General features: G+C 57.9%; 58 protein-coding genes and 1 other RNA gene (2 of these 59 only partly in view). 22 read left to right on the top strand and 37 right to left on the bottom strand.

The annotated features are described in order from the left end of the window. The 3 genes in view from AC2FI8_RS06515 to AC2FI8_RS06505 are tightly spaced (at most 49 nt apart) and all read left to right on the top strand, a layout consistent with a single transcriptional unit that may run on beyond the window. Positions 1-228 carry the final stretch of an AI-2E family transporter gene (locus AC2FI8_RS06515; protein ID WP_496767885.1) on the top strand. It extends 846 nt beyond the left edge of the window, so 228 of the gene's 1074 nt are visible here — the last part of the coding sequence; its start codon lies off the left edge, out of view; the stop codon is at positions 226-228. A gap of 1 nt (position 229) precedes the next feature. Further along, positions 230-919, top strand: a complete 690-nt coding sequence (locus AC2FI8_RS06510) for an HdaA/DnaA family protein (RefSeq protein ID WP_496767883.1) — start codon at positions 230-232, stop codon at positions 917-919. Positions 920-968: 49 nt separating this feature from the next. Then, positions 969-2513, top strand: a complete 1545-nt coding sequence (locus AC2FI8_RS06505) for a Ppx/GppA family phosphatase (RefSeq protein ID WP_496777972.1) — start codon at positions 969-971, stop codon at positions 2511-2513. A 3-nt stretch (positions 2514-2516) separates the two neighbouring features. Here AC2FI8_RS06505 and AC2FI8_RS06500 read toward each other — a convergent pair whose 3' ends face one another. From AC2FI8_RS06500 to scpA, 6 genes are all read right to left on the bottom strand, one after another. Next, entirely contained in the window at positions 2517-2891 is a 375-nt protein-coding gene (locus AC2FI8_RS06500) for a hypothetical protein (protein ID WP_496724303.1), read from the bottom strand. 37 nt (positions 2892-2928) lie between these two features. Beyond that, on the bottom strand, positions 2929-3924 hold the full coding sequence (locus AC2FI8_RS06495) for an endonuclease/exonuclease/phosphatase family protein (protein ID WP_496777970.1): 996 nt from the start codon (positions 3922-3924) through the stop codon (positions 2929-2931). A 3-nt stretch (positions 3925-3927) separates the two neighbouring features. Further along, positions 3928-4608, bottom strand: coding sequence for a molecular chaperone DjiA (locus AC2FI8_RS06490; protein ID WP_058275662.1), 681 nt, complete (start codon positions 4606-4608; stop codon positions 3928-3930). A 9-nt stretch (positions 4609-4617) separates the two neighbouring features. Then, positions 4618-5142 carry a GNAT family N-acetyltransferase gene (locus AC2FI8_RS06485; protein ID WP_496777968.1) on the bottom strand — a complete coding sequence of 175 codons (525 nt, stop codon included), beginning with the start codon at positions 5140-5142 and terminating at the stop codon, positions 4618-4620. Beyond that, positions 5139-5741, bottom strand: coding sequence for a VOC family protein (locus AC2FI8_RS06480; RefSeq protein WP_496724295.1), 603 nt, complete (start codon positions 5739-5741; stop codon positions 5139-5141). Before AC2FI8_RS06480 ends, AC2FI8_RS06485 begins: the two co-directional genes overlap by 4 nt. Positions 5742-5845: 104 nt before the next feature. Continuing rightward, on the bottom strand, positions 5846-7972 hold the full coding sequence (scpA, locus tag AC2FI8_RS06475) for a methylmalonyl-CoA mutase (RefSeq protein ID WP_496777966.1): 2127 nt from the start codon (positions 7970-7972) through the stop codon (positions 5846-5848). Positions 7973-8140: 168 nt separating this feature from the next. Here scpA and AC2FI8_RS06470 point away from each other — a divergent pair, with 168 nt between their 5' ends. Continuing rightward, entirely contained in the window at positions 8141-8587 is a 447-nt protein-coding gene (locus AC2FI8_RS06470) for a DUF4174 domain-containing protein (protein WP_058275658.1), read from the top strand. Positions 8588-8663: 76 nt separating this feature from the next. Here the strand turns inward: AC2FI8_RS06470 and AC2FI8_RS06465 are convergent, their stop codons facing one another. Beyond that, positions 8664-10709: an ATP-binding protein gene (locus AC2FI8_RS06465; RefSeq protein WP_496767862.1), complete on the bottom strand. Its 2046-nt coding sequence runs from the start codon at positions 10707-10709 to the stop codon at positions 8664-8666. Positions 10710-10826: 117 nt separating this feature from the next. After that, positions 10827-11030 (bottom strand): hypothetical protein, encoded by a 204-nt coding sequence (locus tag AC2FI8_RS06460; RefSeq protein ID WP_058275656.1) that lies wholly within the window; start codon positions 11028-11030, stop codon positions 10827-10829. Positions 11031-11680: 650 nt separating this feature from the next. Here AC2FI8_RS06460 and AC2FI8_RS06455 point away from each other — a divergent pair. Next, a complete protein-coding gene (locus AC2FI8_RS06455) occupies positions 11681-12838 on the top strand; it encodes a DcaP family trimeric outer membrane transporter (RefSeq protein WP_496777964.1) in 1158 nt (385 codons plus the stop codon). Positions 12839-12924: 86 nt separating this feature from the next. Here AC2FI8_RS06455 and AC2FI8_RS06450 read toward each other — a convergent pair whose 3' ends face one another. The 3 genes from AC2FI8_RS06450 to AC2FI8_RS06440 all read right to left on the bottom strand — a co-directional run bounded on the left by AC2FI8_RS06450 (position 12925) and on the right by AC2FI8_RS06440 (position 15543). After that, positions 12925-13278: a hypothetical protein gene (locus AC2FI8_RS06450; protein ID WP_058276835.1), complete on the bottom strand. Its 354-nt coding sequence runs from the start codon at positions 13276-13278 to the stop codon at positions 12925-12927. Between the two features lie 136 nt (positions 13279-13414). Then, the gene (locus AC2FI8_RS06445; RefSeq protein WP_496777962.1) at positions 13415-13795 is read right to left on the bottom strand and encodes a DUF6497 family protein; all 381 of its coding nucleotides are present in this window, start codon (positions 13793-13795) and stop codon (positions 13415-13417) included. A gap of 215 nt (positions 13796-14010) precedes the next feature. Further along, a complete protein-coding gene (locus tag AC2FI8_RS06440) occupies positions 14011-15543 on the bottom strand; it encodes an acyl-CoA carboxylase subunit beta (RefSeq protein ID WP_109313344.1) in 1533 nt (510 codons plus the stop codon). A gap of 183 nt (positions 15544-15726) precedes the next feature. Here AC2FI8_RS06440 and AC2FI8_RS06435 point away from each other — a divergent pair, with 183 nt between their 5' ends. Together AC2FI8_RS06435 and AC2FI8_RS06430 are read left to right on the top strand one after the other, a co-directional pair. Beyond that, positions 15727-16932 (top strand): multidrug effflux MFS transporter, encoded by a 1206-nt coding sequence (locus AC2FI8_RS06435; protein WP_496777960.1) that lies wholly within the window; start codon positions 15727-15729, stop codon positions 16930-16932. A gap of 64 nt (positions 16933-16996) precedes the next feature. After that, positions 16997-18397 (top strand): helix-turn-helix domain-containing protein, encoded by a 1401-nt coding sequence (locus AC2FI8_RS06430; protein ID WP_496777957.1) that lies wholly within the window; start codon positions 16997-16999, stop codon positions 18395-18397. Positions 18398-18463: 66 nt separating this feature from the next. Here AC2FI8_RS06430 and AC2FI8_RS06425 read toward each other — a convergent pair whose 3' ends face one another. The 6 genes from AC2FI8_RS06425 to AC2FI8_RS06400 all read right to left on the bottom strand — a co-directional run bounded on the left by AC2FI8_RS06425 (position 18464) and on the right by AC2FI8_RS06400 (position 24240). Further along, on the bottom strand, positions 18464-18703 hold the full coding sequence (locus tag AC2FI8_RS06425; RefSeq protein ID WP_496724279.1) for an HP1242/YdcH family protein: 240 nt from the start codon (positions 18701-18703) through the stop codon (positions 18464-18466). 91 nt (positions 18704-18794) lie between these two features. Next, positions 18795-20453 (bottom strand): choline dehydrogenase, encoded by a 1659-nt coding sequence (gene betA / locus AC2FI8_RS06420; protein WP_496777953.1) that lies wholly within the window; start codon positions 20451-20453, stop codon positions 18795-18797. A gap of 73 nt (positions 20454-20526) precedes the next feature. Beyond that, positions 20527-22035 (bottom strand): choline-sulfatase, encoded by a 1509-nt coding sequence (gene betC, locus AC2FI8_RS06415; protein WP_496777949.1) that lies wholly within the window; start codon positions 22033-22035, stop codon positions 20527-20529. After that, entirely contained in the window at positions 22032-22604 is a 573-nt protein-coding gene (betI, locus tag AC2FI8_RS06410) for a choline-binding transcriptional repressor BetI (RefSeq protein ID WP_496777947.1), read from the bottom strand. Before betI ends, betC begins: the two co-directional genes overlap by 4 nt. A gap of 87 nt (positions 22605-22691) precedes the next feature. Further along, the gene (locus AC2FI8_RS06405; RefSeq protein ID WP_496777945.1) at positions 22692-23600 is read right to left on the bottom strand and encodes a DMT family transporter; all 909 of its coding nucleotides are present in this window, start codon (positions 23598-23600) and stop codon (positions 22692-22694) included. Between the two features lie 40 nt (positions 23601-23640). Then, the gene (locus AC2FI8_RS06400) at positions 23641-24240 is read right to left on the bottom strand and encodes a LysE/ArgO family amino acid transporter (protein WP_496777943.1); all 600 of its coding nucleotides are present in this window, start codon (positions 24238-24240) and stop codon (positions 23641-23643) included. Between the two features lie 86 nt (positions 24241-24326). Between AC2FI8_RS06400 and AC2FI8_RS06395 the strand changes: the two genes are divergently transcribed. Then, positions 24327-25223, top strand: a complete 897-nt coding sequence (locus AC2FI8_RS06395) for a LysR family transcriptional regulator ArgP (protein ID WP_496777941.1) — start codon at positions 24327-24329, stop codon at positions 25221-25223. Here the strand turns inward: AC2FI8_RS06395 and AC2FI8_RS06390 are convergent. Then, positions 25220-26491, bottom strand: a complete 1272-nt coding sequence (locus AC2FI8_RS06390) for an MFS transporter (protein ID WP_496777939.1) — start codon at positions 26489-26491, stop codon at positions 25220-25222. The two genes, AC2FI8_RS06395 and AC2FI8_RS06390, sit on opposite strands and share 4 nt — an antisense overlap. A gap of 156 nt (positions 26492-26647) precedes the next feature. Beyond that, positions 26648-27388, bottom strand: coding sequence for a YebC/PmpR family DNA-binding transcriptional regulator (locus AC2FI8_RS06385; protein ID WP_496777937.1), 741 nt, complete (start codon positions 27386-27388; stop codon positions 26648-26650). Positions 27389-27498: 110 nt separating this feature from the next. Here AC2FI8_RS06385 and AC2FI8_RS06380 point away from each other — a divergent pair, with 110 nt between their 5' ends. From AC2FI8_RS06380 to AC2FI8_RS06365, 4 genes are all read left to right on the top strand, one after another. Beyond that, on the top strand, positions 27499-29271 hold the full coding sequence (locus AC2FI8_RS06380; protein ID WP_496777935.1) for an SLC13 family permease: 1773 nt from the start codon (positions 27499-27501) through the stop codon (positions 29269-29271). A gap of 16 nt (positions 29272-29287) precedes the next feature. Next, positions 29288-30022, top strand: coding sequence for a glutamine amidotransferase (locus tag AC2FI8_RS06375; RefSeq protein ID WP_496777933.1), 735 nt, complete (start codon positions 29288-29290; stop codon positions 30020-30022). Positions 30023-30094: 72 nt separating this feature from the next. Beyond that, positions 30095-30952 (top strand): bile acid:sodium symporter family protein, encoded by an 858-nt coding sequence (locus AC2FI8_RS06370; protein WP_496777931.1) that lies wholly within the window; start codon positions 30095-30097, stop codon positions 30950-30952. 11 nt (positions 30953-30963) lie between these two features. After that, entirely contained in the window at positions 30964-32625 is a 1662-nt protein-coding gene (locus AC2FI8_RS06365) for an FAD-binding dehydrogenase (RefSeq protein ID WP_496777929.1), read from the top strand. Between the two features lie 14 nt (positions 32626-32639). Here the strand turns inward: AC2FI8_RS06365 and AC2FI8_RS06360 are convergent, their stop codons facing one another. The 3 genes from AC2FI8_RS06360 to AC2FI8_RS06350 form a co-directional block, all read right to left on the bottom strand. Beyond that, the gene (locus AC2FI8_RS06360) at positions 32640-33380 is read right to left on the bottom strand and encodes a YbaY family lipoprotein (RefSeq protein WP_496696020.1); all 741 of its coding nucleotides are present in this window, start codon (positions 33378-33380) and stop codon (positions 32640-32642) included. A 98-nt stretch (positions 33381-33478) separates the two neighbouring features. Further along, entirely contained in the window at positions 33479-35257 is a 1779-nt protein-coding gene (locus tag AC2FI8_RS06355; RefSeq protein WP_496777925.1) for an SLC13 family permease, read from the bottom strand. Positions 35258-35347: 90 nt separating this feature from the next. Beyond that, positions 35348-36163, bottom strand: a complete 816-nt coding sequence (locus AC2FI8_RS06350; RefSeq protein WP_496777923.1) for a TIGR00282 family metallophosphoesterase — start codon at positions 36161-36163, stop codon at positions 35348-35350. 89 nt (positions 36164-36252) lie between these two features. Between AC2FI8_RS06350 and AC2FI8_RS06345 the strand changes: the two genes are divergently transcribed. After that, positions 36253-36486, top strand: coding sequence for a putative hemolysin (locus AC2FI8_RS06345; protein WP_496777921.1), 234 nt, complete (start codon positions 36253-36255; stop codon positions 36484-36486). Positions 36487-36491: 5 nt separating this feature from the next. Here AC2FI8_RS06345 and AC2FI8_RS06340 read toward each other — a convergent pair whose 3' ends face one another. Next, on the bottom strand, positions 36492-37055 hold the full coding sequence (locus AC2FI8_RS06340) for a 5-formyltetrahydrofolate cyclo-ligase (RefSeq protein WP_496777919.1): 564 nt from the start codon (positions 37053-37055) through the stop codon (positions 36492-36494). Next, positions 37052-38446 carry a magnesium transporter gene (gene mgtE, locus AC2FI8_RS06335; RefSeq protein ID WP_496778166.1) on the bottom strand — a complete coding sequence of 465 codons (1395 nt, stop codon included), beginning with the start codon at positions 38444-38446 and terminating at the stop codon, positions 37052-37054. The genes AC2FI8_RS06340 and mgtE overlap by 4 nt, the downstream gene beginning before the upstream one ends. A 139-nt stretch (positions 38447-38585) precedes the next feature. Between mgtE and guaD the strand changes: the two genes are divergently transcribed. After that, on the top strand, positions 38586-39875 hold the full coding sequence (guaD, locus tag AC2FI8_RS06330; RefSeq protein WP_496777916.1) for a guanine deaminase: 1290 nt from the start codon (positions 38586-38588) through the stop codon (positions 39873-39875). Here guaD and AC2FI8_RS06325 read toward each other — a convergent pair. From AC2FI8_RS06325 to AC2FI8_RS06315, 3 genes are all read right to left on the bottom strand, one after another. After that, positions 39872-41206 (bottom strand): 8-oxoguanine deaminase, encoded by a 1335-nt coding sequence (locus AC2FI8_RS06325; RefSeq protein ID WP_496777914.1) that lies wholly within the window; start codon positions 41204-41206, stop codon positions 39872-39874. The genes guaD and AC2FI8_RS06325 overlap by 4 nt on opposite strands. A gap of 114 nt (positions 41207-41320) precedes the next feature. After that, positions 41321-42112 carry a histidinol-phosphatase gene (gene hisN / locus AC2FI8_RS06320; RefSeq protein WP_496777912.1) on the bottom strand — a complete coding sequence of 264 codons (792 nt, stop codon included), beginning with the start codon at positions 42110-42112 and terminating at the stop codon, positions 41321-41323. A gap of 44 nt (positions 42113-42156) precedes the next feature. Further along, a complete protein-coding gene (locus tag AC2FI8_RS06315) occupies positions 42157-42528 on the bottom strand; it encodes a helix-turn-helix domain-containing protein (protein WP_109313179.1) in 372 nt (123 codons plus the stop codon). Positions 42529-42847: 319 nt separating this feature from the next. Here AC2FI8_RS06315 and AC2FI8_RS06310 point away from each other — a divergent pair, with 319 nt between their 5' ends. Next, on the top strand, positions 42848-43804 hold the full coding sequence (locus tag AC2FI8_RS06310; protein ID WP_496777910.1) for an NADPH:quinone oxidoreductase family protein: 957 nt from the start codon (positions 42848-42850) through the stop codon (positions 43802-43804). Between the two features lie 7 nt (positions 43805-43811). Here the strand turns inward: AC2FI8_RS06310 and AC2FI8_RS06305 are convergent, their stop codons facing one another. Beyond that, positions 43812-44693, bottom strand: a complete 882-nt coding sequence (locus AC2FI8_RS06305) for a LysR family transcriptional regulator (RefSeq protein WP_496738107.1) — start codon at positions 44691-44693, stop codon at positions 43812-43814. A 127-nt stretch (positions 44694-44820) separates the two neighbouring features. On the opposite strand from AC2FI8_RS06305, the gene AC2FI8_RS06300 reads away from it, so the two are divergent. Continuing rightward, positions 44821-45030 (top strand): DUF1127 domain-containing protein, encoded by a 210-nt coding sequence (locus tag AC2FI8_RS06300; RefSeq protein WP_496767816.1) that lies wholly within the window; start codon positions 44821-44823, stop codon positions 45028-45030. 181 nt (positions 45031-45211) lie between these two features. Continuing rightward, complete coding sequence (locus tag AC2FI8_RS06295; RefSeq protein ID WP_058275627.1) at positions 45212-45988, top strand: Bax inhibitor-1/YccA family protein; 777 nt, start codon at positions 45212-45214, stop codon at positions 45986-45988. 173 nt (positions 45989-46161) lie between these two features. Here AC2FI8_RS06295 and AC2FI8_RS06290 read toward each other — a convergent pair whose 3' ends face one another. The 3 genes from AC2FI8_RS06290 to AC2FI8_RS06280 form a co-directional block, all read right to left on the bottom strand. Next, positions 46162-46668 (bottom strand): hypothetical protein, encoded by a 507-nt coding sequence (locus tag AC2FI8_RS06290; protein ID WP_496767814.1) that lies wholly within the window; start codon positions 46666-46668, stop codon positions 46162-46164. Between the two features lie 209 nt (positions 46669-46877). Then, positions 46878-47045: a 50S ribosomal protein L33 gene (gene rpmG / locus AC2FI8_RS06285; RefSeq protein ID WP_007799108.1), complete on the bottom strand. Its 168-nt coding sequence runs from the start codon at positions 47043-47045 to the stop codon at positions 46878-46880. 126 nt (positions 47046-47171) lie between these two features. Then, positions 47172-47876 carry a DUF533 domain-containing protein gene (locus AC2FI8_RS06280; protein ID WP_496767812.1) on the bottom strand — a complete coding sequence of 235 codons (705 nt, stop codon included), beginning with the start codon at positions 47874-47876 and terminating at the stop codon, positions 47172-47174. A 316-nt stretch (positions 47877-48192) separates the two neighbouring features. Between AC2FI8_RS06280 and AC2FI8_RS06275 the strand changes: the two genes are divergently transcribed. The 3 genes from AC2FI8_RS06275 to AC2FI8_RS06265 all read left to right on the top strand — a co-directional run bounded on the left by AC2FI8_RS06275 (position 48193) and on the right by AC2FI8_RS06265 (position 50085). Continuing rightward, positions 48193-48828: a DUF1326 domain-containing protein gene (locus tag AC2FI8_RS06275; RefSeq protein WP_108859367.1), complete on the top strand. Its 636-nt coding sequence runs from the start codon at positions 48193-48195 to the stop codon at positions 48826-48828. A 13-nt stretch (positions 48829-48841) separates the two neighbouring features. Further along, entirely contained in the window at positions 48842-49684 is an 843-nt protein-coding gene (locus AC2FI8_RS06270; protein ID WP_496777907.1) for a DUF2182 domain-containing protein, read from the top strand. Positions 49685-49752: 68 nt separating this feature from the next. Then, complete coding sequence (locus AC2FI8_RS06265) at positions 49753-50085, top strand: GYD domain-containing protein (RefSeq protein WP_496777905.1); 333 nt, start codon at positions 49753-49755, stop codon at positions 50083-50085. An 8-nt stretch (positions 50086-50093) separates the two neighbouring features. Here AC2FI8_RS06265 and rnpB read toward each other — a convergent pair. The 5 genes from rnpB to gatC form a co-directional block, all read right to left on the bottom strand. Further along, positions 50094-50493: RNase P RNA component class A (gene rnpB / locus AC2FI8_RS06260), an RNA gene on the bottom strand. 122 nt (positions 50494-50615) lie between these two features. Continuing rightward, positions 50616-51320 carry an N-acetylmuramoyl-L-alanine amidase gene (locus AC2FI8_RS06255; RefSeq protein WP_496767808.1) on the bottom strand — a complete coding sequence of 235 codons (705 nt, stop codon included), beginning with the start codon at positions 51318-51320 and terminating at the stop codon, positions 50616-50618. Next, positions 51277-51975, bottom strand: a complete 699-nt coding sequence (locus AC2FI8_RS06250) for a hypothetical protein (RefSeq protein WP_496777902.1) — start codon at positions 51973-51975, stop codon at positions 51277-51279. Before AC2FI8_RS06250 ends, AC2FI8_RS06255 begins: the two co-directional genes overlap by 44 nt. Before the next feature lie 40 nt (positions 51976-52015). Beyond that, positions 52016-53503 (bottom strand): Asp-tRNA(Asn)/Glu-tRNA(Gln) amidotransferase subunit GatA, encoded by a 1488-nt coding sequence (gene gatA / locus AC2FI8_RS06245; protein WP_496777898.1) that lies wholly within the window; start codon positions 53501-53503, stop codon positions 52016-52018. 3 nt (positions 53504-53506) lie between these two features. Continuing rightward, the gene (gene gatC, locus AC2FI8_RS06240) at positions 53507-53794 is read right to left on the bottom strand and encodes an Asp-tRNA(Asn)/Glu-tRNA(Gln) amidotransferase subunit GatC (protein ID WP_058275619.1); all 288 of its coding nucleotides are present in this window, start codon (positions 53792-53794) and stop codon (positions 53507-53509) included. 237 nt (positions 53795-54031) lie between these two features. Between gatC and AC2FI8_RS06235 the strand changes: the two genes are divergently transcribed. Together AC2FI8_RS06235 and AC2FI8_RS06230 are read left to right on the top strand one after the other, a co-directional pair. After that, the gene (locus tag AC2FI8_RS06235; protein WP_186437502.1) at positions 54032-54196 is read left to right on the top strand and encodes a hypothetical protein; all 165 of its coding nucleotides are present in this window, start codon (positions 54032-54034) and stop codon (positions 54194-54196) included. A 139-nt stretch (positions 54197-54335) separates the two neighbouring features. Beyond that, positions 54336-54899: a DUF4202 domain-containing protein gene (locus AC2FI8_RS06230; RefSeq protein WP_496724228.1), complete on the top strand. Its 564-nt coding sequence runs from the start codon at positions 54336-54338 to the stop codon at positions 54897-54899. Here the strand turns inward: AC2FI8_RS06230 and AC2FI8_RS06225 are convergent. Further along, positions 54890-55417 carry the 3' portion of a ceramidase domain-containing protein gene (locus AC2FI8_RS06225; RefSeq protein ID WP_496777895.1) on the bottom strand. The gene runs 129 nt beyond the window's last position, so the window shows 528 of its 657 coding nt (coding positions 130-657); the start codon falls outside the window, past its right edge; it ends in the stop codon at positions 54890-54892. The two genes, AC2FI8_RS06230 and AC2FI8_RS06225, sit on opposite strands and share 10 nt — an antisense overlap.

The following is a 55417-nucleotide window of genomic DNA, read 5'->3' as shown; positions in this document are numbered from 1 at the left end:
GAAGGCAATTTCCTGACGCCAAAGCTGGTAGGTAGCTCAGTGGGTTTGCACCCAGTGTGGTTGCTACTGGCTCTGTCAGTTTTCGGTGCCTTGTTCGGCTTTGTCGGGATGCTGATCGCGGTGCCCGTTGCCGCAGCGCTGGGAGTGCTGGCGCGGTATGCAACATCGGTCTATTTGGGCAGCCGCCTGTATACCGGCCTCGAAAGCGCGGATCAGGAAGACCTGTAGTATGGCCCTTCAGCTAAGCTTTGATCTTCCGGCGAAAACTGCGCTGGGGCGTGAGGATTTTTTCGTCTCTCCCGCGAATGCACTTGCGGTTGCCATGATCTCGGCCACGTCCTGGCCGGGCAACAAACTGGTTCTGAGCGGCCCTGCGGGTGCAGGTAAAACCCATCTGGCACATGTCTGGGCGGCGGAAACCGGTGGTCGGATCATTCAGGCCACGGATGTGCGTCACGAAGACGTGCCGGATCTGGCACGCGCGCCTGTCGCGGTTGAAGACGTCCCGATGATCGCGGACGACTTAGAACAACAGAAAACACTGTTTCACTTGCACAATCTTGTGTTGGCCGAAGGCAACGCCCTTCTCATGACTGGGCGGCTGGCCCCTAATTTCTGGCAACTTCCGTTGCCCGATCTCCAAAGCCGGATCGAGGGCGCGCATCACGTAGCGCTTGACCCGCCGGATGACGCATTGCTGGGCGCGGTTCTGGCCAAGCTGTTCGTGGACCGGCAATTGAACCCCAGCCCTGAGGTCATCGCCTATTTGGTCAAACATATGGACCGGCGCTTTGAAACTGCCGCCAGTGTTGTGGCGCAACTGGACCAGCTTGCCCTATCGGAAAAGCGCGACATTACCCGCGCCTTGGCGGTGCGTGTTTTGAGCGCAGATTTAGATGATATCCAATCTGGGAATTGACCCACGCCGGGTCATCTCGCATTCTGCACGCGGAATATCTGGAAGAGACATGGATCAAACTGTCGTTACCGAAATCCCTGACTGGGGTCCGTTCGGAAAACCCCTCTTTGATGACCCCCAAGCCCGAGCTCTGTCACGCGTGGGCGTGGTTGACGTCGGATCAAACTCAGTCCGGATGGTGATCTTTGACGGTGCCGCGCGCTCACCGGCTTATTTCTACAATGAAAAAGTGATGTGCGAGCTCGGCGCGGGCCTTTCAGACACGGGGCGGCTTAACCCAACGGGTCGCAAACGCGCCTTGGCCGCTTTGGGCCGGTTTGCCCAACTCTCCGATGACCTTGGCCTGCCCGGCCTGCATGTCGTCGCCACCGCAGCCGTGCGTGAGGCCGAAGACGGCCCCGAGTTTTGTGCCGAAGTCAAAGCCGAAACCGGCCTGACCGTATCGGTCATCAACGGCGATGAAGAGGCACGCCTGTCCGCGCAGGGTGTCCTGCTGGGATGGCCAGGTGCGTATGGGCTGATTTGCGATATTGGCGGGTCCTCAATGGAATTGGCCGAGATCGGAGACGGCGGTGTCGGTCGGCGCCTGACCTCGGCGCTGGGGCCGCTGAAACTGCGGGACATCAAAGGTGGGCGGCGTGCGCGCAAGGCACACATCAAGGTCACGATGGAGGATCTGCGCGACCAGATGGGGCCGCAACGAGATCGCCTGTTCCTAGTGGGCGGAAGCTGGCGAGCATTTGCGCGTCTGGACATGCTGCGTCGGGGTTATCCCCTGAACGTGCTGCATGAATATCGCATGACCACCAAGCAGGTGCGCGAGACCATTAAATTCATCGAAAAAGGTGACCCGGAAAAGCTGCGCAGCAAAGCCGGTGTGTCGGGATCACGGATGGCACTGATCCCCTATGCGATGGATGTGCTGGCACGCTTGATCCGCACGTTCAAACCCAAGGATATCGCCATTTCCAGCTATGGTATCCGCGAGGGTCTGCTTTACGAGCAGATGCCACAAAACCTCCGAGACCGCGATCCGTTGATCGAGGCGAGCCGTTTTTCCGAAGCCAAGGACGCCCGCCTGCCCGGTTTCGGAAAACATCTGCTCGATTTCGTGATGCCGCTGTTCAAATCAGCCCCACCCGCGCGCATCCGCCTGATAAAGGCGGCCTGTCTGTTGCACGACGTCAGCTGGCGCGCACATCCTGACTATCGCGCCGAGGTCTGTTTCGACTACGTCACACGTGCCAATCTGGGCGGCTTGAAGCACTCGGAGCGAGTTTATATCGGGCTGGCCCTGCAACACCGGTATCGCAACAAACGCGAGGGCAACCGGTTCACCGCACTGTACGAACTCCTAGACGAGAAAGACCAGAAACAGGCCGAGATTTTGGGAAAGGCCATGCGGTTTGGTGCTATGCTGTGGATGCAGAACGATGCGCCGATGGCGACTTTGAAATTTTACCCCAAGAAGCAACAACTGGACCTGTTCTTGCCAACTGCAGCACGCCCCCTGTTCAACGAAGTGGCCGAGGCACGGCTAAAGTCACTCGGCAACGCTTTGAAATCCGAGACTCGCGTCATCATCCTGGGCTAGATATCAAATCTCGGTTTCGCCCTCGGGCGGGCCTTCAGGGATCTCTGGCTGTATCTCTGGGTCCTGCGGCGGCTTTTTGCGGATAATTATATCGCCGTTAGGCAGGATCTCGGGTGCTTCATAGGCGCTCCAATCCTCAATCTCATCTGCCATCTCGGCCAAGGCGGGCCCCATTTCCGCAATAAATGACTGCATTGCAGGGCCAAACTGTTCGGCCAGGCCCAGCAGTTCATCCAATGCAGGCTCCATCTCCTGGCGCAAGCCTTCAAAGAACAGCTCTGCCCCCTGCTCTATCAGGGATTTGTTCCCCTCTTCCTCGGCAAAAGCCGGAAGGGCCATAGTGACGGTCAACGCGCAGATTGGAATGAAACGTTTCATATCGAAAATATAGGGCAACTGAAACGCGGTTGAAAGATCACAGCTCGATATCCAGAGTGACAGGGAAATGGTCAGACGCGGTTAGCAACGCTGCATGTAGATCCTGCGCATCACGGCAAGCCGGATCGCGAAACGGATGCCATATGCGCCAGTCCGGGCGACGATCCTTTAACCCATCGCTGATCATAATATAGTCCAGCAACGCCTCAAGATACCCGCGATCTTGGGGCCGATAAAAGCGCGCGGTCGACGGGCGTTCACCCGGTTCTGACCCAAAGGCCGTATCCGCGTGGGGGTCGAACAACCCCGATTGCAGCAGGATTTCAACCGATGAGCGACCAAACAAGTTTTCGAATTCGTCCAGCCCCGGACCATCGTTCAGATCGCCCATTAAGATCAACTGTTCATCAGCCGCCAGATGCGCCTTGATCCGCCTGCTCAGCCAGATCGCCTGAGCCAGCTGTTTCCGACGATTGGCGATCGAGATGCGGATCGCCGCATCGCGGGTTTCCGCCCCATGAGGCGCCTTTGACTTCAGATGCGCGCCAATAAGACGGAACCGTTCGCCTGCCTTGGTTTCAACTGCCAATTCCATCGGCGGCTTGGAAAACTGCACCTGATCCTCGGTTGCGTCGATGTCGAGGTCGATGTGAAACACCTGATCGAAACGCGGGGCCCGTTGGCCTCCGTCCTTTGGATCATGTCGCACCGTCAAAGAGTGCGGGTCGTACAGCAAGGCCAGTTCCTGATGCGTATCGTTGGCAAACCCCATCACGGCTTCGCTAGTGCGCAGATCGAATGCCTCGGCAAAGTTCTGCAGCGCACGGACCGTGTTCTGAGATTTCCCTGTGTTTGGCGCTTCGACAACCAGCACAGCATCCGCATCGATCGCCGTCAGAACCTTGGCGATAGCCTCAATCTGCTGCGCTTTGGTGACATCATGGCGACCTGACCAACTGTCATCGGCGATCAGTTCGTCATGACGATCAAACAGATTGGCGAACCACTCGATGTTATAAGTCGCGAGGCGCATGCCTCAGGCCTGCGCGCCGTTGATTTCGTCCCAGGCACGGTTGATGTCGATCATCTTCTTTTCAGCCAAACGTACGGCCTCTTCTGGGACACCACGTGCCAACATCGCATCGGGATGTGTTTCGCGCACAAGTTGCCGCCACACCTTGCGAATATCGGGCAGCGGCATGTCGCGAGGCACCCCAAGAACCGTGTAAGGATCGTTGGGCGCATCAGGTACAAAACGGGCACGCAAGGCCATGAACTGCGCATCGGTCTGGCCGAAAATATGGCTGACCTCTTCCAGAAACTCGTTTTCGTTGGGGTGATAGAACCCGTCCGCCATGGCGATGTGGAACAACCCTTCCATCAGGTCGCACAGCGTGGTGCTGTCTTCGGAAAACATGCGCGCGATCTTGCGGGCATAGTCCTGATATCCCGCAACATCCGTGCGGGCCATGTTGAACACACGCGCCGCGCCTTCCTCGTCATCACGCGCGATCTGGAATACGTCGCGGAAAGCGGTGACCTCATCTCGCGTCACTTGCCCGTCAGCCTTGGCCATTTTCGCGCCCAGTGCGATCACGGCGATGGTGAAGGCCACCGACCGTTCAGGTGGCGAGCGCAGCTTTTCAAAGACTGCGGTAAGGCTTTCACCCTGGGCAAGCGCACTCAGCGCATCGGATATACGGATCCAGATCGACATGAGCGCACCCTAGCGTCCCAAATCGGGACTGTCAGGTGCAACCAAACCGTCTGTGGCAAGAATTTTCTGCATCAGCACAAGGTCCAGACGTTTCCCCCACTTGAACCCAACCTCGGGCATGCGTCCGACTTCGACAAAGCCCACAGCCGCGTGAAAAGAAACTGCCGCCGGATTTGCCGAAGAAATTCCCGCCACCAGTGCATGAGTTCCTTCTGCCCGGGCGGCGGCCTCAAGCGACCGCATCAAAGCTCGCCCCGTACCTTGTTCACGCGCATCAGTGGCCAGTTGGATCGTTAGCTCTCGGCACTGCGCGTATCCCGGACCGGATCGAAACGGACCATAGGTGGCAAACCCAAGAATCTGGTCGTCCTGTTCAGCCACAAGATAGGCCGGACCGCGCGCTTCGATGTCACGCGCAATGCTGTCTACACTGCGTTCGTCGGTTGTAAATGTTACCAGCGTGTCGCGGATGATTGCGTTGGTGATCGCAGCTATCTCTTTGGCATCCGCAGCTTTGGCTTGTCTGATTTTCATTCCAAAACGCGTTTCCCATGCGGTGTTTCGAACTCTGCCTGCAATGCGGCCGGGCCTGTGTCGAATACCACAGCGTCCATTTTGCCTAGCAGCTTGGCTAGCTCCAGCGCGTCCGGGTGAAAAACCACCAATCGACGCAAACGGCAGCCGCTATCCTGCAGCATATTTGCCGGATGCAAATCTCCGTGCCACTGAATAAGCGCCGGGAACAGATTGTCGAAGGGCAGACGCCCGTTTGGCGGAACCGCCATTTGCCAGCGTAACGCCCCGCGGGCCAGGTCGATCGGGTGGCCCACCCCATCCGGAAACACGGTCAACGAGGCTGAAATGTCCGGGACCCGGCATATCCAGTTGGTAAGGCGCGGCGCGCCCTTGAACCGGTCCAGATCGAACCATCTGGTTCTTTGCGGATTCGGTGCCTGTGGGTCAATCGCGATGGCCTCAAGATACAAGCCGTCTCGCAACCCCAACAAGCGGTTATATGTGCCGAATCTTTCATGCTTGCCGCCGTCTTGCAGCGGCACGCCCAACGCTTGTTCGACATGGGCAGACGCTTCTTCGAGCGTTTCGCCCGCAACCGCCAGATGATCCAGTAACACGCAGCGCCTCCTATGAAAAACGACCAGACCCTTTCGGATCTGGTCGCATGTTTTCCTTAAAGGCGGTGGATCACAAGATTTTTCGACGAAAATCTTTGAACGCCTCAGCTTTTCGCTTCACCGATCAGACGTAAGATGTCCTGAGCGGCTTCGGGGATATTGGTGCCCGGGCCAAAGATCGCTTTGACGCCGTGATCATAGAGGAATTGATAGTCCTGCTGCGGGATAACCCCGCCACAGATCACCAGAATATCCTCGGCACCGGCTTTCTTCAGCTCTTCTACCAACTGCGGTGCCAATGTTTTGTGCCCCGCTGCCTGCGACGAAATACCGATGACGTGCACGTCATTGTCCACAGCGTCCTGCGCGGCCTCTGCCGGGGTTTGGAACAGCGGGCCTACATCCACGTCAAACCCGATATCCGCAAAGGCGGTTGCGATCACTTTGGCACCGCGGTCATGCCCATCCTGCCCCATCTTGACCACCAGCAGGCGCGGGCGGCGGCCTTCGGCCTCAGCGAATTCCTCGATGGATTTCTGGATCGCTGCAAAGCCTTCATCGCCTTCGTAGGCCGCGCCATAGACACCGGCCAGCGTTTTCACTTCGGCGCGGTGGCGACCGAACTCTTTCTCCATTGCCATGCTGATCTCTCCTACGGATGCACGGGCGCGGGCGGCCTCGACGGCGGCGGCCAGCAGGTTTCCACCCTCGCGGGCAGTCTTGGTCAGAGCATCCAGTGCCGTTTGACAGGCGGCTTCGTCACGGGTTGCACGGATACGTTCCAATCGCGCGACCTGCGCTTCGCGCACGGCCACATTGTCGACGTCCAGAATGTCGATCGGGTCTTCCTGTTCTTTGCGGTACTTGTTGACTCCGACGATCACCTCGTCACCCCGGTCGATCATGGCCTGACGGCGGGCAGCGCTTTCTTCAATCCGCAGCTTGGGCATACCGCTGGCCACGGCCTTTGTCATGCCGCCCATTTCCTCGACCTCTTCCATCAGAGCCCAGGCTTTTTCGATCAGCTCGTTGGTCAGGCTTTCGATGTAATACGAACCGGCCAGTGGATCGACGACGTCGGTGACACCTGTTTCCTCTTGCAAAACCAGCTGCGTGTTCCGCGCAATTCGGGCCGAGAAGTCAGTGGGCAGCGCAATCGCCTCGTCCAGGGCGTTTGTGTGCAGGGACTGGGTACCGCCCAGAACCGCGCTCATCGCCTCATAGGCGGTGCGGATCACGTTGTTATACGGGTCTTGTTCTTGCAGTGACACACCCGAGGTCTGGCAGTGTGTGCGCAGCATCTTCGAGCGTTCGGATTTCGCGCCAAAATCGGTCATCACCCGATGCCACAGCGTACGCGCGGCGCGCAGCTTGGCGATTTCCATGAAGAAATTCATGCCGATAGCAAAGAAGAACGACAGACGCCCTGCAAACTTATCCACGTCCATCCCAGCCTGCGTCGCGGCGCGTACATACTCGCGCCCGTCAGCCAGCGTATAGGCCAGCTCTTGCACGAGGTTCGCCCCAGCCTCTTGCATGTGGTAGCCCGAGATCGAGATCGAATTGAATTTCGGCATCTCGTTCGATGTGAATTCAATGATGTCCGAGATGATCTTCATCGAGGGTTCAGGCGGGTAGATATAGGTGTTGCGCACCATGAACTCTTTCAGAATGTCATTCTGAATGGTGCCGGACAGGACGGATTTGTCGTGCCCCTGCTCTTCACCTGCAACGATGAAACTGGCCAGAATTGGAACCACCGCCCCGTTCATGGTCATCGAGACCGAAACCTTGTCCAACGGAATGCCATCGAACAGGATTTTCATGTCCTCGACGCTGTCGATGGCCACACCGGCCTTGCCCACGTCACCGACAACGCGCGGATGGTCACTGTCATAACCGCGGTGCGTCGCCAGATCGAAGGCGACCGACACACCCTGCTGACCGGCTGCCAGATTGCGGCGATAGAACGCGTTTGATTCTTCAGCGGTCGAGAAACCCGCATATTGGCGGATCGTCCAAGGGCGGCCCGCATACATGGTCGCCTTCACACCGCGAGTGAACGGACCGAACCCCGGTAACGACCCCATATGCGGCAGTTCAGCGGTGTCTTCCTGCGTATAGAGCGGTTTGACGTCGATGCCTTCCAAAGTCTCTTTGGTCAGGTCGTCCAACGGGCGCCCGCGCAGCTCTTTCTCGGCCAGCGCCTGCCAGTCTTTCGTATCGGTCATTGCGTATTCCTTTTCTCAATTCGGGTCGCGAACAGGCATTGCCTGCGCGTTTTAACGTTCGGTGCCGCGCATCGCGGCAGGTGTAAACGCGATATTTTGATGCCTGCGTGCATTTCGCCGGTCGCATTCACCGGCGCAGAGGCTATATTCAAAAGAACAGGAGGCCCTATGACACGAACGCTTGCCCTTGTTTTCTCGGCACTATTCCCGCTGGTCGCGATGGCGGCAGATGGGTCTGCGCCTGCCGATGAAGATTTTGTCCGCCCCGCTGGTGATAGCGAGCTGAGCGAATACTTATGGGTCAACCGGCCCATCGTTGTCTTTGCCGATACCCCAGCCGACCCGCGTTTCCGGCAGCAAATCGACATGCTTCTGGAAGGCGAAGAGGCCATGCGCGACCGGGATGTGGTCGTGCTGACCGATACCGATCCGTCCGCCCGATCTCCGATCCGGTCACAATTGCGCCCGCGCGGCTTCCAGATGGTGTTCGTCGACAAGGACGGCGTGGTCAAACTGCGCAAACCTTCGCCGTGGAGCACACGTGAAATCGGCCGTTCCATCGACAAAACGCCCCTGCGCGAACGTGAAATCCGCGAACGACGCGAGGGCGGCTGAGCGCTTTCGCCACGCCCAAAGCTCCCGGCGCGAACCGCCGGGAAACCACGGAGATATGGTGAAAACGCGATCATGATCACTCGAACTCGATGATCACGTCGTCCACGGCCAGGTTGTCGCCGGGGCCTGCGTTGACTTTGGACACGACACCTTTCTTCTCGGCGCGCAGGATGTTTTCCATCTTCATCGCCTCAACAGTGCACAGCGCCTGACCTTCCTGCACTTCCTGCCCTACTTCGACATCGATCTTCACGATCAGGCCGGGCATCGGGCACAGCAGCATTTTCGAAGTATCCGGCGGCAGCTTTTCGGGCATCATACGCGCCAGCTCGGCCTGACGCGTCGTGCGGACATGGACCTTGAGGTCTGCGCCTCGGTTGCGAATACGGAACCCGCCCGAGATTTTTCCGACTTTCAGAACCAGCGGGCTGCCATCGACGTCCAGCACCGCCAAGTGATCGCCCGGCGTCCAGTCCGAAGTGACCCGCACGGTGGTACCGTCTGAAAACGTCACGGATGACCCATCGCGATCCGCATCAATCTCAACTGCATATTCCTGCCCTTGCAGTGTGACGACCCAATCAGAGCCGACCTTGCGTTCGTGATTGTCCATCCGGCCAGAAACGCGGGTGCGGCGAATCTCGGCCACGCGGTGCATGGCTGCGCAGGAAGCCGCGATGCGGCGCAAGTCGGCCTCGGACAGTTCAACGCCTTCGAAACCGTCGGGATATTCCTCGGCGATAAAGGCCGTGGTCATGTCCCCGCTGACGAATTTCGGATGGTCCATCACAGCCGACAGGAATGGCAGGTTGTGGCCGATGCCTTCGACCTCAAAGCTGTCCAGCGCTACGCGCATCGCCTCAATCGCCGCCTCGCGGGTCGGGGCCCAGGTGCACAGTTTGGCGATCATCGGGTCATAGTACATGCTGATCTCGCCGCCTTCATAGACGCCGGTGTCGTTGCGCACGGCGGCTTCACCTTCGGGCGCTTCACCTTGCCATTTATCGTTCACCAACAGCGGACCAGAGGCAATCTCTTGCGGCGGTCGATAGCGGGTCAGACGACCAATCGACGGTAGGAAGCCGCGATACGGATCTTCGGCATACAGGCGGTTTTCGATGGCCCAGCCGGTCAGGGTCACGTCGTCCTGTGTGATCGACAGCTTTTCACCCGCCGCCACTCGGATCATCTGCTCAACCAGATCGACACCGGTGATCAGTTCGGTGACTGGGTGTTCCACCTGCAAACGCGTGTTCATTTCCAGGAAATAGAAGTTCTTTTCGCCATCGACGATGAATTCAACCGTACCGGCGCTGGCATAGTCCACGGCCTTGGCCAGTGCCACGGCCTGTTCGCCCATCGCTTTACGGGTCGCTTCGTCTAGGAACGGCGACGGTGCCTCTTCGACCACTTTCTGGTTCCGACGCTGGATCGAGCATTCACGTTCGCCCAGATAAATGCCGTTGCCATGGCTGTCGCAAAGGACCTGAATTTCGATGTGACGCGGCTGGGTCACGAATTTTTCAATAAAGATACGGTCATCACCGAACGAGTTTGCCGCCTCGTTCTTAGACGACTGGAAGCCTTCGCGCGCCTCTTCATCATTCCAAGCGATCCGCATGCCCTTACCACCGCCGCCGGCACTGGCCTTGATCATGACCGGATAGCCGACTTCGTTGGAAATCTTAACGGCCTCTTCGGCGTCTTCGATCAGGCCCATGTAACCGGGAACGGTCGAAACGCCGGCTTCTTGCGCGATCTTTTTCGAAGTGATCTTGTCACCCATGCTTTCAATCGCTCCAACCGGGGGGCCGACAAAGGCCACGCCTTCCGCCTCAAGCGCCTCGGCGAATTTGGAGTTTTCCGATAAAAAGCCGTAACCGGGGTGAACCGCCTGCGCGCCACTTTGGCGGATGGCCTCCATGACCTTATCGATAACGATGTAGGATTGGTTCGCAGGCGGCGGGCCGATATGCACCGATTCATCCGCCATCGACACATGCAAGGCGTTCTTGTCTGCGTCCGAATAAATAGCAACGGTGCCGATACCCATCTTGCGGGCTGTCTTGATGACCCGGCAGGCGATCTCGCCCCGGTTGGCGATCAGGATCTTGTTAAACATGGAACGTCCTTTGTCTTGATGTTCTGAGAACGCAAAACGCCGCCGCAGGGAACGTTCCCCACGACGGCGTGATGCGCGATGACGGTCGGGGCGACGCGCGCCCCGAAAAACCCGGTTTTACCTACAGTTGTTTTGTGTCTTGCAGTACAGGACATTGCCCGCCGCGCCGACAACCGCGCCGAACAGCGGGTCGGCGCTGACAACAGCCGCCCCGACGGCGCCTGCGCCGCCGCCAAGCAGCGCCTGTTCGCCCGTCGTGTCACCACAGGCGGCAAGGCCTGCGCAGGTCGCCATTGCAAGAACGAGTTTCGAGATTCGCATGATATCTGCCCCTTTGGAATTCTTGATGCGTTCCGGGGCAGATGTCCGATTTCGACCTTGTTATTCAATAACAGGCCGTCCTGAACAGAGTTTTGCGCAGATTTGTGCCGCTTTACGCTTGGATATTGCGCAAAGAAAAACGCGGGCAGGACTTTGTGAACATCACAAGCCTGCCCGCGGAAGGAAGGGGTACGGAATAGTAGGTGCTTGTGCGACGCAGGCAAAGTAGAGCCGCACGGCTTAGTCAGGTTGCTTGGCACAATCAAATGCGTAAACAAAGTATTGTTTCCGGTCAGGATTCCGGCTGGAAATCGCCCATTGGGCGAATGCGCGCGCAGATTCGCGCCGAGATCGGATGCAGTTTTGGGGGTGAAACGCGAGGCCAATGCCGTCACGTTGCTGTTACTTTTCCTCAGCAATTGGTCTGTTTCTGCGCCTGCAACATCACGGGTTGCGAAAAAGGGCGCCTGAATTTGTCTTTTCAAACGCAAAGGGTTAACCGATCTGTTCACTTTAGGGTGAAAACGGCCCGATAATTTTGCACGTTTCCTTGAGAAACTAGGAGATTCCCATCCCGTTCTCGTGATTTCCCTCAAGTTCTCTTGCGTGGAACGGTACCCGTGCACACTCGCACACAAGGAAATATCCACATGATTGCAAAGAGAAAAACGGCGTTGCTGCTTGCCGTGTCCGCGCTTGGCATGTCCGGCGCGGCTGCTTTCGCCCAAGACGCCCAGACGCAAACGGAACTTGATGCCCTGCGTGCCCGCGTCGAGGCCCTCGAGGGAGCAAAACCCGGCGCTGGCACTGGCGATCTTCGAATCGGAAACACCACGCTTGATGTTTATGGGTACGTTAAGGCTGATTTCTTCTACGACACCGACTTTGAACTTGGCGACCTTGCCGATGCGACCCGAATTGGCGAGCCAGCAAACGCAACCAGCGGCACCTTTGGGGCCACCGTGCGCCAATCGCGCATCGGGCTTCGGACCAATACGCCGTCTGCCATCGGCGATATTGCGGGCCAGCTGGAACTGGACCTGTTTTCCGGCGGGACGGATGGGCCTGCTGAACTGCGCCTGCGCCACGCCAATATCCGCATTGGCGACAACTGGTTGATCGGTCAATACTGGACCAACTTCCAGCCGCTCGACACCTATCCCACGACCGTCGAATTCAACGGCCCCGTTGGCATTCCTTTCGCTCGCGTTCCTCAAGTGCGCTATACGAACACGCTGGGCACTGACACAACCTTTGCGGTGGCGATCGAGGAGAACGTTGGCGGCTCGGATTCGAATGATCCCGTCCTGACCGGCTCCATCGAATACAACAACGGCACCTACCTGGCCCGCGCCTCGGCTTTGTACGGTAAGGCACAATCCGGCGCGGTCGAAGTGGATCAGACCGGCTATACCCTCTCGGCTGGCATCCGGCCCTGGCAAGGCGGTCTGTTTCAGGTCAACTATGTCGACGGCGAGGCTTTGGGCCCCTACCTGATCGCTGCCGGTGACGCCATCGTCAACGGACAGGCCAACGACGTGGACGGATTCACTGTGGAATTCCGCCAGGAACTGAGCCCCAAATGGAATGTCGGCATCGCCTACGGGCAAGAAAACTATGATCTGCCGACCTCGACCGGGACCCTGTCCTTTACCGAAGTTGAAACGATCCACGTGAACGCCTTCTACAAGGCGACCGACAATCTGACCCTTAGCGCCGAATTTTTCTACGGCGAACGAAACGACGCACCGACCGGGCGCACATTTGACAGCAATCGCATTCAACTGGCAGCCCAGTTGAACTTCTGACCGCACATTCCGGCCCTGCCCCGATGTGGGCAGGGTTCCGGGCTCTGACGGCACCACGAAGGTATGTGCGACAGCGGTTTGCACGATCAGCGCACCCCGTCGAAAATTTCGGGGAAGGAAATCCGGCCCACATTCGGATCAATTACCAAAAGCGCATCATAACTAGCCGGATCAAACGGATCTTCGGCCGGAATGACCTCGCGTTCGAAAAGCCAGCAAAGACGACCGGCATCCAAATTGCCCCGCTCAAACGGTTGGTCGCCAAAATGCGCCCACAGGGCTTCCATAAAGGCTGCATCCGCGCGCTTATCCGCGGGTTTACGATCTCGAAACCGCTCGCGGCGGGTCAGGGGCGTCACGCCTTTGGGATTGGCCCGACGAATGATGAACTGAAAGTCAGTACCCGGCAGGCGCCCGGGAAATCCGCGATGTTTCAGCATGGTTCCACCTCAGTTGCACAAGGGGTCATGGGGATCAGATATTCACATCCGTCACAGGATGATGTCATGGTGCGCACCTCCAAAGCCGCGTAGTTGTTCAGAAATGCCCTGACGGGATGAATAGCGCGATTCATGGTCAAAGCCCCTCCCAGATACACCGGGACTGTTCCAGCCGGTAGGCTTCAAAGAACTGCGTGGCGTCAGGGGATGTACGGCCGAATTCGATAGGTCGGTCAGACAGGGAAATGACCACCCGGGCAGCGTCCAATTCGTACTTGGCGACATAGGTAACCGCCAGCGTCTGGCACAGATGCTCCATATCGACCGAGGCGACATCGTACCCGATCCGGCCAATATCCGAACCGATCTTGGGCGCAATAAAGCGAAACCGCACCCAAAGCTCACCGGGGTTATTGTCCAGCAGTACGTCGCTCAGGTGCACTGGCTGTCCGGACGGGACCGGCAACAGGTTTTCGGTATCAGCCAGAACGGGGGCCGCAAAAATAGACAGCACCACAGCTAAGGCGCGATCCCGGACCCGCCTCAGGCGAGCTCCTCTCTCCGGGATCGCGCGCGCCTGGCTTTCGGCCCGCGCTGTTCTATGTCTGATTGGGCAACTCATTAGCAGTTGTGGCCTCAAAGTCAATTTTGCACCCAAGTAATCTGCCCTGACCGTTTGTCCGAGACGCTGTCCAAACCGTTTTGGCCGGGCAGATTTCCTTGCACATCCCCTCAAAGAGGGATGTTGTCGTGCTTTTTCCACGGGTTTTTCACGTGCTTGTTCCGCAAGCTGGCAAAGGCCCGCGAAACGCGACGGCGGGTCGATTGAGGCATGATCACCTCATCGATAAAGCCACGCTCGGCCGCGACAAACGGGTTCGCAAACCTGTCCTCATAATCCTGCGTGTGCTGCACAATTTTCTCGGCATCGCCCAGATCGGCACGGTGAATGATCTCGGTCGCGCCCTTTGCGCCCATCACCGCGATTTCGGCTGTAGGCCAGGCATAGTTGAAGTCACCGCGCAGGTGCTTGGACGCCATAACATCATAGGCACCACCATAAGCCTTACGGGTGATGACGGTAACTTTTGGCACCGTGGCTTCACCGTAGGCAAACAACAGCTTGGCGCCGTGCTTGATCACTCCGCCATATTCCTGCGACGTCCCCGGCAGGAATCCAGGTACGTCCACCAGCGTCAGGATCGGAATTTCGAAGCAATCGCAGAACCGCACAAACCGCGCGGCCTTGCGCGAGCTGTCGATGTCCAGACAACCGGCCAGAATCATCGGCTGATTGGCTACAACGCCCACTGTCTGCCCTTCAAGCCGGATGAACCCGGTGATGATGTTTTTGGCAAAATCCTCCTGAATTTCGTAGAAATCACCCTCATCCGCCACTTTGGTGATGAGTTCCTTCATGTCGTACGGCGTATTAGGGTTGTCGGGGATCAATGTATCCAGCGAGGTTTCCAGACGGTCGGGTTCGTCAAAGAACGGGCGCACTGGCGGCTTTTCGCGGTTGTTGAGCGGCAGGAAATCAACCAAACGGCGCACCTCGGCCAGTGCTTCAACGTCGTTCTCAAACGCTCCGTCAGCAACCGAGGATTTCTTGGTATGGGTCGACGCCCCACCCAGTTCCTCAGCGGTAACCACTTCGTTTGTGACCGTCTTGACCACGTCGGGGCCGGTCACAAACATGTACGAGGTGTCTTTGACCATGAAGATAAAGTCTGTCATCGCCGGGCTGTAGACTGCGCCACCAGCACAGGGCCCCATGATCACGCTGATCTGCGGAACCACGCCTGACGCCATGATGTTGCGCTGGAACACCTCGGCATAACCAGCCAGCGACGCCACGCCTTCCTGAATTCGCGCCCCGCCCGAGTCGTTAATGCCAATCACCGGTGCACCGTTCTGAACGGCCATATCCATGATCTTGCAGATCTTCTGAGCATGGGTTTCCGAAAGTGAGCCGCCAAAGACTGTAAAGTCCTGGCTGAACACATAAACCATGCGGCCATTGATCGTACCCCAGCCAGTAACGACACCGTCACCCGCTGGCCTTTGCTTCTCCATCCCGAAATCGGTGCACCGATGGCTGACAAACATGTCAAATTCTTCAAAGCTGCCTTCATCCAGCAACAGTTCGACCCGTTCCCGCGCAGTCAGTTTGCCGCGCGAGTGCTGTGCGTCGATGCGCTTTTGTCCACCACCCAGCCGCGCGTTGTCGCGACGGTCTTCAAGTTCGGAAAGGATGTCTTTCATAACGATGATCCCCTGTAAAATCTGGCCGGACACTATACGTAGATGCCGCAAGACCAAAGTATCTTTCGGCAAATTTGCAAATCTTTTCCAATCACCTTGGTGAATATTGTAAACTTGCTAATTTTCACTCACAAAACGCGTGATGGATGGCATTCTTATCCGTGGTGACTATACACGTGAACTATGCAGTTTAGTTCTTCGTCGGCGCATCGCTCGCCTCCTAAAATTACCACTCTGGTTTTGCTGTCCGGATTGTCCGCGCTCAGCCTCAATCTGTTTTTGCCGAGCCTGCCCAATATGGCACTGCACTTTAAGGCCGACTACAAGGTCATGCAGCTGTCGATTGCCCTGTACCTGCTGGTCAATGCGGTGCTTCAGATCCTGATCGGACCAATTGCCGACAAGGCGGGGCGCCGTCCCGTTCTACTTTGGGGGTTGGTCCTTTTTTTAGTGGCTACGTTGGGCTGCATCTATGCACCCAACGTCCAGGTTTTTCTTGTTTTCAGAATGTGTCAGGCAATCATCGTGGTCGGCATGGTTCTTAGCCGTGCGGCGGTTCGGGACCTATATGATCAGGACCAGGCGGCGTCTATGATCGGTTATGTAACGATGGGCATGGCCATTGTCCCCATGATCGGACCCGCGATCGGAGGCCTGTTGGAGGAGAGCTTTGGCTGGAAAGCCAACTTCTGGCTGCCCTTCGTTCTTGGCGTAATGACGCTGGTGCTAACTTACTTAGATTTTGGCGAAACCTCAGCCAAGAGCGGCAAAACACTGGTTCAACAATTCCGGGAATACCCCGAACTGCTGGGTTCCCCGCGATTTTGGGGCTATTCGCTATCATCCGCGCTGTCGTCTGGCGCCTTCTTTGCCTATCTGGGCGGCGCTCCTTTTATCGGCACCGAACTATTCGGCCTGAGCGCCGCCGAGGTCGGCATCTACTTTGGCGCCCCAGCCGTAGGATACTTTTTTGGCAATTTCTTCAGCGGTCGCTATTCCGTTCACTTCGGCGTCAATCGAATGGTACTTTGGGGCTGCTGGCTGAACGCAGCAGGCGTTGCAATGTCCGCCATCTTGTTTCTGGCCGGCTTCGGTACAGCGCTCAGCTTTTTCGGATTCATGACCTTCGTCGGCATTGGAAACGGCATGACGATTCCCAACGCGACTTCCGGCGCGCTTTCGGTGCGACCGCATCTGGCCGCGACGGCATCCGGGCTGAGTGGAGCGATCATGCTGGGCGGCGGCGCGGGCCTCAGCGCCCTTGCAGGAGCTTTGCTAACTCACGAAACCGGTGCAATGCCCCTGCTCTGGCTAATGCTGGCAACCTCGGTCCTGGCGGTCTGCGCAATTTTGTCCGTCATTCGACGCGAACGGCAACTGGGCCTTTGAATGGCTTGCCTATGACGGTTTGCAAAGTTAGCTTACCGATTTAGGAAAGTTGCAAAGGCTCAACATGGCGACTCAGAAACTTTATGCAGGTGCAAAGCTGCGTGAAATGCGTACGCGCTTGTCACTGACCCAAAAGGAATTTGCCGCTAAACTGGGTGTTTCCCTGCCCTATCTAAACCAGATGGAGAACAACAACCGTCCGATTTCGACCACGGTCGTTCTGGCGCTGGCGCAAGAATTCGGAATGGATGTCACCGAGTTGAGCACCGGCGACAGTGAACGCCTGGTCTCGGACATGCGCGAGGCATTGGCCGATCCGGTCTTTGACGATGCCGTTCCACCGCTCGCCGATCTCCGCCTGACGGCTTCAAACGCACCCGCTCTGGCACGGGCCTTCATTGCCTTGCACCGCACCTATCGTCAGACACATGAACGCCTGGCCTCTCTTGACGAAGCATTGGGGCGCGAAGACGCGCAAATCCAGGCCAGCCCATGGGAGGAAGTGCGGGACTTCTTCCACTATTGCGACAACTATATCGACGCGGTAGATCGCGCGGCTGAGCGATTTGCCGGACGCGCCGAGGATGCAGGTGGCATACGCGCCGCAGCCCTGGACGGCCTCGCGGAGCGCGGCATCCGGGTACAATTCCCGGATATCGATGAAACCCGAAAGTACGATCCAGAAAACAAAACACTGCAGCTTTCGTCCAGAACCGCACCACAAACTCAGGTGTTTCAGTTGTTGTTGCAGGTTGCACTGATCAGTCAGGACAAACTTCTTGAAGCAACGCTAGATTTTGCCAAATTTCACAGCGACGAAGCCCGTGCCATTGCCAAGATCGGGCTGGCAAACTATTTCGCCGGCGCATCATTGATGCCTTATGCCAAATTTCTGGCCACAGCTCAAGAATATCGTCACGATCTTGAACTGCTTAGCAACCGGTTTGGCGCGTCAATCGAACAGGTGGCGCACAGGCTTTCGACCCTGCAACGCCCTGGCGCCAAAGGCATTCCGTTTTTTTTCGTGCGCGTCGATCAGGCTGGTACGATCACCAAAAGACACTCGGCCACGCGCCTTCAATTTGCCCGGTTCGGCGGCGCCTGCCCCCTATGGAACGTGCACCGCGCTTTCGAAACACCCGGCCATTTCCTGCGACAACTGGCAGAAACACCCGATGGTGTTCAGTATATATCTTTGGCTCGGGACGTGTCGAAATCGGGCGGCTCATTCGGCGCACCTGTGCGCCGTTATGCGATTGCACTAGGTTGCGAGGTGCGCCACGCCGAGGCGCTGGTTTATGCCGACAATCTGGATTTCAACAACGCCAGCGCTTACGAGCCAATTGGCATATCCTGCCGTATCTGCGAGCGGCCGAATTGTCATCAGCGATCGGTCCCGCCATTGGAAAGACGTCTGGCAATCGACGCCCATACCCGCGGCACCTTGCCCTATGAAGTCACCTGATCTTCACCTGACCTAAAATATCCCGCGGAAGGCGTGCCGCGACGGGGGCAGAGCCCCCGCTGTTTTTCAGGGCTTGGACAAGATCGCCCAGATCTCGTCTTTCAGAACCGCACGTCTTTTACGCAGATCTGTCTCAGCGATATCATCCATCGGTTCTACATTGGTTTCGGCACGATGAACCTCGCGGTTGATCTCATGATACTCGTCCGCCAGCCGTGAAAAATGAGCGTCTGTTTGCTTAAGCTGGCTCATCAGCTCAACCTTGTCCGGAAACTCTTCGGCCAGTTCGTGCGGGGTATGGGACATTCCTGTTCGCTCCTCAAAATATGTTGTTGCGATTCAAGTCTATTCGTCCGGTCCCCGTCAATCTTTGACGCGGATCAAATCATGCTTTCGATCATCGCTGCGCAACCGCCCATTGGGGATTAATCCAAGGTTGGTCATTGGCTGCTGGCAGGGCATCCTTACCCAGCAGATGATCGGACATCTTCTCACCCACCATGATAGACGGCGCGTTTAGATTGCCATTGGTAATCTGTGGGAAGATTGAACTGTCGGCAACGCGCAGACCGTCCACGCCAATAACGCGTCCCTCGGGATCGACCACAGCGTTTTTGTCATCTGCCCGACCCATCCGGCAGGTTCCACAAGGGTGATACGCGCTTTCGGCATGTTCCGCGATAAAGGCATTGAGCGCTTCGTCAGACTGCACGTCCGCACCCGGCTGGATTTCTTTTCCCGAATAAGGTTTGAACGCATCCTGCCCGAAAATCTCACGCGTCAGGCGAATACAGGTGCGGAAATCCGCCCAATCCTCTTCATGGCTCATGTAGTTGAAGCGGATCACCGGCGCGTCTTCGACCTTGGCCGACCGCAGCGTCACCGCCCCGCGCGACGGCGAGCGCATCGGCCCGACATGCGCCTGGAAACCATGACCTTCGGCTGCGGCCTGGCCATCATAGCGAACGGCAATTGGCAGGAAGTGATATTGAATATCCGGATATTCTACGCCCGGCTTGGAGCGAATAAACGCCGCACTTTCGAATTGGTTGGATGCACCCAGACCGGTCTTTGTGAACAGCCACTGCGCCCCGATCAGACCTTTGCTGATCAGGTTCCAATGTTTGTACAGCGTGATCGGCTGCAAGGACGCTTGCTGAATGTAAAGCTCCAGATGGTCCTGAAGGTTCGCACCCACACCCGGGCGATCTGCGACAACGTCTATCCCGTGTTCAGCCAAGTGCGCCGCCGGACCGATGCCAGACAGCATCAGCAGCTTGGGAGAGTTGATGGAGGACGCGGCAAGAACCACTTCGCGCCGCGCACGGATGACCTCAGTCTTGCCACCTCGGATCAATTCCACTCCAATTGCGCAGCCATTTTCCATAACCACCCTTGAGGCCAGTCCGCGCACGATATCGCAGTTATCGCGCTTGAGCGCGGGTTTCAGATACGCATTCGCCGCCGACCAACGCCGTCCTTTCCAGACGGTTTGCTCCATCGGGCCGAAGCCTTCCTGCTTTTCACCGTTATAGTCGCCGGTAACTTCGTATCCCGCCTGCTGTCCCGCATCGACGAAAGCCTGAAACAGAGGGTTCTCACGCGGTCCGCGCGAAACATGCAGCGGGCCATCGGTGCCACGCCATGTCGGATCACCACCATGCCCACCGTCATGCCAGGTCTCCATGCGTTTGTAATAGGGCAGCACATCCGCATAGGACCAGCCATCGGCGCCCATCTCGGCCCAAGTGTCAAAATCACGCGCGTGGCCACGTACGTAAACCATGCCGTTGATCGATGACGATCCACCAATAACCTTGCCGCGCGGACAAGCCAGTTCGCGGTTATTCAGGTGCGGCTCGGGCTCGGACTTGTAACCCCAATCGTACATCGGCATGTTCATCGGATAGCTCAATGCCGCTGGCATCTGGATGAACGGACCAGCATCAGTCCCGCCGTGTTCGATCACCAATACCGAGGCCCCGGCCTCGCTCAGGCGATACGCCATTGCGCAGCCTGCCGATCCTGCGCCAACGATGACGAAATCTGCTTCCATTTTCAGGTCTCCATATCCCGCCGAACCAAATTTCTGATCGTCCGGCAGGCGTATTTTCGAAAAGGTGAAGAGGTTACTCGCCGCGCGGGAAGCGGGCGTTTTCCTCTACGACATTCAGATCCATGTGATTGCGCATGTAGCGCTCAGATGCCTTCTGCAGTGGCTGGTAGTCCCACGGGTAATACCCACCCTGCCGCAACGCCTCATAGACAACCCAGCGGCGCGCCTGACTGGCACGGACGTCGGCATCGAACTGGTCCAGATCCCAGCGTGCCTCAGATTTCGCGCGCAAAGTTTCCAGCGTGCCTGCGTGTTCTGGGTGTTCCGCGAGGTTTTCCAATTCATGCGGATCATTTTCCAGATCGTACAGTTGATCGGGGTCCAGCGCGCAGCGATTGTATTTCCACTTACCATAGCGCAGCGAAACCAGCGGCGCATACGAGGCTTCGGCCGCATATTCCATCTTCACCGGGGCAGTTCGTTCGGTGCCATTGGCCAGAGGCACAAGGTCTTCGCCATCGGTCCACGGCGCGATCTCGGCCATATCTACGCCCGCCAGTGCGCCTAGGGTTGGCGTGACGTCGATTGTCGAAACCGGCGTGTCGATACGGCCTGCCGGTATATCCGGCGCGGCAATCATCAACGGCACGCGTGCCGATCCCTCGTAAAAGTTCATTTTGAACCACAGGCCCCGCTCACCCAGCATGTCGCCGTGATCCGAGACAAACATGATGATCGCCTCTTGCCGGGTTGTTTCCAGCACCTCGAGGATTTCACCGATCTTGTCGTCCAGATATGAGATATTGGAAAAGTACGCGCGGCGCGACTTGCGGATGTCTTCTTCTGTGATGTCGAAACTGCGCCAATCATTGGCGTCAAATATGCGCTTAGAGTGCGGGTCCTGATTGTCATAGCCAATGTCCGCAATCTCGGGCTGCAGGTGTTCGCAATCTTCGTAGAGGTCCCAGTATTTGCGACGCGCCACATAGGGATCATGGGGGTGCGTAAAGCTGACGGTGACGCACCATGGGCGGTCATCCTTGCCACGCGCAAGATCATAGAGCTTGGCCTTGGCATTATAGGCGACCTCGTCGTCATACTCCATCTGGTTGGAAATCTCGGCCACGCCTGCGCCGGTCACCGAACCCATATTGTGGTACCACCAGTCGATCCGCTCGCCGGGTTTGCGGTAGTCGGGGGTCCAGCCAAAATCGGCGGGATAGATATCGGTTGTCAGGCGGTCCTCAAACCCGTGCATCTGATCTGGGCCGACAAAGTGCATCTTGCCGGACAGGCAGGTGTAGTAGCCCGCGCGGCGCAGATGGTGTGCATAGGTCGGGATGTCGCTGCGGAATTCTGCGGCGTTGTCATAAACACCCGTGCGCGAAGGCAGCTGACCGGACATGAAGCTGGCCCGCCCCGGCGCGCAAAGCGGCGAAGCCGTATAAGCATTGGCAAACCGGGTCGAGCGTTCCGCCAGTTTCTTCAGGTTCGGAGCGTGAAGCCAGTCAGCGGGACCGTCTGGAAAGAGGGTCCCGTTCAGCTGATCCACCATCAGGATCAGAATGTTCGGTTTTGTCATTTTTCAGCCTCGAGCAGAGTATTGAGGACACGCATCGCGTGATTGACCGCCAGCTGCGGTTCTTCCGGCGCGCTGAGTGCGGCGCGGATATATAGCCCGTCGATAAGGGCGATCATGTTTTCGGCCGCTTCGGCCGGATCGTTCAACAACGGGCGCAGGGCGTGGGTCAGGTTCGACCGGATACGCGCCTGATAGATTTGCCACAGGCGCAAGGCGTCATCATTGGTTTGGGCCAACACGTAAAATGTCATCCACGCAGCGATGACATCCGGTGTGAAACATGATGGTGCAAAACAGGCCCGGATAATGGCCTGCGCTCGTTTCTGCGGAACAGCATTCTTCAGCTCCTGTCTAGCCTCGTCGGCAAAGTCCGACAGGATGCGGCGCATGGCAGCCAGAAATATCTGATCTTTGCCACCGAAATAATGATGCGCCAGCGCGCTGGACATACCTGCCCGTTTGGCAATCTGGCTGACAGTCACATCAAGGGATTTCTTCGACCCGAGTTCGGCAATTGTTGCCTTGACGATCGCGTCACGGCGGATTGGCTCCATTCCGAGTTTCGGCATCACTATCCCTCACTAAGTATAGTGAGAAAACGCTAAGGGCTTTTTATTGACTCGTCAATCAATAACGTTTCACGCGACCGCCAATGATCAGAGTTTGGGTGCGATGCTGGGGGTCGTCAAGCTGCCGCGGTTCAAAACCGCTTCGCGCCAGGCAATGAAACTGACCGCTAGCAGAATCACCGTTCCACCCGCGACAACCCAAATGTCGATGCTTTCGTTGAAGACCAGCGCGCCCAACAGGGTGGCCCAGATCAGCTGCAGGAATGTAACCGGCTGTGTGACCGCGACCGGGGCCGCCTTAAGTGCGATCGTCATGAAATAGTGGCCCGCCGTGGCAAAACTGGCCACCAGAAACAGCACGCCGAGGTCGCGCAAGCTGGGCGTGGTCCAAACCGCAACTGCAAAAGGGATCAAAGCTATGGTCACCCAGATCGACATATACGCCACAACAACTGACGGCGGCAGATCACGCACAAGCACTTTGGCAATCAGATAAGACCCGCCTAAGGTCAGGGCCGTGCCCAGCATGGTGATATGGCCCAGTGAAATCTCACGAAAACCCGGCCTTAGGATGAACAGAACGCCAACCAGTGCCACGCCAATCGCGGCGACCCGACGGATGGCCAGCTTCTCGCCCAGAAACAACGCGGCCCCCAGCGTGACATAGACCGGCGTCATGTAGTTCATCGCCGTAACCTCGGCCAGCGGGATCTGTGTCATCGAGAAGAACCACAGCATCACTGCAAATGCGTGGACAACACCGCGCGTCCCCAGCAATACGATGTGGCTGCGTGTAAGTTGCGTTTTCAACACCAGGCGCAACGTCGGCAACAGAAAGATCAAGCCGAAGGCAAACCGCAGGAACGCAGCCTGCGTGGGGTCCATTGTGGGGCCCAGCGACTTTACCAATGCGGTCATGACCACAAACGACAAGCCTGCCGAAAACATCCAGAGCATGCCAGCCACGGGGCGGGGTTGGGCGGTCAAAGTTGACATGTTAACGGTTGAACACCGAATACTTGGCAGAGGCAACCCGTCACATCAATACAAGCTTTGCGGCAATTGCCAGCATAACCACGCCGATTATTAAATCCAGCACCTGCCACGCCCGTGGTCTTGCAAAAATCGGGGACAGCATCCCTGCCCCGTAGCCCAGCGAAAAGAAAAACACAAAGCTGGACGTCATTGCACCAAGCGCAAAGGCCAGCCGATCCTCATACTGCGCCGAGATTGACCCAATCAGCACAACTGTATCCAGATAGACATGCGGGTTCAGCCATGTGAACGCAAGAACGGTCAGCAGAACAGATTTCAGGCTGACGCGCTTACTCTCGCCGATCTCCATCACCGCTCCGCCGCGCCAGGCCGAACTCAGGCTGCGCAAACCGTACCATATCAGGAAGATCGCCCCGCCATACCGCATGACAGTCTCGAACCAGGGCAACGCGTGCGCCAATGTTCCGAAACCCGCAACGCCTGCGGCTATGAGAATGGCATCAGACACCGCGCAAGTCAGGCACAGTGGGAATACGTGCTCGCGCCGCAATCCCTGACGCAGAACAAAGGCGTTTTGCGCGCCAATGGCGAGGATCAGGCTGAAGCCAAGCACAAAGCCTGCAATCAAGGATGTGGACATGAAACCTCCGATAGTCTGCGGCGTTGACTACTTACTTACAAAGCATCTATCAAATTAAAGAAACTGACCTGAAATAAGCCTGACTAATGCTACTGGATCCAAACCACCTGACTGCGCTTTCTGCCATCCTGCGTCATGGCAGCTTTGACGCGGCCGCCTCAGAACTTGCGGTGACGCCTTCCGCGGTTTCACAGCGGATCAAAGCGCTGGAAGACCTTGTTGGCGCAACCCTGATCAATCGGGGAACGCCCTGCACGGGCACTCCGACGGGTTTACGTATCGCGCAACATGCCGAGGACATCGGGTTACTTGAGACGCATCTGGCCCGCGAACTGACGCTTGATCAAACCAACGGCCCCGCGCGCGTGCGCGTCGCCGTGCCAGCCGACGTGCTGGCGACTTGGTTCATCAATGTCATGTCTCAGGTCGACGGCCTGCTGTTCGATCTGGTCGTTGACGATCAGGATCATTCGGCGGATTGGCTGAGGCGCGGAGAGGTCAGCGCCGCCATAACGGTCGGAGGTGATACAGTCCCAGGCAGCGATGCCGTCGCCCTTGGTGCCTTGCGGTACATCCCCACGGCCAGCCCCGATTTCATGCGCAATTGGTTCGCCGATGGTGTAAATGCCGACACACTGTCCCGCGCCACCTGTTTGACATTCAACCGCAAGGATGGGCTGCAAAAAGCCTGGATTACTCAGCAGACAGGCCAACGGCTATCACCCCCTTCGCATTTCCTGCCCTCCTCTCAGGGATTTGTAGAAGCGGCCATTGCGGGGATTGGTTGGGGAATGAATCCGGAAAGCCTTGCGCGCCCAGCGCTGGAAGATGGCCGGTTATGCCCTCTGGTACCGGACGCGCGGCTTGACGTAGGGCTGACCTGGCAGGTGGGTCGTGTGCTATCCACGGCGTTGGCCCCCTTGACTGACGCGGTCAAGCGCGCCGCCAATGGTGCCCTGCTTCCAGTTGACACGGCAGACTAGGACTGAACCGCTTTTTTCTCGCTGGGTACAACCACACGGTAACAGGCGACCGCCGCGAAAACGCTTGTGGCGACGATGAAGGCGATTGCCCATGCGACCTCGTGCAAATGCGCAACGCCTGCCAACGCGGCCGAGAGCAATACGCCAGAGATCCGGCAAATGCTCTTGATCGCTGCGGCACCTTTGACCCTCTGATCTTTTGGGGCAACGTCCAGGAAGTACAACTTGCGGGCACTGCTGATCCCTGTCACCGCAACAGTGACAACGAACAAGGCAATGGCGTGTAAGTGAACGTCATGGTCCATGCCCAGAAAGTGCACGGACAAAAGCGCACCGCCCGTCAGTGCCACCATTAGGTTCCCGGTGACCATCACGGCGCGATGCGATTTCATGTTCACCAATTGCCACAGTGGGGCAGATACAAGATACCCCGACGCCGACGACACGATCATCGCCGTCAGCCCTCTGGCCGAGTCGTGGTGCGCTTCGGCTGCGATCAGCGCAAAGAACGGTACGGACAGGGATACGACAACAAGCGGCATGCGCATGATCATGTAACGGCGGAACCAGCGCTGATCAAACATTGCGGCGATATCGGTGAAGTTATCGAGGAACTTTCGCTTCTTGACCCGTTGCGCGCCCTGTTCCTGGGTGGGACCGACGGTTTCGGACATCATTAGAATCGACAGGCCGGACAGGACAAAGAATGTTACCGAAACGGCGATGACTGCGGAATGGCGCGAAAACGGTGGGTTTTCTTTGGTGATCTCGTGAACCAGCAACGCCAATCCGATTGCGCCCAATCCACCCACCCCCAGCTGCAGATAATGCATGATCATCCGCGATTTGGAGCGCACCTGATCGCCCAGCAGATCGGTATACATCAGCGACTGAATTTCTTCGATCAAACCGATCATGAAAAATGCCGCGACAAAAGCCACACCTATGACCGGAACGACACCTGTTGAGGCCACCAACAAAGCCAAAATCAGGCAGGCACCGATTGCGACCTCAGTCATCGCGATTGCACGTTTCTTGCGGTCACGCGCTGCGATGGGATACGCGAGGAAAACATCCGAGATCATGCTGCCAACCATCCGCACCGACACCAGCGCGCCGGCTATGAACATCGGAAGCTCAAGCGACACGGCCAGAAATGGCAAGACCACGGATGGGCTGCCTAGGGTCCACGCCACCTGAGACAGAATGCTTTGCCCAGCCAGGACCGGAACGTTTCTTTTCGATGTGTCCAGTGACTTGTCAGTCATTTGCGCGCTTGGGTTCCTCGGCTCGCAAAAGGGCGTGCCACTTGGGTTTGACCAATCCATGGTACTCAGTTCCACGCAACCGGCCAAGAACCCCCTGTGTCAAAAATGAAAAACCCGGCCAAAGACCGGGTTTTCTTTCTTCTTTTTTGACTTGGATCAGAGCTGAGCCATGACCTCGTCCGTGGCTTCGAAATTCGTCGTCACACGCTGAACGTCATCGTCGTCTTCCAGCGCATCGACCAGTTTCATCAGTTTTTGCATGTCTTCCAGACCCAGCTCGGTTGTGGTCGTGGGCTTCCAGACCAACTTGGTGGAATCGGTTTCCCCCAGCGCAGCTTCAAGGGCGCTCGACACTTCGTTCAGGTCGGTATCGGCACACCAGATGATATGCCCTTCTTCCGAGCTTTCGACATCTTCGGCACCGGCTTCGATTGCGGCTTCGAACACGGTGTCCGCGTCGCCAACGGAACCCGGGTAAACCACTTCGCCCTTGCGTTCGAACATGAAGCCAACTGAACCGGTTTCGCCCAGGTTGCCGCCGTTCTTGGAAAAGGTCGAGCGCACAGTCGATGCTGTGCGATTGCGGTTGTCGGTCATCGTCTCGACGATCACCGCCACACCGTTCGGGCCATAGCCCTCATACCGGATTTCTTCGTATTCATCGCCTTCGCCCGCCGTCGATTTCTTGATCGCGCGGTCGATGACATCTTTTGGAACCGACTGTGACTTGGCTTCTTTCACGGCCAAACGCAGCCGTGGGTTTTTTTCAGGATCCGGGTCGCCCATCTTGGCAGCGACGGTGATCTCTTTCGACAGTTTGGAAAACAGTTTGGACCGCGCGGCGTCCTGACGCCCCTTGCGGTGCTGGATGTTGGCCCATTTGGAATGGCCTGCCATATTGCGTCCTCGTCATCGTGATTGCGTATTCGGCGCTCATATAGACGTTTGCGGGGCCAAGGATCAAGAGAGCGGCTTGCGACAGTCGCCGCGAAGGGTATGGTGGCCGCATGACGACAGACCAGATTATTCTTTTTTCCCTTTTCGCCACTGTGTTTGGAATGCTGCTTTGGGGGAAGTTTCGATACGACCTTGTGGCCTTCACCGCGCTATTGATCGGAGTTACGCTGGGTGTTGTGCCGGTCGATGACGCCTTTGCCGGGTTCGGACACCCCGCTACGATCATCGTCGCTTTGGTATTGGTTGTCTCGGCCGGGTTGGTGCGTTCGGGCGCTGTTTTCCTGATCACCCGCACACTGGTCGATGCCTCGCGCGGGCTTGGCGCGCACATCGCACTGATGGGCGGGATTGGCGCTGTTCTGTCAGCCTTTATGAACAACGTGGCCGCGCTGGCGCTGCTGATGCCGGTCGATATCCAAACCGCGCGCAAGGCGGGGCGACCGGTCGGCCTGACCCTGATGCCGCTGAGTTTTGCTACTATTCTGGGCGGCATGGCCACGTTGATTGGAACGCCCCCTAACATCATCATCGCATCGATCCGGGCTGAGACCTTGGGTGAACCGTTCCGAATGTTCGATTTCGCCCCCGTTGGTGGATTGGCCGCGATTGCCGGGCTAGCATTTGTCGCGCTGGTCGGATGGCGGTTGATTCCCGGTCGCGGAACACAGGAAGAGGCCTCGGAAACCCTTGCCGAATACATCGCGGAACTGACGGTCCCGCCAGAATCGCCGCAAATTGGGAAGCGTGTCAGCGAGCTTTATGAGGCCGCCGAGAAATCCGACGTGGCCATCATCGGCCTTATTCGAGACGGCAAACGGCGCTATGGCCGGTCGGCCCATGCTACAATCAAACCGGGCGACGCATTGGTGTTAGAGGCCCGCCCCGAGGCGCTAGACGAATTTCGCACCGCGCTGAACCTCGATTTCTCGGATACCCGCCGTCAGGAATTGCTGACCGCCGAAGGGGACGGTCTTGAAGTGATTGAGGTAGTTGTGCCACTAAACGCACGCGTCACCGGTCGCACCGCGCAGGGCCTGGGATTGGCCTGGCGTCAAAGCACAGTTCTGATGGGAATTTCACGTCAAGGCCGCCGCATAACCGAACAGGTCCGCAAAACTCAGATTGAGGCGGGCGACATTCTGTTGCTGCTTTGCCCACGTGACCGCAGTGCCGATGTGACCGAATGGCTGGGTTGTTTGCCACTTGCTGAACGCGGTCTGAACGTCACCGCCAACGAAAAGGCGTGGCTTGCCATTGGCTTGTTTGGCGCAGCTGTTCTGGCGGCCAGTGTCGGGTTGATCTACCTGCCTATCGCCCTGGGGCTGGTCGTCGTCGCTTATGTGCTGACCAAGATCATGCCGATTGCAGATATCTACAATCATATCGAATGGCCTGTTGTCGTGCTGCTGGGCTCGATGATCCCGCTCGGCAGCGCATTGGAGACTTCCGGCGGTACAGAACTGATTGCGAATGCTTTGATTCAATTGACCGACGGGCTGCCGGCCTGGGCCATTCTGACCGTTTTGATGGTGGTTACCATGACCCTGTCAGACGTGCTGAACAACACGGCCACGGCCATTGTTGCGGCTCCGGTCGGTATCCAGATGGCCCGCACGCTTGAGGTTTCACCCGACCCATTTCTGATGACTGTCGCCGTCGCAGCCTCGGCCGCGTTCTTGACGCCGATTGGGCATAAGAACAATACGCTTGTCCTAGGACCCGGAGGGTATCAGTTTGGCGACTATTGGCGCATGGGCCTGCCACTGGAAATTCTGATCATTGCGGTTTCCATCCCCGCTATCCTTGTGTTTTGGCCATTGTGACGGGTAAAGGCCTTTCATGAAACGATTTCTGATCCTGCAATTGCGCCCGGAAACCGATGCTTCGGATGCGGAGTACGCGTCGATTCTGGACAAAACCGGTCTGTCACTGGACCAGACCCATCGTATCCGATTGGATTGCGAGGCTTTGCCCGACGATTTGAATGTCACTGACTATGCTGGGGTGATTGTTGGTGGTGGACCGGGATGCGTCAGTGACGATCCGGCAACCAAATCGGAAACCGATGCACGTACCGAGGCGGCCATCATGGGATTGATGCCGCAGATCATCGCGCAGGATCATCCCTTCATGGGCTGTTGTTATGGGCTGGGCATTCTGGCCGCCCATCTTGGCGGTGACGTCAGCAAAGAGAAGTACGGCGAACCTGTCGGACCTTCGACCTGCCACCTGACTGCAGACGGAGCGCAAGACCCGCTAACGGCAGGGCTGACTGGAACATTCGACGCTTTCGTGGGTCATAAAGAGGCCGTGCAGGCACTGCCGAAAGGGTGCGTCCACCTGCTGGCCTCGGACCCCTGCCCGTTTCAGATGATCCGCTGGGGGCAGAATGTTTATGCCACGCAGTTCCACCCCGAGGCGGACGCGGGCGATTTTGAGCAGCGCATCAACATCTACAAGAACCACGGCTATTTTCCGCCCGAGGACGCCCAGCGCCTGATCGACATTTGTCACGCAGCGGACGTCACGCAACCGGCCGAAATCCTCCGCAGGTTTGCCGAACGTTACGGGTGACCCAACGGCGTTATTGCCTGATCCACAACCACTCGCTTAGGGTGGCCCGAACGGCTTTGGGAGGAGTTGTTCTTGGATCTTCTAATTAATGTCGGCCTGCCGCTATCGCTGGCCATTATCATGCTGTCTTTGGGCGTCGGGCTAGAGGTTGCAGATTTCCGCCGCGTACTCAGCCGACGCTATCCTTTCGCCATCGGTGCGTTGTGTCAGGTTGTGCTGCTGCCAGTCGCGGCCTTTGTCACCGTCATAGTGTTTGATTTGCCGCCCGAGATCGCGGTCGGCTTCATGATCCTCAGTTTTTGCCCCGGCGGTGTGACCAGTAACATCCTGTCAAAACTGGCCAAAAGTGATGTTGCCCTTTCGGTCAGTTTGACGGCCGTCATCAGCCTGCTTTCGATGGTCACCGTGCCCTTTCTTGCCGCGTGGTCAGTGAACTATTTCATGGGCGATGCAGCACCCGAGGTGTCCATCTCTGGGCTTGCGATCGCCATGTTCCTGATAACCACGCTACCCGTGGCGCTTGGCGTCACGCTTCGCAGCTTTGCAACAGATTTTGCAAAGCGGATCGAGCCCGCGCTGTCCAAGCTTGCGACCGTTCTGTTCGTGCTGATCGTTGTGGCTGCTCTGGCTGGAAACTGGCAGCTGTTTGTCGACAACCTCGGCGTCATGGGCGCTGGGTTGATTACATTGAACGTCGCGCTTTTGCTGATCGGGCTGGGGCTGGCGCGTGCCGCAAACCTGTCATGGAATGAAAGCAAGACTGTTTCCATCGAAACCGGCATACAAAACTCGACACTTGGGATTACACTGGCTGCATTGATCACGGCGACGGAAAGCGGGTTCAGCCCGTTGGCCCTGCCCTCGGCTGTGTACGGAATAACGATGTATGTTGTGGCCTTGCCCTTCATCCTTTGGTTCCGCAGCCGCTGAAAGGATAAGACATGACGAATAACTCTGCCGATGCCATCGTCGTGGGGGCTGGGCTGGCCGGGTTGGCCGCCGCAGCTGAACTGGGCGACCGGGGCAAAAAGGTGATCGTGGTCGATCAGGAACCCGCGCATTTCCTCGGTGGTCAGGCGTTTTGGAGTCTCGGCGGCCTGTTCATGGTCGACACGCCGGAACAGCGGCGCATGGGTATCAAAGACAGCTACGACCTTGCCTTGCGCGACTGGATGGGCAGCGCGCAGTTCGATCGTGACGAGGACGCATGGCCCAGGAAATGGGCCGAGGCCTATGTTGAATTTGCCGCCGGCGAAATGCGCCCTTGGCTGCATGACATGGGCCTGCGCTGGTTTCCGATAGTCGGCTGGGCCGAACGCGGTGGATCATATGCGGATGGTCACGGCAATTCTGTGCCCCGCTTTCATATCACTTGGGGCACCGGCCCAGGTGTTCTGGAGCATTTCAAACGCCGGGTGCGTGACCATGTCAGCAACGGGTTGATCGAGCTGAAATTCCGCCATCAGGTCAGCCACATCATCATGCAGAACGGCGCTGCCAAAGGCGTCTCGGGTGAAGTTCTGGCAGACGACACCGCACCCCACGGCGCCAAGACCAACCGTGATGAGGTCGGCGAGTTCGAATTTTACGCCCCAGCCGTCATCGTCACGTCAGGCGGCATCGGAGGCAACTTTGAAATGGTCCGCAAAAGCTGGCCACGCGACCGTCTGGGCGAGCCGCCGAAGGACATGGTCGCGGGCGTGCCATTCCACGTCGATGGACGCATGATCGGCATCAGCGAAAAGGCCGGCGGCCATGTGATCAACGGCGACCGGATGTGGCATTACACCGAAGGCGTGCGTAACTGGAATCCGATCTGGCCATCACACGGTATTCGCATTCTGCCCGGCCCAAGCTCAATGTGGTTCGACGCTGAAGGCAACCGGTTGAAACCGCCGTGCCTGCCGGGTTTTGATACATTGGGGACGCTGAAGGAAATCCTGAAAACCGGCCATGAATACAGCTGGTTCGTCCTGACCCAGAAGGTAATCAAAAAAGAGTTCGCTCTGTCCGGGTCTGAACAGAACCCCGACATGACGGACGGTGGATGGAAAGAGGTTCTATTCCAACGCATTCTGACAGGCTCCAAGGCCACTGCTCCGGTCGAGGCGTTCAAGGAGCACGGCGAAGACTTCATCGTCGCCAATACCCTGACCGAGCTTGTTAACGGCATGAACCATCTGGGCGGAGGGCTGATCGATGAGGCGCATCTACGCGCCCAGATCGAGGCGCGGGATTCCCAGATCGACAACCCGTTCACCAAGGATGCGCAGATGGCCGCCATTCTGGCCGCGCGCAACTACCGTGGTGACAAACTGATCCGAACCGCCAAGCCGCACAAGTTCCTTGATCCGGCCAATGGCCCGCTGATCGCGGTGAAACTGCACGTGCTGACGCGCAAAACGCTGGGTGGGCTTCAGACCAATCTGGACAGTCAGATGGTGGGCGCAGACGGCAAGGTCATTCCCGGCCTATTCGCAGCCGGAGAGGTCGCGGGTTTTGGCGGCGGTGGCTATCACGGCTACAACGCGCTCGAAGGTTCATTCCTGGGCGGCTGCATTTTCTCCGGCCGCAATGCAGGACGGTCAAGGGCCGTCGCGTGACGGCCCCTTAAACCCTACTGTTCACGGGCAAACTGAACGACGGATTGCCCAGCACTGTCCAGCAACACCAGCGTATCGCCTTTGAACGCATATGCTGTCACCCCTTGTAGGGCTTTGAAAAATTGCCGCTCAACTTCATCCAGTGGGGGCGGACAGGCCATCAGGGTGGCGGCCATGTTGTCGGGGAATTCAATATTGTTGCCCGCAATCTCGGCTTGGCCGGAAAACCGGTTACATCCACCGCTGCCTGAGAACGCGCCATCATTGGCGAATGAAAGCGCGGGGCGCCTTTCGGTCTCAAGTGCTGCGCCATTCAGGCCGGTTGCAGTCCAGTTGGTGTTCTCCAGCACGGCTGCCCCGGGCGGTTGTACTTTGACCAGCATCAGATCGGTCGTGTTCCCGGCCCCATTCGTCAGAACAGGGTAGGCAGTATCGGTTGTGAACAACAGCTTGTCGCCCTGAAAGATCGAACCACGCACTACGTAGCGCATCCCCTCTTGAATAAGGGCGTCGTCATAGCTCAGCTCGAATTGTGCTGGCACTCCGGTCAGCGCATATCGTTTTGCCGACAGGGTCACAGACGGTGCGTCCGCGCGCGAGACGTCTTGCAATTGCACGTAAAGCGTCGCATCCGGTGGTACGGCGATACGCTCGCGATATGCTGCAGTGCCTTCGATCGTTCCGCCGATGGCCGCGCCGCTCAGCAGGACTGATGTGGCCGCAACCGTAAGCGCAGTATATCCGGTCTTGAGCATTGGCGTGCTCCTTTTCGCAAAATCACTTATTCAAAACATTGTATGAGGTTTTGATTTTACAAGGACTTCGCCGGAAAACCAGCGGTTCCGTGCCGAACTCAAAGCGGCCAGATCAGAGGGATCAACAGCGAAGCCAGCAAACCCACAGTCAGATTCAGCGGCACGCCAACCTTCAGAAAATCTGTGAACCTGTACCCACCGGGGCCGTAAACCATCATGTTGGTCTGATATCCGATCGGCGTCGCAAATGAAGCCGAGGCTGCCACCATGACCGCCACCACCAGAGGACGCGGATCAACGCCCACGGCCTGCGCCAAACCGATGGCAATCGGCGTCACCACAACTGCCACGGCGTTATTCGACACTAGCTCTGTCAGCACAGAGGTCAGCAAATAGACCGCCCAGATGATCAGGAATGGTGGCAGGGCACCAAGACCCGGCGCCACGGCTTCGACAATTAAGGAAACTGCACCGGATTTATCCAAGGCCGCGCCTATGGCCAGCATTGAGAAGATGAGGGCCAGCAATCTTCCTTCGACAAAGGAAAACGCCTCATCCGCGTCGATGCAGCGCGTAATCAAAACTACCGCAACAGCCAGGATCGACAGCAGCAGGATGGGCGCAACGCCCAGCGCGGCCAGCACAACGATCCCGGTCAGCGCCCCGATGGCAATCGGCGCGTGGCTGCGGCGGAATGCGCGGGCAGAAGGTTGGGTCACATCGACCATATCCATATCAGCAGCCAGTTTCCGGATATCTGCAGGTGAACCCTCCAGCAGCAGCGTGTCACCGACCCGCACAACCAGATCATCCAATTGCCGCCCGATATTCTGGTTTCTCCGATGCACCGCCAGCACATAGACGCCATAACGGCGGCGTAAACGCATCGCGCCCAACGTCCGCCCCACCATGCGGCAACCCGGAGTGATCAGCACCTCGACCGTTTTCGTCTCAACCGCCGAGACCTGATCAACACGCTTGAGTTCCTTGTTGGTTTGCAGGCTCAGCAGTTCCGTCATCTCAGTCCGAAGAACGACACGGTCGCCAACTTTCAAAGCGACGCCCTTGAGGTTGCGCCGCAACGACTCGTCGCCGCGCACGACGTCGATCAGGCGCACGCCAGGACGTTTGAACAGCTGCACGCCCGTCACCTCACGCCCGATCAGGTTGCTGTCGGGGGGAATGACAGCCTCGGTAAAGAACTTCATCTTCGACCGATCGCTAAGCATTGTCGCCATGCTGTCCCGTTCCGGCAGCAGGCGCGGCGCGACAAACCGCAGGTAGAACATGCCGTAAATGACCAGCGCGATGCCCAGGGGCGTGACCTCGAAGATCGTAAACGGGGCCATCCCCTGGGACCGCGCGACACCATCAACCAACAGGTTGGTCGAGGTGCCGATCAAGGTCAGCGTGCCACCCAGAATGGCCGCATAACTAAGCGGGATCAGCAGTTTCGAGGCCGACACGTTCAGCGTCCGCGCGATCTGAACGAATACGGGGATCATAACGACCACTACGGGCGTGTTTGAAACCACCGCCGAGGCAAAGACAACAAAGGCCATCAGCGTTGCGATTGCGACCTTGGGACTTACCTGTGCCTGTTTTTGCGCGGTCGATGTGAATGCGTCCAGTGCTCCGGTACGCACCAATGCTCCCATGATGATGAACATCGCGGCAATCGTCCAAGGGGCCGGGTTTGACAGAACGGCAAGTGCGCTTTGATAGGGCAGAATGCCCGTCACCAGCATCACGGCCACGCCACCAATTGCGACCACTTCAGTCGGATAGGATTCGCGCAGGAACATGATGAACATGCCTGCAACGACCAACAGCGCCAGTATCGCGCTTCCCATTTCTGTCAGTTGAAGGAATTGCATTCTTGGTTTTCTGTCCGAACCCTGGCCTGGTTTACGCGCCCGTCAGGCAGTTTCACGCATTGCGCGCGACAGAGCAAGCCTGACGTGCCCTTACTGTGGGCCAGCTTGCTGTAGCCGCCCGCCAACGCGCACCATTTGAACAGATTTCGCCTGACCGTCACGGTCATCAGTTTCAACGAACACACCGCTTAGCGTTGCCTCGCCATTAGCCGGCGTGAACCGGGCCTTGGGCATGCCAGTGATAAACCGGCGCATCGGCTCAAGCTTGTCCATGCCGATGACCGAGTCGTAATCGCCGCACATGCCCGCATCCGTCAGATAGGCCGTGCCACCCGGCAGGATTTGCGCGTCCGCGGTTGGCACATGCGTATGCGTGCCCACAACAAGGCTGGCGCGTTTGTCGCAATAGTGGCCCATGGCCATCTTTTCGGAAGTCGCTTCACAATGCATATCAACGATCACGGCCTGCGCCTGTCCGCCACGCGGGTGCGATTTTAGGATCGGTTCAATCGCCGAAAACGGGTCGTCAAAGGGGCGCTTCATGAAGACCTGCCCCAACACCTGAACCACCAGAATCTTGCGCCCAGCGGGCGCGGTGAACAACCGGTGCCCCCGGCCCGGCGCGCCCTTGGCAAAGTTCACCGGGCGCACGATGCGGGGCTCTTTCTCGATGAACTGCAGCATGTCCTTCTGGTCAAACGCATGGTCGCCCAGCGTCAGGCAATCGGCCCCGGCATCCAGCAACAGCTTTGCGTGATCGCCGGTCAACCCCATCCCGTTCGAGGCGTTCTCGCCATTGACCACGACAAAATCCAACCGCCATTCGTCGCGCAGACGCGGCAAATGTTGCTGAATGGCCGCGCGTCCGGCGCGGCCCATCACGTCACCCAGAAAAAGTATCCTCATTCGAACTGTCCTAAGTGTGGTATCTCTCAAGCACAAGTGGTTAAGCTGGCAGAATAAACCGCCAAAGCACATTATGCAGGAGATTTCCCATGCGCCTTGCCCTTCTGACCGCCGCCAGCCTGACCACACTGTCGGCCTGCGACCAGCCTGCTTCAAACGACTCATCCACCCAGCTGGCGAACCCGGCAGCAACCTTTTGCGTTGAAAGCGGCAATCGTTACGAAATCCGAGATGGCGAAGGCGGCCAGATCGGCATCTGCATCCTGCCCGACGGCACCGAAGTGGACGCGTGGGAGTACTTTCGCGAAAACAGCCCGACCTAAGGCGGTCAGGCCGAGAACGTCAGTACTCGGCTTTCAGTGATGACCATATCCAACGGTTGATCCGTGGGTTCCAACGGCAGCCCCTCGGCCTCTTGCGCGTCAAAGGCAAAGCCGATGGCCAGTGTGGGGCGCTTGGCGCGCAATCCCTCTAGCGTGCGGTCATAAAAGCCACCGCCATATCCCAGTCTTCCGCCTTGCGCGTCAAAAGCAACCAGCGGCACAACCAGAATCTCGGGGTCAAAATAATCGTCAATCTCGGGAACCTTGGCGCCGAACGGGCCGTCTTTCAACACGCCCTCGGGCGTCCAGCGCGAAAACCGCAACGCCTGTCCGGCGGCCTGAATGACTGGCACACCGACCGGACCATAAGCCGCGGCCTCGGCCATAGCAGGCAAAGGATCAATTTCGGTGCGGATCGGCATGTACCCCGACATCGGGACGCCGCGATGCCCCGCAAGCACTTCGGACAAACGTCCGGCTGCACCCGGCAAACGCGCATCGAATGCAACCTTCCGGCGCGCAAATGCCGCCTTACGGGCGATGGCCTTGATTTCAGTCAGATCGGTCACAGAAGCACCACGCTGGCAAGCCCAAGAAAGATGAAGAACCCCATGACATCCGTTGTGGTGGTCACGAAGGTCCCTGACGCCAGCGCCGGGTCAATGCCCAGACGATCCAGCACAACCGGTACTACCGTACCTGCGAAGCCTGCGATCGCCATATTCACGACCAAGGCCGAGCCGATCACGACACCCAGCAAGGGTGAATCGAACCACATCATGCCTACAGTTCCCAAAACGGTCGCGAAGCACAGACCATTGAGCACTCCCACAAGCAATTCTCGCCGGATAACGCGCGCCACGTTCGATCCGGTCAGGTCGCGCGTTGCAAGCGCCCGCACCGCAACCGTCAGTGACTGCGTCCCGGCATTCCCTCCCATCGAGGCAACGATCGGCATCAGGATTGCCAGTGCCACCAACTGATTGATCGCCGCTTCGAACTGCGAGATGACCAGTGACGCGCATATTGCGGTACACAGGTTGACGGCCAGCCACGGCAAGCGCCGCCTACTGGTTGCGGCGACACTGTCGGACAGTGAGCTTTCGTCGCTGACACCGGCAAGGCGTAACATGTCCTCTTCGTATTCTTCGTCCAGAACAACCATGGCGTCATCAATGGTAATCACGCCGACCAAACGCCCATCGGCATCAACCACCGGGGCGGAAATCAGGTGGTACTGGTTAAAGGCGTAGGCCACATCCTCTTCGTCCTGATCGACGGGAATTGTGTGAAATTCCTCTTCGGCGATGTCGTGCAACGGTACCTCGCGCCGGGTTGCCATCAGCTTGCCCAAGGTTACCTGCGCGACTGGTTTCAGTCGCGGATCAACTAGAACAACGTGGTAGAATTGTTCCGGCAGGTCATCATTGGCGCGCATGAAATCGATAGTCTGCCCCACGGTCCAATGCTCGGGCGACATAACCACCTCGCGCTGCATGAGGCGACCGGCTGAGTTTTCCGGATAGGACAGCGCCTGTTCCGCGGCGAGCCGCTCGGAATCTTCCAGCGCGTCTAGGATTGCTTCTTGCTGCGGCTCTTCAAGGTCTTCCAGCAGGTCGACGACGTCATCGCTTTCCATGTCCCGCACGGCATCGGCCAGAACATCGGGGCGCAGGACACCGATAACCTCTTCGCGGACGGACTCATCCAGTTCGGATAAGATATCGCCGTCAAATTCCTTGTCGTAAAGACGGATCAAACGCCCACGGTCATAGGGATTAATCTGTTCAAGAAGGTCAGCAATGTCCGCCGGGTGCAGCGGCTCCATCAGCTCGATCAGCTTGTCGCGATCTTCCACATCAACCGCATACAGGATCGCGGCAACTGTCCGGCGATCCAGCGCATAGACGTCTTCCTCGCTGGCGGAATCGATTACGGGTTCATCATAGCCTGTCGTCATGTCTGCCCCGGTTGGTTCGCGCATTGACCCCTAATTAGAAGAAGCAGCTACCGGAAAACAATGACAATGCGCCGATTTACCGACAAGTTTCGCCCCACTATGCTGTTTCGCAGTCCCATACAGGCGGAGATGAACGGAAATGGCGCAAAAAACGCTGCTGAAAGGGCGTGTCTTGAGCTTCAACGGATCACCATTCGAAGGTGAGCCGACAGCGGCTGTGACAATCAGCGAAGCGGTCCTGATCGAAGACGGCCGCATATCTGCAGTCGGCGATGCCGACGGTTTGATATCCGCGAACCCAGACGCCGAAGTTGTAAACCACGGTCAGCACGTGATCATGGCTGGCTTTGTAGATGCACATGTCCATTACCCACAGACCGCCATGATCGCCAGTTGGGGCAAGCGCCTGATCGATTGGCTGAACACATATACCTTCCCCGAGGAAATGAAGTTCGGGAATCCCGACTATGCAGCCGAGATCGCCAATCGTTATCTCGACCTGACGGCCTCGCACGGCACCACAACGATGTGCAGTTTCTGCACCATCCACCCCGAAAGTGTCGATGCGTTCTTCACGGCTGCCCAACAACGCGGGCAACGTGTTGTGGCGGGGAAAACCTGCATGGACCGCAATGCGCCCGAAGGGCTGCGGGATACTCCGCAGACGGCCTATGACCAATCGCAGGCGCTGCTTGAGAAGTGGCACGGTGTCGACCGGATATCCTACGCCATCACACCGCGGTTCTCCCCCACATCCACGCCCGAGCAGCTTGAGGCGATGGGCGCTCTGTGGGCCGAACACCCGCATTGCCTGATGCAAACGCACCTGAGCGAGCAGACAGACGAAATCTCATGGGTTCGTGAGCTTTTCCCTGATGCGAGGGACTATCTGGATACCTACGAAAAGTTCGGGCTGCTGGGGTCGCATGGCGTTTACGGCCATGTCATCCACCTGGAATCGCGTGAACGCGATCGGCTGCGCGAGGTTGACGCCTCACTGATCCATTGCCCAACCTCGAACACCTTTATCGGATCCGGCTTGTTCGACATGGACGGGCTGATGCGCGAAGGGCACCGGGTTGGTCTGGCAACAGATACCGGCGGTGGGTCGAGCTTTTCAATGCTGCACACGATGGCTTCGGCCTATGAAATCGGGCAACTGCGCGGCTCGCCCCTGCACGCGGCGCAACTGCTGTGGCTGGGAACGGTTGGCTCGGCGCGTACGCTGCGGATGGATGATTGCATCGGCAATGTCGCACCGGGGATGGAGGCTGATCTGGTCGTTCTCGACCTAGCCTCAACCCCTGCAATTGCCCAGCGTGAAGCCTGCGCCGATGATCTGTGGGAGGCGATCTTTCCTACGATCATGATGGGCGACGACCGGGCGATTGCCGAGGTTTGGATCGCAGGTCGCCGCGTGTCTTCCTAAGCCTGCAAAGCGCGGGCCAATTGGGTCTGCCGTTCGATCACGCGCGGCAGGTCCAACGTCGTGACATGCCCGTCGCGCACGATCTGGCGGCCTTCGACAAACAGGTGTTTCACCTTCATTGGTCCGGCCAGCAGCAGTGCGGCCGGGTCCCAACTGCCCGCGCTTTCGATCCCGCGCGTGTACCATATGGCAATGTCGGCGCGCTTACCGGGCTCAAGCCGACCGCAATCGGGGCGGTTCAGCACATCTGCACCGCCACGCGTGGCAATCTCCAACGCTTCGCGTGACGACATTGCATCCGCGCCATTGGCAACGCGCTGCAGCAGCATGGCCTGCCGGGCCTCGAGGATCAGACTGCCGTTGTCATTGCTGGCCGAACCGTCTGCGCCCAGACCCACCAGAACCCCATGGTCACGCATGGCCCGCACTGGCGCGATACCCGACCCCAATCGACAATTGGAGCAAGGACAATGAGCTACACCCGTTTGGGTTCTGGCAAACAGATCAATCTCGGTCCCGTCTAGTTTCACACAATGCGCATGCCAGACGTCTGATCCGGTCCACCCCAAGTCTTCGGCATATTGACCGGGACGGCACCCGAACTGCGCCTGCGAATACGCGATATCCTCGTCATTTTCTGCCAGATGAGTGTGCAACATCACGCCTTTGTGCCGCGCTAGGATAGCCGTGTCGCGCATCAGGTCACGGCTGACCGAAAACGGAGAACACGGCGCTAACCCAACCCGGCACATCGCCCCTTCGGATGGGTCGTGAAACGCGTCGACCACACGGATCATGTCGTCAAGGATTGCCGATTCGACTTCGACCAAGGTATCTGGCGGCAATCCTCCGTCGCTCTCACCGATACTCATCGCGCCACGGGTCGGATGGAACCGCAGGCCAATTTCAGCGGCAGCGGCAATCGTGTCGTCCAGACGCGTGCCATTGGGATACAGGTATAGGTGATCAGAGCTAAGCGTGCACCCTGACAGAGCCAATTCCGCCAGACCGATCTGAGCCGACACGAACATCTCTTCGGGACCGAATCTAGACCAGATCGGATAGAGTGTCTGCAACCATCCGAACAGCAACGCATCCTGCCCCCCTGGCACGGCCCGTGTCAGGGTTTGGTACAAATGGTGGTGGGTGTTCACGAGGCCGGGGGTCACAACACAACCCGCGGCATCGTGGATCTCTCCGTCTGTTTGCAGGTAGTGGCCGATCTGCTTGATCTGACCACCAGAAATTAGAATGTCCGCGCCCGACAACTCTTGCCGCGCGTCATCCATCGTCAGTATTGTATCTGCATTTTTGATAAGGATTTCAGTCAATTCGCCCTCCTGCATTAGCCCGTCTCATGCAAGGAGTGCAAAGGCTGGCGGAAAACGGGCACAAGAACCAGCCGCGTAGAACCTACCCGACCGGCCAAATCGCGGCAACCGGTTTCAGTAGTTGCGCAGGATTTCCAGTGCGACCGCGTGCAGTTCGGGATTCGCCGCCGCCAGAGCCCGCCCGCCATTATGGGCCGGACCGCCCCGCCAGTCAGTCACAACCCCACCAGCAGCCTCGATCACTGCAATGGGGGCCTGAATGTCATAGGCGTTCAGGCTGGATTCGATCACCAGATCAACCTGCCCCGCCGCCACCAGCGCATAGGCATAACAATCCATGCCATAACGGGTCAGCTTTGCTTGCCGGGCCACCGCTTCGAACCCTGCGCGGTCCTCGGGCGTGCCAACCTCTGGGAAGGTGGTAAAAACAACCGCCTGATCCAAGGCCGATGTCGAGCGTGTCTTCAACGATGCCGTTCCGGATGGGCCGGTGACCTGCGCGATATCCGCCGAACCCACAAACCGTTCGCCGATATAGGGCTGGTCGATCACCCCCATGATCGGGCCGTCAGCTGTGCTGAGCGCAATCAGAACCCCCCAGGTCGGAGTACCGCTGATGAACCCGCGGGTACCGTCGATGGGGTCCAGAACCCAGGTCCGGCCGCTTGAGCCTTCTTCGCGACCAAACTCTTCGCCAAAAATGCCATCTTCGGGCCGATGACGCGCCACAACCGCACGCATCGCCGTTTCGGCGTTGCGGTCAGCAATGGTTACGGGGTCAAACCCATCTTCCAGTTTGTTCGTGGTGTCCAGATTGCTTTGCCGAAAATACGGAAGAATGGCCGCACGCGCCGCGTCGGCCATTTCTTCGGCAACTTCCAGATCGCTTAGAGAGGTCTCTTGCATGCGTAACCCGTGAGGTGCGCACGGTTTGGAGTCAACCCGCTAATTTATGCTACGTCGCTGAGAACCCGAGCAAGCTCGAACAGGCGGCGGCGCTGGTTTTCGGGAATCGCGTAATAGGACCGCACGAGGTCCAGCGCTTCCTTGTCCCCCATCAGATCGGCAGGAACCGACTTTTTGCCAGAGGTTTCCTTTTCGGCCTCTTCCAGACCTTCAAAGAAAAAGCTGACGGGAACGTCCAATGCCTCGGCAATGTCCCACAGGCGAGACGCGCTGATCCGGTTGGCCCCAGTTTCATACTTTTGAATTTGTTGAAACTTAATACCAACTTGTTCCGCCAGCTGCTGCTGGGTCATGCCAATCAGCCAGCGGCGATGCCGGACGCGCTTGCCCACATGGACATCGACGTGATGGGTCATTGGTATTCTCCTCTTTTACACACAACTACCTGGGGCGCGCGTTGCTTTTTATCGCAACACTAGCGAGTCGCACTTAACCACTCCCTAATTTGGAACATACCCCCAAAACAGCACCATAGCGCAATATTGCCGCATTTGGGTAATTTTTCAAGAAGGTTGAATCTGTTTCGGGTCACAAAGATTTAGGGTTGTGTGTTTTTAATGCTGGGATAGTCCCCACGCCCACCATGTGCACCTGAAAGGAACCGCATTGGCCGGGGAATAGATTGACAAACCCTGGATGAAAAGAATCTATGCCCCAAAATTACGGAGCGCGATCATGCAGGCATTCACGATACAATCCCAGGGAAGCGCCGCCCAATTGGCTGATATTGACCTTCCCGAACCCGGCACCGGGCAAGTACGCATCGCGATCAAGGCCTGCGGATTGAATTTTGCCGACTTGCTGATGCAGAAGGGTACGTATCAGGACACGCCCGAGGCTCCGTTCACGCTGGGTATGGAAGTTGCGGGTGTTGTCGACAAGCTGGGTAACGGTGTTACGCGCTTGAATGTCGGGGACCGTGTGGCCGTTTATTCCGGTCAGGGCGGACTGGCGGAATATGGCGTTTTTGATGCGAGTCGCGCGATTCCCCTGCCCGATGCAATCAGCTTTGAAAGTGCCGCGGCCATTCAGATCGCTTACGGCACCAGCCACATCGCCCTTGATCATCGGGCGCATCTCCGGCCGGGCGAGACCCTTTTGGTGACCGGTGCCGCAGGTGGGGTTGGACTTACCGCCGTCGAAATCGGCAAGCTGATGGGCGCGACGGTAATTGCCCATGCGCGTGGGCAGGAAAAACTGGATGTGGCCCGCGCGGCTGGTGCGGATCACCTGATCGACGCCTCGGAAGACCTGCGCGCACGCGTCAAGGAACTGGGCGGCGCGGATGTCGTCTATGACGCTGTCGGAGGGGATGTCTTCAAAGCCGCGTTCCGGGCAACCAACCCCGAAGGCCGTCTGTTGCCCATCGGGTTTGCGGGCGGCGACGTTCCCCAAATTCCGGCCAACCATCTGTTGGTAAAAAACCTGACTGTGATTGGGTTTTACATCGGCGGCTATCTGAGATTCCGACCGCAGATTGTACAGGACAGCTTTGACACGCTGTTCGGCTGGCTCGCCGAAGGGCGGATCAAGCCGCATATCAGCCACGTTCTTCCACTGGCCGAGGCCGACAAAGGCATGCAACTGCTGCGCGACCGCGTGGCCACCGGCAAAGTAGTTATTACCCCCTGACGGGCGCTTACCCCACCACAGCCTTGAGCGGGGCACTGCCCAGCATACGAAAATTCTGACGCACCAGCGCGGCCAGCGATTCGACGACAGCGCCGCGCCCGGTCTCGCCCCCATACAGATTGATCATGTGGGCCGGCAGTTCCGGCAAAGCCCCTCCGGTATCGATCTGTTCAAGATGTGCGGGTTCGGTCCCGTCCAGCATCGCGTGAACAGCCAGATCCGCGCTGACTGTCGCCTCGATCGTGCGGTCGTTTTCTGTTTCGACCGACAGTTCCCACGGGATACCTTCCGCATCGAGGGCCGAGATCATCTGGGGCCGGAACGCGCACCGCCGTCCAACGGCCAATGGAATCGGATTCTTACGCCATGCTGACCCGCCCGGCGCCCCAATCCACCGCAAGGGCAACTCAGCGACGGTCTCAGATCCATCACTGGCTGAGGCTTCGGTTGTCAGGATCAGATCGCACTCGCCGCGTTTGAACATTTCTTTCAGCTGAAGTGAATATGACGAAATCAGCTGCACCCGAACCCGCGGGAAGTCAGCATTGAAACGCTGCAAGACCCGCGGGATGGCCGGGTAGACGATGTCATGTGGAACGCCCAGAACGACCTCGCCTTCATAGGCCTGATCCGTGAGCTTTGAGATTACTTCGTCATTCAGCGCGATCATGCGCCGGGCATAGGCCAGCAGCTGTTCACCGGATGCAGTCAACGCAATTGTGCGCCCACTACGGTCCAACAATTCAAGGCCCAGCAGCTCTTCCAACCGCTTCAACTGCATCGACACGGCGGATTGCGTCAGATGCAGAAATCCGGCGGCCCTTGTGACGCCACCCTGGTCAGCAACGGCAACGAAGGAACGGAGCGTGGTGATATCCAGATTTCGCATGTTCACAAATCCTTATGTATCTCTTCATAAATATTCATTTTCAAAATGTGACATGTTGCGCCATATAAATCAAGGAAGTTGATGGAAAGACGGTTATCCATCATGAAACAGAGAAAGGACAATAAATATGACCCAAATTGCAATCAAACAGCACTGCAAACCGCAGCGTCGCTCTTTGTTGTCCTCGCTTCGGGATGCCCTCTCTCTTCTGCGTCAGCGTCAAACGCTTGCCAGACTTGATGATCGCGCTCTGGAAGACATCGGCGTCACCCGCCAACAGGCCGAAGCCGAGGCGTCACGATCCATTTGGGATGCGCCGGAGTTCTGGCAAAAGTGATTCGACACTGCACCTTTTCTCGGTGAATGGCAGCGCGAACCGTCGGGCTGCCATTTTTGTTGCGTGTTTTAGCCAGTTTCGGGCGTTAAACCCTTGAAACACAGCCCGCACTTGCCGATATTTGCGGGGAACGGGGCCAATTCCATTGGTCCGACAAGAAATATGCAAAGGGAGACCCTTAATGGCACAATTTGACACGATCCGGACGGCGACCGGTGCGCGCGCTGCCCAGATTGACGAGGGCCTACGCGCCCATATGAACAAAGTCTACGGCACGATGTCTGTGGGCATGCTGATTACATTCATGGCTGCCTGGGCCATTTCCGGACTTGCAACCACAACCGACCCATCGGCCGCAGCGGGGCAAATCAGCTCGGGCACCTATCTGACGTCGCTGGGTGCCGCGATCTATACCTCGCCGCTACGCTGGGTGATCATGTTTGCACCGCTGGCGTTCATCTTTGGCTTTAGCGCCGGTATCAACCGCTTGTCCGCCGCAGCTGCACAGCTGGTGTTCTATGCATTCGCAGCGGTGATGGGCCTGTCGATCAGCTGGATTTTCATTGCCTTTACCGGCATGTCGATCATTCAGGTGTTCCTGATCACGTCGATCGCTTTCGCAGGACTGTCCTTGTACGGCTACGTCACCAAGAAAGACCTGTCTGGAATGGGTACATTCCTGATCATGGGTCTTATTGGCCTGATCGTGGCGATGGTTGTAAACATCTTCCTGCAGTCACCCGCGATGATGTACGCGATCTCGGTGATCGGCGTTCTGATCTTTGCTGGTCTGACCGCCTATGACACCCAGAAGATCAAAACCACCTACCTGCAGATGGCCCATTCGGGCGACCAGGAGTGGTTGGGTAAAGCCGCAATCATGGGCGCGCTGAGCCTGTATCTGGACTTTATCAACATGTTCATGTTCCTTCTGCAGCTGTTCGGCAACCGCGAATAAGACAGACGGAATTCGATTTCAAAGGCGGGCCAGATTGGCCCGCCTTTTTTGTTTGCCTCGCTGCATGGCATCCCGAGATAGCAAACAGGCGGCGCAAACTTGTGACGTTAAGAACAAAGAAAGCCTCCACCCACACGGTGGAGGCTTTCTTTAGTTGTATCTTTTTGGTTCGATCAGCTGCAGTTCAGAGCAACCGCAAAACCCGAGCTGCGCGACGACGACCCCTTGCGGAACACGTCACCCGCAGGCAGGCACCCGGTAAACTGTTCGGCATTTTGGCCAAAGGCTGCGCCGACGTTGTTGTCCACGCGGGTGCTGTTGTTTTCGGTCCGAAGCACTCCGAACAAAGTGCCGTTCACGCTGACTGTGCTTAAGAACATGTTCATGTCCGAACCGGTCAGAACAACTGAGTTTGTGTCGCTGCGTCCGCCATTGTCGATCGCGACGCGGGCTACTTTTTCCGCCTCGGTCTGATCCGTTACGACCGGGATGGATGGCAACAAAGCCAATTCCGCCGGAATATTCGTGGCGTCGGGAAGGAACGAGACCGCACCCGGAACATCCGAGAGGGTCCGCGGCTCACCATCGATGCCCGTGAAGCCAACACCCGAGCGGTTATAGGGGTCTTCACAAGCCGCAAGGGCGAATACGGCAATTGTGGATAACAAGATTTTTTTCATGGCGACCAACATTTTGGAACGATTTGCTGAAGCGTATGGCCAAGGGGTTCCAAAAAGCAACCCGGCGCCCAACCGAATGGGCGTTACGCTGATGCGTCACTGCAACGGCCAATTCCCGATCCAGGACATTTCACCCAGCCGCATGCACAAAGAAAAAGGGTTCCGCATCAGCGAAACCCTTTTCCATTCTGTCCAAGTTGGACGGCAGATTACTTAATCTTGCCTTCCTTGTACTCGACATGTTTCCGAACAACCGGGTCGTATTTACGAACGGTCATTTTCTCGGTCATGGTGCGAGCGTTCTTTTTGGTCACGTAGAAGTGGCCCGTGCCCGCGGTCGAGTTCAGACGGATCTTGATTGTCGTCGGCTTCGCCATGGTTATCTCCTGCGTCCGAAAAGGCAGGGGCCTTTCGGTTGAATTCCTATGAGCGTGCGCTTTTACGCCTTGCACGGCTCGTGTCAAGGGCAATCAGGCACATGTCCTCCGGTTTGGGGATCAGGCTTAGGTCGAAAGGGTTGGCGCACCCATATACGTGTGTATCTGGTCGCGTTCAGCATCGGATAATCCCAGCGCAGTGGCCAGTTGCACGAGGTAAGATGCCTCGCGCTGATTATCCAGACGAATCGCCGCCAGAGACGTCGCATAGACCTGCGTTTTCAGTGGCGCGCCGGAATCAGCAGCCAATCCGATCACATCAATCGGGCCATTCAACTGATCCTGGACAAAGGCGCGTTCTTCATCGCTGATGTCATCACCCAATTCGCCCAGAATGGTTTCCTTCTCTTGCTCGTCTAGCTCTCCGTCCGCCTTGGCCGCCTGGATCATCGCGCGCAGCATCAGCTTGGCTTGCTCCTCCATCGCCGCGCCCCCGGGTGTGCCTTTGAACACCGTGTCCATCATGTCGACGGTCTGCTGGCTGCCTGACTTTGCTGCCCCCTGCATGGCATTCATCAGCCCACCAAGACCTGCGGCCCCTGCCGGATTGGCCATGCCAAGCTTTCCAATCATCTCTTGCAGCCCACCGGCACCCCCCGGCATCCCGAACTGTTCTGCCATCTTGCCCAGTTGATCCATGCCAAAGCCGCCCCCGGCGCCCTGCATCATATCTTGAAGACCGGCCATACCGCCCATTTGCTTGTACTTTTCCATGCCTTTTGCTGCAGCAAATCCAACTGCGACCGAAGCCAGTGCCTTCATGAAACTCATAACAATCCTCCCAATATTAAAAATGCGTTTTTGCAATATAGCAGATATCTGCGACTCAATAATCCACGGATTAAGCAGATGCCCTAACGCTAGCGCAAAGCTGACCAATGGTGGCTTCGTTTAAGCAAGTGAACATGTAACAGGCGTATTCCTATACAAGTGCATGTCTAATTTGTCAGAAATTCGAATTTGTGATAGTAACCGCGCCATCTACAATCCAAAGAAGCCAATTTCCGGCTCGATCTTCGAGGCACCATGAACAGGCAAGCAACCGTGCAAGCAGGGTTTGCACGATTGATTTTGTTTAGGGGGCATCATGACTGAATGGACTATTAAGGGCGAAGAGCTGGCCAACTGTAACTGCAACTTCGGTTGTCCTTGCCAGTTCAGCGTACTTCCAACACATGGCAATTGCGAAGCCGTCGTCGTATTCGACATCGAAAGCGGTCACTATGGGGACACCGACCTGGCGGGCGTAAGGGCGGCTGGGGTGTACTATTGGCCTGGCCCGATCCATGAGGGCAACGGTCAGATGCAACTGATCATAGATGCCAGCGCCAGCGCTGATCAGCGCGCGGCCCTGCAAGCCATCATGACCGGTGAAGATACCGATGAAATGGCAACCTTCTGGTATGTCTATAGCGCTATGGCTCCGACCAAACATGAAACGCTTTTCGTTCCGATCGAGCTGAACTGGGACCGCGACGAGCGCACCGGGTTTGCAAAGGTGAATGGCGTCTTCGATGTCGAGGTCAGCCCGATTCCACATATCGTGTCGGGTGCGGCGCACCGGGCGTCAATTCAGCTGCCAAACGGGTTTGAATACCGACACGCCGAGGCTGCCTCGGGCTCGGCCAAGACACATGGCGGTGAAATCAGCCTGACCTTTGACGCGACGCACGCTCATCTGGCCCACCTGAACATTTCGGGCCACGGTGTCCTGGGCGCCTGATCCGGGGGTCATCATGACATCCCATCCCACACCGCCCCGCACCGGGGCGGTCGAGCGGCTTATGCGGCGCGAGCGGGTCATCGTGCTGTCCGGTGTGTCGCTGATTGTTCTGGTTGCAGTCTGGTACACCGTCGCCGGGATCGGCATGAACATGACGGCCACCGAAATGACCACGATGGCGGGCCCGATCGGAGAGCCCATGCAAATGGGCGTAGTGCCCCTTTGGGACCTGCAATATGCAACGCTGATCTTTCTGATGTGGTGGGTCATGATGATCGCAATGATGACCCCCAGTGCCGCACCTGCGGTCTTACTGTATTCGGCGATAAAGCGTGCGGGCCCCGAACGTGACAAGGCCGCGCAGTTCAGTTTTTGCTTTCTCGCAGGCTACCTGATCGCCTGGGCTTTGTTCAGCCTTGCTGCGACGGGGTTGCAATGGGGACTGGAAAGCATCGGGCTGTCCGATGGCCCAATGATGACCATCCGGTCTAAAGCATTTGCTGGCTGCGTCCTGATTGCGGCAGGCGTGTACCAGCTGTCGGACCTCAAGACCGCCTGTCTGCGGCATTGTCAAAGCCCCGCCCGGTTCATTGCCGTCCATCACAAACCCGGCGCGTTTGGTGCATTCCGAACCGGCGCGTTGCATGGGCTGTATTGTCTGGGCTGTTGCTGGGCCTTGATGGCCCTGCTGTTCGTAGGCGGGATCATGAATCTGTACTGGATTGCCGGAATTGCCATATACGTGGCTTTGGAAAAGCTGCTGCCGGGCGCACGCTGGTTGCCCACTTTGACCGGCTTGGCTCTGATTGCAGTGGGTTTCTGGGTCGCCTTGGACGCCATTGTGAGTATTTTTTAGATCCCGTTTCCAGGCCGCGGAACCGGCCAATTTCAGCGTTCCAAACCATTGAATCAAGGAGAAGACTTATGCCAATTTTCATCACTTATGCGACCTACTCCCAGGATGGCGTCAAAGGAATGCTGAAGAAGCCTGCAGACCGCACGGCGGCCGTCCGGGCGTTGCTGAAAAAAGTCGGCGGCAAGCTTTTGGCTTTTTACATGACAACCGGCGAAAATGACGTGGTGGTCATAAGCGAAGTTCCGGATGGCACTGACGCAGTAGCAATTGGAATGGCCGTTGCGGCCTCAGGTGCAGTATCAAACGTCGAAACAGTACGCGCCTGGAAGGCGAAGGACTTTGCCGCCATTACCAAGAAGGCCGCCAAACTGACCGGGGCTTACACGCCGCCCGGTAAGTGAACAGAGTTATGCGCGGAGGGCCTGTAAGCCGGATCTTGTTCCGGGGTTGCCCCCTTCGATGACCATTCCTCTAGGCCGTGCATTGCTGCGCGGCTCAAGCTGCCAACCCGGTCCCTCTTGGCCAGGACGTGCCTAGCGGCGGTTTCGGCTGACGCCGACCTGCCCGCGCGGGGACCCTATTTGGCATTGCTCCCGGTGGGGCTTGCCGTGCCGCCACTGTTGCCAGCGGCGCGGTGGGCTCTTACCCCACCGTTTCACCCTTACCTCGGACCTAAGTCCGGGGCGGTTTGATTTCTGTGGCGCTTTCCGTCGGGTTGCCCCGCCCGGGCGTTACCCGGCACCGTTGTCTTGTGGAGTCCGGACTTTCCTCTCGGGCCTTGCGACCCCAGCGGCCATCCGGCCCTCCGCGCAAGCGGTGGGTATGCCTTGTGCCAAGCCGCGTCAAGAGTGGAGAGCGTGCGAAGGGGCCAGCCCCTTCTGGGCCTGCGGCCAATTCAACCCCGGGATATTTTTGCCCGTTGAAGAGCGGATCAGGATTGTGGGGTCAAGGGCGCGAAGTCGGCTGGCCGCAATGGCCCTTTGCCCCAGGGGCGATATCGCAGACGAACGGCACTCAGGAGGGTTTCGTCGTCTACTTCAGCACTGAATCCGGCCGCTTGAGCTAGGGTACGAAATCGGTCCTGTGGGGCATCTTGTCGACCATCGCCTTGTTCGCGTGATGCGGCCAGCGCGTTGCGTTCCAGCCGCAGCCAGTCAAATCGTGGGCCCGGATCGAATTTTCGCCCGGGTGCCATGTCGGAATGGCCGATAACGCCGTTTGGCTGGATGGTCCAACGGTGCATGATCTTATGCAACAATTTCTCCAACCGTTGCATTTGCGGTTCTGAGAACGGGTGTATGCCGGTGTTGTCCAGTTCGATGCCGATCGAACGGGAGTTGATGTCGCTCTGACTGTGCCACTCGCCAGCCCCTGCGTGCCAGGCGCGGTCCCCTTCCCGCACCAACTGCCAGAGTGTTCCGTCACCACCTATCAGGTAGTGCGCCGAAACTTCGTGGACGGGATCGCATAGCCTGTCCAGCGCCTCTTGCGCGCTGTTCATTGCCGTATAGTGCAAAACGATCAGGGACGGCTTCAGCCCGTCCCTACGCGGCCCGAAGTTGGGCGATGGGTGCCAGATCGGCGCCAATGCGTCAGTTGTTGACGGCACTGCGGAAGGCACTGGGATCCCAGCCACAAGCGTATCCATCCCCATCGGGGTCCAGCCCGTTGCGGTCCCGCTGCGGGCCACCATTGGACAGAAACTCGATCTGAGCCTGGTCGGGCGACGGGAACTTGGCGCAGTTCCGTTGAGCCTTGGCTTCGAGGTTAAAGCCAGCGCGACTGTATAGCTGCGTGCCGACGGGATTTGAGGTGCTTAGAGCGTATTGCACGATATTGGGCTGGCCGTCCGATCCGCGCTGCGGAACAGCAGTTGGTGTGACGACTTCGTAGGTCTGGCGGTTCTGTTGAATCAGGGCCGCGTCGTTTTCGATCGTGCGACGGCCTGATACAGCCGCGAAATCCTGTTCGTCGGAGATCGCATTGTTACTGGCGGCGGACAGCGGGGCTTGCGTCAACGTGCTTTGCCCCGAAGTGTTGGCCAATGCAGCCGCCGTTGCCGACGCGATATCAGCGTTATCCCCGGTCGGAGTGCTACCGGGTGCGCCCAGTTGTTGTTCTGAAACCTCAGCAGGGCCAGTCAATGGGTTGCCGGTATAGCCCTGTCCGGCTAGCGCCGCCTCGCGCTGCGCCTGATATTGAGGCGTGTTAAATCCTGTACCCTGGACCGGGGCCACCGTGTTACAGGCGGCCACAAGCCCGATTGCGGGGATCAGAAGCGTAAAGCGCATTCAGCTGCTCCGTTTTAGCTGGTCTTGCCTGATCCGAGGATTACCACCATTTGCCCGGCTTGGCCACAAATCCGGCGGCACTTTCCAACGCATAAGCTGTGTTCAGCAAATCGCCTTCTTCCCACGGGCGGCCGATCAGTTGCAGACCCAGCGGCAAACCCTGTTGGTCCAAACCTGCGGGAATTGAGATACCGGGCAAACCGGCAAGGTTCACTGTCACGGTAAAGACGTCGTTGAGGTACATCTGCACCGGGTCCGCCTCGGTCATCTCGCCCAGACCAAAGGACGCCGACGGGGTAGCAGGCGTCAGGATTGCGTCGATCCCTGCGGCGAAGACATCTTCGAAGTCTCTCTTGATCAGTGTCCGCACCTTACGGGCGCGGTTGTAATATGCATCGTAGAACCCCGCTGACAGCACATAAGTACCGATCATGACACGGCGCTGCACTTCGTGGCCGAAGCCTTCGGCACGGGTCTTTTCGTACATCTCGGTGATGCCGTCGCCCTGTGCCAACTGCGCGCGGCGGCCATAGCGGACACCGTCGTAGCGGGCGAGGTTCGAGGACGCCTCAGCCGGTGCAATCACGTAATACGCAGGCAGCGCGTATTTGGTGTGCGGTAGCGAAATGTCGACGATCTCAGCACCCGCAGCTTTCAGCATTTCGGCGCCATCGGCCCACAGCTTTTCGATCTCGGCAGGCATACCGTCCATGCGGTATTCTTTGGGGATACCGATCTTCTTGCCTTTGATATCGCCGGTCAGCATCGCCTCAAAATTCGGCACGGCCAGTTCGGTGCTGGTGGAATCCTTCGGGTCGTGACCACACATCGTTTCGAGCATGATCGCCGCGTCGCGCACGTTCTTGGTCATCGGCCCGGCCTGATCCAACGACGAAGCAAATGCCACGATGCCCCAGCGCGAGCAACGACCATAGGTCGGCTTGATGCCGGTAATGCCAACAAACGCAGCGGGCTGGCGGATCGAACCACCTGTATCGGTACCGGTGGCGGCCAGACAAAGATCTGCCGCGACGGCCGAGGCCGAACCACCGGACGAGCCACCGGGTGTTAGTTGCGCATCGTCGTTGCCGCGGCGCCATGGGCTGACCGCATTGCCATACACGGATGTTTCGTTGGACGAGCCCATGGCGAATTCGTCCATGTTCAGCTTGCCCAGCATAACCGCCCCAGAATCTGCCAATTGCTGAGACACAGTAGATTCGTATTCGGGCTTGAAACCTTCGAGGATTTTAGAAGCCGCCTGCGACGGTACGCCTTTGGTGCAGAACAGATCCTTGATGCCGATCGGCAGGCCGCACATCGACGGCGCATCGCCTGCTTTGATCCGCTCATCCGCCGCCTTGGCGCGTTCCAGCGCGATTTCGGGCGTCTTGTGGACAAAAGCGTTCAGAGCGTCGGCGTCATCGATCGCCTTCAGGCAGGATTCGGTCAGCTCGACAGAGGTTACGTCGCCAGCGCGCAGTGCGTCGCGCGCTTCGGCCAGGCCCAGTTTGTTCAGATCGCTCATGTCTTACTCCACAACTTTGGGAACAGCGAAGAACCCTTCGCGCGCATCAGGGGCATTGGCCAGAACCTTGTCTTGCTGGTTGCCGTCAGTGACCACATCCTCGCGGCGTTTCAGGCGCATCGGCTCGACCGAAACCATCGGTTCGACACCTTCGACATCAACCTCGTTGAGTTGTTCGATGAAGCCAAGGATGGTGTTGAATTCGGATGCCAGCGCAGGCAGCGCGTCATCCTCGACCTTGATCCGGGCCAGTTTGGCCACCTTGGCGGCGTTGCTTTGGTCAATCGACATCGGATATCCTCATATGCGTTAGGGGGCATTTACCTGTCTGGTCGCCGGGTCGCAAGAGCGCCAAGGCGCTGATCCACCCTTGAGCGCACGGCAAAGGTCCATAAATCCTGTCCGATCATTCATTTCTGAATACCCCTAAGTAAAAAAATGAACCGATTAGTTCACTTCACATCTTGAAATACTGAACTGAACTGTTCATTTCATATGACACGGCACAGCCTTATATGGAGAAAAACGATGAAAACGTTCATGACTGCCTTTGTACTGGCCACTACGGTTCTTGCTGCGCAAGCTCAGGCGGGCGCTTTTGGCCCAAGCATGGACACCCTGACCCGCAGCCTGATTTTCCCCGATCAGGTGTCGGAACCTGTCACCCAGGATCAGAACAAACCGGGCAAGTAATTTAGCCCGCAAAACCGGGTCGGGTCCAAATGCCCCGGCCCGACAATTGCCTGCTGCGTTCCGCGCGGCGTATCGCTACGGTGGTCCACAGTAACCCGCCGGCCTGCCCTGCAGACCCGGCAAGCCAACGGAGCGGAAGATGAACGCGCGCAAGCAAGCTGTTCTGGACGCAATTGATGCGGCCAACTCACACGACCCCAACCTCGAAGACGGCCAGCCCGCTGAACTGCTTTATGGCCAGCGCATGAGCGCTGAGTTGGACAGGTTGTTCCCAGACGCCTCTGACCCGTTGCAGATAGCCGCACGAGGTCAGCATGTGGAGCGGTGGAAGCTCGCGCGCAGTGAATACCCCGAAGGTCGTGCCGGATATCTGGCCTGGCGCAAGGCGCAGGGCGTCCATCACGCCGAGGTCGTGATGGGGCTTATGGAACGGAACGGCTACTCTGCCGAGGATATCGAATCTGCTGGCCGGATGCTGCGCAAACAGGGCATCAAGCGTGACGACGAGGTGCAGGCGCTGGAGGATGTCATCTGCTTTGTTTTCCTCAAATGGTATTTCGCTCCGTTTGCCAAAAAGCACTCAGCCGAGAAAATCCAAAGCATTGTCGAGAAAACCGCGCGCAAGATGTCGGATCAAGGCCGTGCACGCGTGCTGTCCGAATTTGACTTACCCGCGGAGCTGGCCGCAGCGTTTCAGGCCTGAGCCGCGCGGGTCAGGTGCCTACGATACACCTCGATCATCCAGCCCAGCATGAGGGCATTCAGGATGTGCCACATGAAATGCGTGCCCAATGGGATCTGCCCACATATGGGTTCGTCCAGCGCACGAAAGGTGATCGATGCGATCAGGATCATCGCCCCGATGGCCAGACCACGGGCGGTGTCCGGCACCCGGCGGCGTAAAAGAAACGCATAGATCAAGATCAGCAACGGCACCGGGGAATAGGCTGCTGACCCACCCAGTCCCGGCACAAGCTGGAACAAGGGCACCGTAGCTGCGGCATAGGGAATAAACAGCGCCGTCACGATCCCGGCCGTAAGCGGCCGCATGTGCCAGACGTCCCGGTTGATCGCGAAAATGTAGACCAGAATGTACAGCAAAATCGGCAGAACATCCGCCATGGCGGCCCAGACCTGCGCGTGCGTATGGAACAGGTAGCTGCCAAGCCCGATGGCAGTCAGAATGGCCACCAACAGCATCGCCAGCGGCATCCCCTGCCC

Source organism: Ruegeria sp. CDSB029 (assembly GCF_059611125.1).
The sequence above is the reverse complement of the archived record's forward strand: the minus strand, read 5'-3'. Positions and strand labels throughout refer to the sequence as shown.

What these genes read in the sequence shown, in the direction of transcription:
- AC2FI8_RS06250 (WP_496777902.1), bottom strand. Translation starts at nt 51,975, where the DNA reads ATGCGCTTTACGCTTCTGATCCCCGCAATCGGGCTTGTGGCCGCCTGT.
- betC (WP_496777949.1), bottom strand. Translation starts at nt 22,035, where the DNA reads ATGACAAAACCGAACATTCTGATCCTGATGGTGGATCAGCTGAACGGG.
- AC2FI8_RS06485 (WP_496777968.1), bottom strand. Translation starts at nt 5,142, where the DNA reads ATGAAAATCAGACAAGCCAAAGCTGCGGATGCCAAAGAGATAGCTGCG.
- AC2FI8_RS06425 (WP_496724279.1), bottom strand. Translation starts at nt 18,703, where the DNA reads ATGTCCCATACCCCGCACGAACTGGCCGAAGAGTTTCCGGACAAGGTT.
- AC2FI8_RS06405 (WP_496777945.1), bottom strand. Translation starts at nt 23,600, where the DNA reads ATGTCAACTTTGACCGCCCAACCCCGCCCCGTGGCTGGCATGCTCTGG.
- AC2FI8_RS06450 (WP_058276835.1), bottom strand. Translation starts at nt 13,278, where the DNA reads ATGCTGAAACATCGCGGATTTCCCGGGCGCCTGCCGGGTACTGACTTT.
- AC2FI8_RS06305 (WP_496738107.1), bottom strand. Translation starts at nt 44,693, where the DNA reads ATGCGAAATCTGGATATCACCACGCTCCGTTCCTTCGTTGCCGTTGCT.
- mgtE (WP_496778166.1), bottom strand. Translation starts at nt 38,446, where the DNA reads ATGACGACAGGCTATGATGAACCCGTAATCGATTCCGCCAGCGAGGAA.
- AC2FI8_RS06470 (WP_058275658.1), top strand. Translation starts at nt 8,141, where the DNA reads ATGACACGAACGCTTGCCCTTGTTTTCTCGGCACTATTCCCGCTGGTC.
- AC2FI8_RS06435 (WP_496777960.1), top strand. Translation starts at nt 15,727, where the DNA reads ATGCAGTTTAGTTCTTCGTCGGCGCATCGCTCGCCTCCTAAAATTACC.
- AC2FI8_RS06355 (WP_496777925.1), bottom strand. Translation starts at nt 35,257, where the DNA reads ATGCAATTCCTTCAACTGACAGAAATGGGAAGCGCGATACTGGCGCTG.
- guaD (WP_496777916.1), top strand. Translation starts at nt 38,586, where the DNA reads ATGGCGCAAAAAACGCTGCTGAAAGGGCGTGTCTTGAGCTTCAACGGA.
- AC2FI8_RS06495 (WP_496777970.1), bottom strand. Translation starts at nt 3,924, where the DNA reads ATGCGCCTCGCGACTTATAACATCGAGTGGTTCGCCAATCTGTTTGAT.
- AC2FI8_RS06290 (WP_496767814.1), bottom strand. Translation starts at nt 46,668, where the DNA reads ATGAAAAAAATCTTGTTATCCACAATTGCCGTATTCGCCCTTGCGGCT.
- AC2FI8_RS06510 (WP_496767883.1), top strand. Translation starts at nt 230, where the DNA reads ATGGCCCTTCAGCTAAGCTTTGATCTTCCGGCGAAAACTGCGCTGGGG.
- AC2FI8_RS06265 (WP_496777905.1), top strand. Translation starts at nt 49,753, where the DNA reads ATGCCAATTTTCATCACTTATGCGACCTACTCCCAGGATGGCGTCAAA.
- AC2FI8_RS06390 (WP_496777939.1), bottom strand. Translation starts at nt 26,491, where the DNA reads ATGACTGACAAGTCACTGGACACATCGAAAAGAAACGTTCCGGTCCTG.
- AC2FI8_RS06270 (WP_496777907.1), top strand. Translation starts at nt 48,842, where the DNA reads ATGACATCCCATCCCACACCGCCCCGCACCGGGGCGGTCGAGCGGCTT.
- AC2FI8_RS06295 (WP_058275627.1), top strand. Translation starts at nt 45,212, where the DNA reads ATGGCACAATTTGACACGATCCGGACGGCGACCGGTGCGCGCGCTGCC.
- AC2FI8_RS06345 (WP_496777921.1), top strand. Translation starts at nt 36,253, where the DNA reads ATGCGCCTTGCCCTTCTGACCGCCGCCAGCCTGACCACACTGTCGGCC.
- AC2FI8_RS06505 (WP_496777972.1), top strand. Translation starts at nt 969, where the DNA reads ATGGATCAAACTGTCGTTACCGAAATCCCTGACTGGGGTCCGTTCGGA.
- AC2FI8_RS06280 (WP_496767812.1), bottom strand. Translation starts at nt 47,876, where the DNA reads ATGAGTTTCATGAAGGCACTGGCTTCGGTCGCAGTTGGATTTGCTGCA.
- AC2FI8_RS06365 (WP_496777929.1), top strand. Translation starts at nt 30,964, where the DNA reads ATGACGAATAACTCTGCCGATGCCATCGTCGTGGGGGCTGGGCTGGCC.
- AC2FI8_RS06440 (WP_109313344.1), bottom strand. Translation starts at nt 15,543, where the DNA reads ATGAAAGACATCCTTTCCGAACTTGAAGACCGTCGCGACAACGCGCGG.
- AC2FI8_RS06460 (WP_058275656.1), bottom strand. Translation starts at nt 11,030, where the DNA reads ATGCGAATCTCGAAACTCGTTCTTGCAATGGCGACCTGCGCAGGCCTT.
- AC2FI8_RS06490 (WP_058275662.1), bottom strand. Translation starts at nt 4,608, where the DNA reads ATGTCGATCTGGATCCGTATATCCGATGCGCTGAGTGCGCTTGCCCAG.
- betI (WP_496777947.1), bottom strand. Translation starts at nt 22,604, where the DNA reads ATGCCGAAACTCGGAATGGAGCCAATCCGCCGTGACGCGATCGTCAAG.
- betA (WP_496777953.1), bottom strand. Translation starts at nt 20,453, where the DNA reads ATGGAAGCAGATTTCGTCATCGTTGGCGCAGGATCGGCAGGCTGCGCA.
- AC2FI8_RS06400 (WP_496777943.1), bottom strand. Translation starts at nt 24,240, where the DNA reads ATGTCCACATCCTTGATTGCAGGCTTTGTGCTTGGCTTCAGCCTGATC.
- AC2FI8_RS06500 (WP_496724303.1), bottom strand. Translation starts at nt 2,891, where the DNA reads ATGAAACGTTTCATTCCAATCTGCGCGTTGACCGTCACTATGGCCCTT.
- AC2FI8_RS06430 (WP_496777957.1), top strand. Translation starts at nt 16,997, where the DNA reads ATGGCGACTCAGAAACTTTATGCAGGTGCAAAGCTGCGTGAAATGCGT.
- AC2FI8_RS06380 (WP_496777935.1), top strand. Translation starts at nt 27,499, where the DNA reads ATGACGACAGACCAGATTATTCTTTTTTCCCTTTTCGCCACTGTGTTT.
- AC2FI8_RS06455 (WP_496777964.1), top strand. Translation starts at nt 11,681, where the DNA reads ATGATTGCAAAGAGAAAAACGGCGTTGCTGCTTGCCGTGTCCGCGCTT.
- AC2FI8_RS06310 (WP_496777910.1), top strand. Translation starts at nt 42,848, where the DNA reads ATGCAGGCATTCACGATACAATCCCAGGGAAGCGCCGCCCAATTGGCT.
- hisN (WP_496777912.1), bottom strand. Translation starts at nt 42,112, where the DNA reads ATGCAAGAGACCTCTCTAAGCGATCTGGAAGTTGCCGAAGAAATGGCC.
- AC2FI8_RS06315 (WP_109313179.1), bottom strand. Translation starts at nt 42,528, where the DNA reads ATGACCCATCACGTCGATGTCCATGTGGGCAAGCGCGTCCGGCATCGC.
- gatC (WP_058275619.1), bottom strand. Translation starts at nt 53,794, where the DNA reads ATGTCGATTGACCAAAGCAACGCCGCCAAGGTGGCCAAACTGGCCCGG.
- AC2FI8_RS06235 (WP_186437502.1), top strand. Translation starts at nt 54,032, where the DNA reads ATGAAAACGTTCATGACTGCCTTTGTACTGGCCACTACGGTTCTTGCT.
- rpmG (WP_007799108.1), bottom strand. Translation starts at nt 47,045, where the DNA reads ATGGCGAAGCCGACGACAATCAAGATCCGTCTGAACTCGACCGCGGGC.
- AC2FI8_RS06300 (WP_496767816.1), top strand. Translation starts at nt 44,821, where the DNA reads ATGACCCAAATTGCAATCAAACAGCACTGCAAACCGCAGCGTCGCTCT.
- AC2FI8_RS06360 (WP_496696020.1), bottom strand. Translation starts at nt 33,380, where the DNA reads ATGCTCAAGACCGGATATACTGCGCTTACGGTTGCGGCCACATCAGTC.
- AC2FI8_RS06375 (WP_496777933.1), top strand. Translation starts at nt 29,288, where the DNA reads ATGAAACGATTTCTGATCCTGCAATTGCGCCCGGAAACCGATGCTTCG.
- AC2FI8_RS06465 (WP_496767862.1), bottom strand. Translation starts at nt 10,709, where the DNA reads ATGTTTAACAAGATCCTGATCGCCAACCGGGGCGAGATCGCCTGCCGG.
- AC2FI8_RS06350 (WP_496777923.1), bottom strand. Translation starts at nt 36,163, where the DNA reads ATGAGGATACTTTTTCTGGGTGACGTGATGGGCCGCGCCGGACGCGCG.
- gatA (WP_496777898.1), bottom strand. Translation starts at nt 53,503, where the DNA reads ATGAGCGATCTGAACAAACTGGGCCTGGCCGAAGCGCGCGACGCACTG.
- AC2FI8_RS06385 (WP_496777937.1), bottom strand. Translation starts at nt 27,388, where the DNA reads ATGGCAGGCCATTCCAAATGGGCCAACATCCAGCACCGCAAGGGGCGT.
- scpA (WP_496777966.1), bottom strand. Translation starts at nt 7,972, where the DNA reads ATGACCGATACGAAAGACTGGCAGGCGCTGGCCGAGAAAGAGCTGCGC.
- AC2FI8_RS06395 (WP_496777941.1), top strand. Translation starts at nt 24,327, where the DNA reads ATGCTACTGGATCCAAACCACCTGACTGCGCTTTCTGCCATCCTGCGT.
- AC2FI8_RS06230 (WP_496724228.1), top strand. Translation starts at nt 54,336, where the DNA reads ATGAACGCGCGCAAGCAAGCTGTTCTGGACGCAATTGATGCGGCCAAC.
- AC2FI8_RS06275 (WP_108859367.1), top strand. Translation starts at nt 48,193, where the DNA reads ATGACTGAATGGACTATTAAGGGCGAAGAGCTGGCCAACTGTAACTGC.